The following is a 57,671-nucleotide window of genomic DNA, read 5'->3' as shown; positions in this document are numbered from 1 at the left end:
TGCCAACTGCCGTCTAGCGGTGATTCAACATCGCGCAATCTTTTACTGAGCTTGTCCAGGTTTACTTTGTTCGTTTTTAAGCTGGTTTGCCAAAGGCCCATACCGCAGCCAATATCATTTCCGACCAGAGCAGGGTAGAGTTTCCCTTTACTGAAAAAAGCAGCACCAATTGGATAGCCTTTTCCGGGGTGTAAATCAGGCATACCTGCTACAGCGTACATGCCTTCTAGTTCTGCAGTTTTGTTTAACTGCTGTACTGCCAGTCCTTCAATCCAGGTTTTTTCGGATGCAACGAGACTGACTTTTTTATTCAATTTTTGTATGGGGTTGCCCATAACTCCAATTCCTTTAGGTTGGCTTTCATCCGGGAATTGTCTTCCAGACATTCACCGGTGAGGAAAGTGAAAATGTACTCTTCACTCCCTTTCATTTCCAAAGACGATATGTCGCTGAAAACGCCGATAGATCCATATATCGGGTTAGCGCCTTATGGCACTACTCGGAATAAAAATAAAAGTGTATTGGCAGGCCTGTTTGGCCCGGGGCTGACTGTTAGGCGTAATGATGATTTAAACGCGTAACGAAAGACTTATGCTTGGGGCTGGCCTGCAGTGGATTTTGTTGAACGCAATGTCATGATTAAATCTCCTCTGCAAATTGGTTAAATAATGATAAATTTCGCGCATACTAATTCGGGTTAAGAAAAAAAGCAACCGTCATTTTTTGCTTAAAATAGCGATTTATTGCTCTGCAAATCTCCTGGTTTTGACTTATGTGTAGACTTTATCGGGACCAGTTCTGTTCTTTTTGGCAGCCGCTCAGGCGTTGTCAGCTCCCATACTAATCCGAGTTTTTTCATAGCGAGCAACATCCACCAACCCGGATCCCATTGCCCTTGCTCAATGCCCAGTTTGGCTGAACCCGGGAAAGCATGGTGGTTATTATGCCAGCATTCGCCCATTGTCAGGATGCTGGTAAATCTAATGTTGTGGCCCTGGATAGCAGCGCCATTTATGTGCCAGCTTTTATGACCATCATTGTGAGCAAAATGACCGATTAGCCAGTGACCAATAATAGAGACAGACACTCTGGCAGCCACACCCCATATGACATAGGGAAGGCCACCCAAAATAAACAAAACTAAAGCAATGGGAAGTTGTTGCCACATCCAGTATTTTTCCATCCACTGGTAAACGGCATTCCTTGCAATCTTATCGTCGATTATGATTTGTGGAGGATGAGCTAATTTTAGATCACAGAAAATCTGCCACCAGGCATCTTGCCAAAAGCTTGTTTGGTGGCCGAGATAAGGATGGCACTCTTTTTGTCTTTGAGCCCAATCTCGAAGGTCATGAGTTCTAATCATTCCGATTGGGCCTGCTAGTCCAACGATGACACCCAGATGCACCATGATGTATTCCAGCCATTGTGGACATTGATAACTTTGGTGAATGAGTTTTCGATGCATGCCCAATGAATGACCAAAACAAAGGCTGATGCCAGTGGTCACAAAGAATATCAGCAGGTTTTCAATTGAAAGCGTCAAAGCCCCACCTATTAATGCCACTGAAAACATGCCTCCAACCCACAACATTTTTTGGCTTGAAACTATAACAAAACCTGTTGAAGCATCATTTCCTGAAGTTTCGATTACCCTGGGGTTTTGGTAACAATACCCTGCCGGCTCAGGTGACTTTATTGCCAGTTCAATTTTATCAGTACTTCTCATTTTAGAGGATATGGCCATGGCATCAGCTACCTTTTAATATTATGATTAAGGCTAGTTACATATTTAGGTAATTAACTATTTAGTTAAGTATATAATCCGATGGAAGATACATTTCAAGCTTTATCGTCGACAGTGCGTCGAAAAATTTTGGCTTACCTTTCCAAGACCAGTTTGACGGCGGGTGAAATTGCCCAAAGGTTTGATATCAGTAAGCCTGCTTTATCTAAGCATCTCAATATCTTAGAGAATGCAGGGCTGATATCTGGAGAGAAAAAAGGGCAGTATGTACATTATTCTCTAGTGAAGAATAATTTATTTGCGTCTATGAATGATTTCTTGGTTAACTTTTGCCCGGAAGGCAGGCCATTGAAGATGGAAAGTGAGCAACTGGCAGAAAAAAAGAAAAAGGAATAGAAAGTGATTGAAGATTTGACTCAAGTTGGAATATCAAAAGAAATACACGCAGAAATCATGCGGCGTATTCACGCGGCAGAAGACGAACATGGGGTCAAAGTTTTATATGCCATAGAGTCGGGAAGTAGGGCGTGGGGATTTGCCTCTCCCAACAGTGATTACGATGTCCGTTTTATCTATGCGCATCCCAGAGACTGATATTTAGCTGTGGATCTTGAAGATAGACGAGATGTTATCGAATACCCAATTGTGGACGAGATTGACATAAATGGCTGGGATATTCGCAAGGCACTCAAATTGTATTGGAAATCAAATCCAGCATTTATCGAATGGTTACAATCGCCGATTGTCTATGTGGACGATGACAAATTTGCCAAAGCGGCTCGAGAGATGATGCCTAGAATCGCTTCTTCTCAAAAGGGGATTTACCACTATCGTCATATGGCGAAAGGAAATTTTAGAGAATATTTGAAAAAAGATATCGTGCCACTCAAAAAGTACTTTTATGTGTTACGTCCTTTGTTGGCTATCCAATGGATAGAAAAATTCAACGAACCAGCACCAATTGAATTTGAAAAGTTGCGATCGCTTGTTGCGCCAGATTCCGAGCTGAATGAGTCGATTACAAAGTTGTTGGAAAGAAAGCGTAAAAGTCTGGAGAAGGAATTGGCACCAGCCGTTCCTGTATTGAATGACTTTATTGCTAAAGAGTTAGAAAGATTAGAGCATTATGCGGAAAAACCAGATGGACGTGACTTAAGTTTTGACGAGCTGAATGCATTGTTTCAGAGGTCTATCTTGTAGAAATTTACATCAGGATAATTGAGCTTGAAACGATGGAATATTCAGGGCGAGAGCATGAATGCTCATTTTGTGACCACAATGTTCGAAAGCTAAATATTTCTACTTTTAGATGGAGCCAACCTGACTCGTATATGGATTCAGTTAGGTCAAAGTTTATTCGAAGTGCTAAACCCTGTTCCCCTTTACGCGCAATAAACTGCGGCATCAGATAAAACAACGATGAGAGCTATAAGGGATGATAGCTCAATCAATGCCCAGCACAGGGATGTGCTGTCATTGATGGTCGTCGTTGTTCTGATGGCGTAGTTTATGCTTTGCGCGTCAGGGGCTGCGGGGGATTCTTAAGGGGGGCGCAGCCCGGTCCCCTTAAGGCGCTGTCGGCGCTCCGACAATGACTTCAATCAAAGGATAGTGGTTGAATTAGACTGAAGCGTCGAAAAAAGTCTACTTACCAGCAAACTCAACTAAGAAGCCTGAAGGCTGGTTGATAGTCTCGCTTCAGTATTCCAGGGCAAATTAATTAGCTTTTGGCTCCGATTAGTGCTGACTATGTTGGAGTGTTGCTCAAAAAACGATCGCGATCTCGCCCTGATGGAATATTGGGTTAACCGAGTAATTAAGCAATAAACGTCTAAAACTCATTTTTCTATTCCATAAAATCATAGTGATCAAAATTGCCGGGCTGGGAAAATGCAACTAGGCTTTTTTTAGTAGATTACAGATTCATATTTGGCGGTAGGTAGTCGTTGAGCAAACTGAGTCTGATTAATGCGACGATTAGGCGAGGTGTTGCAATGTCAAAAGAAGATACTCCGAAAAAATCGGCTAAAATCAAAGTCGATTCAAAGATAGAAAAGCTTGAAGACAGAATTGCGCCGGGCGGTATAGGCGGCCTGGTGGGGGATTTGGGCGTTGAAGGCGTGGAGCCTACGTCCGATACCAGTGAAGTGCCACCGGGCAATACGGCACCTGTTGAAGACAGTTCTTTGCCGCCTGCAGGTGATTCATCAATTCCTGATGATGGCTCCTTACCTCCCGCAGATAGTTCTGGCTCACCAGAAGATAATTCCACCCCCGCCGCTGATAGCTCAACCTTACCAGAAGATTCTGGCACATCGTCAGATGATGGCTCTACACCACCCGATGATATTGCCGCTTTCCAGACTGATGATACTAAACCTGGGACTGAAGAGGTCACTCACGCTACAGGTGATAGCACTCCGGAGGAAGACAATACCTCATCAACTGGAGACGAGCCTGTAGTCACTGAAAACCCGGATGGTAGTGTTGAAACTGTTAATTCGGATGGTTCCGGTAGCATGGCTTATCCCGATGGCAGCGTAGAGACCTGGGATGGTCAGGGCGGTGGCAGTTGGGATGATGGTCAGGGTAACACATCTACCTGGGATGCCGAAGGTAACGGCAGTGCCACTTATGCTGATGGTTCTACCGAGTCATGGTCAGCAGATGGTTCGCATGAATATAACGGTGCTGACGGATCGCAATATAGTTATAACGCCGCGGATGGCTCCAGTAGTTGGGATGACGGTCAGGGCAATAGCGGTACTTATAGCGCAGATGGTTCAGGCAGTGAGCAATATGCTGATGGCAGCAGCTATACCTGGAATGCCGATGGCAGTGGTAGCGCCTCCTATTCTGATGGCAGTGTGACTAGCTGGAGTGCCGACGGCAGCGGCAGTTGGGATGATGGTCAGGGCAACAGTAGTACCTGGCAAGCTGATGGCTCAGGCAGCTGGACAGCCTCTGATGGCAGCTCTGGCTACTATAATTCTGATGGCTCTTGGGGGACAACATACCCTGATGGGTCCAGCGAGCATTGGGATGCTCAGGGTAACGTCGCTTATTACGATGCTGACGGTAATGAAATGCAGGCTGGTGACGGCGAACCTGAGAGCGGATCCGAAACCGGTACTTACTCAGAAACCGGTGCGGACGGCACAGTTTATACCTATGAAGAAGACGGATCAGGCAGTGCGGTTTATCCCGATGGCAGCACAGAGACCTGGGATGGTCAGGGCGGCGGCAGCTGGGATGACGGACAGGGTAATTCGTCAACATGGAATGCCGATGGTAGTGGTAGTGCCACATATGCTGACGGCTCTACGGATTCCTGGTCAGCAGATGGTTCGTATGAGTATAACGGCGCTGATGGCTCTCACTACAGTTACAATGCTGCAGATGGCTCCAGTAGTTGGGATGACGGCCAGGGCAACAGCGGCACTTACAACGCAGATGGCTCAGGCAGTGAACAATACGCTGACGGAAGTGGTTATACCTGGAACGCTGATGGCAGTGGCAGTGCCACCTATCCTGATGGCACAACTGAAACCTGGGATGGCCAGGGTGGAGGTAGCTGGGATGATGGTCAGGGCAATAGTGGTTCCTGGAGTGCGGATGGCTCCGGTACCTGGACTTCCTCAGATGGCAGCTCTGGTTACTATAATTCTGACGGTTCCTGGGGGACCACCCATCCTGATGGCTCAAGTGAACATTGCTCTGCCGATGGCACAATGACCTGGTATGATGATGAAGGTAACGAGATAGCCGATGGCGAAGCCACTGAAGAGTCTGGCAGTTATACAGAAACAGGTCCCGATGGAACGGTTTATACCTATGAGGCAGATGGTTCAGGTAGCGCAGCATATCCCGATGGCAGCGTAGAGACCTGGGATGGCCAGGGGGGCGGCAGCTGGGATGACGGTCAGGGCAATACTTCTGCCTGGAACGCTGATGGTAGTGGCAGCGCTACTTATGCTGACGGCTCTACGGATTCCTGGTCAGCAGATGGTTCATATGAGTATAACGGTGCTGATGGCTCTCACTCTAGTTATAATGCCGCAGACGGCTCCAGTAGTTGGAATGATGGTCAGGGCAACAGTGGTACATACAACGCAGATGGTTCCGGCAGTGAACAATTCGCTGACGGAAGTAGTTATACCTGGAATGCTGATGGCAGTGGTAGCTCCACCTATCCCGATGGAACAACTAGCACCTGGGATGGCCAGGGCGGTGGCAGTTGGGATGATGGGCAGGGTAACAGTGGTTCCTGGAGTGCTGATGGCTCTGGTACCTGGACTGCTTCTGATGGAAGTTCCGGTTATCACAATGCTGACGGCTCCTGGGGTATGACCAATCCCGATGGTTCAAGTGAACAATGGGACGCTCAGGGTAACGTGACTTATTACGATGCTGACGGCAATGTCGTCCAGGAAGATGGTGGAGCATCAGAACCCGGAACTGAGACCGGTACTTACACGGAAACCGGTCCTGATGGCACTGTGTATACCTATGAAGAAGACGGCTCAGGCAGTGCGGTTTATCCCGATGGTAGCACAGAGACCTGGGATGGTCAGGGCGGGGGCAGCTGGGATGACGGTCAAGGCAATAGCTCTGCCTGGAATGCTGGTGGTAGCGGTTCCTTCACTAATGCCGATGGTTCTTCAGGCAGCTGGGCGGCAGATGGTTCTAGCGAATATATTGAAGCTGATGGAACTCATTGGGTTTATAACGCTGATGGTTCAGGTTCAGTCTCTTATCCTGATGGTACAAGTGAAAACTGGCCAGCTCCATAAGCTGGCCCGGTAACCCGATATTGTTTATTTAATTGGAGAAAAGAAAATGGCGAATCCACAATTCACTAAAGTTAAAACTGAAGCTATCCAGTCAATTACGCGAGCAAAAGCTCGTCAGGCTGAAGTTAATGCTAAAGCACAGGTGCTGAAAGCGAAAAAGATGATGGCGAAAGCGGGAAAGTAGTTTCCTGAATGTAAAACAACGCTGGTAAACCTGCCGCTTTAAAGCCGGATTGGTGTGCAACGGCGATATTAATATTGTCTATAAACAGTATTGTATCGCTTGTGTTCACGAATCCCTTAGCCGGCTGGCTAATAAGGTGGCGAGGTTACGCCAGAAGCACTCTCTGGTTGCTACATGTTGCCTATTGCAAAACTAAGTACGACTGAATGATCTGCTCCAGTCTTCCGCTCTCTTCCAGTTGTTTGATACCTGCTTCCAGCATCGCTGCGCGCTGTGTGGAGCTTTCAATATTGGGAGAAAAGCCTATATGCACATCTTTCGGGGCCAGGCATCCTGCCGATTTAAATTGAGAATCAACGCCGGCCTGGGAAATAAAATAGGAAAACACCCGTTTGTCTTCAATAATGGTGTTGATACGACCACGGTTTAGCAGGGTTAAACGGCGTTTGATGTCTTCATCGCCACCAACTCGCATTATGTTGTGCTCACCGCTGTTTTCATTGTTGAGGATATAGCTACCATTAATGCACCATAGCTGTAGCCATCCATAATGGCGATTCGGCGACTGTCCAGACTGAGTAAGTCTTTGTATTTCCAGTTATCGGCTTGAGGCACAAAAAAGCACATTTGTGACTGCATAAAGGCGGTTTTGCCGTAGATAAAATCCGGCGCGTCAGAAATGTAGGTGCCCATCAGCGCATCCAGTTGACCACTTCGCACTTGCTTAATCGACTGGGCCCAATTAATTCGAATATATTCTGGCTGATACTGGCTGGAGAGCAGAATCTCGCTGGTGGCTTCCACTAAAATGCCGGGCTTTTGTGATTGGGTGTCGCAGATGTAAGGGCACCAGGAATCCGTGGCAAAACGCAGCGTTTCTGCTTGAGCATTTAAGGGGACAAAGAACAACTGCACTATAAAGAGTAGAAGGCGCATCAGCTTAGATTAATGTCACTGGGTTGTTTAAACCTTAGTTAAGGTCAGTGACTTTCTCAAGTTGTCGGGTAGTCATTGGCTCGGCTCTTTCTTTGGCTTATTTTAGCCAACGTTCCAGGGTAGTTTGGATGGATTCCACATTAAATGGCTTGCTGAAATAATCGTCCATACCGGCGGTTAAACACTTTTCTTTGTCTCCTTCCATAGCGTTTGCGGTCATGGCAATAATGGGAATATTTTTAAATATTTCGCCAGCCTGACCAGCCCTGATGCATTGGGTGGTTTCATAGCCATCTAAAACAGGCATCTGGCAATCCATTAATATATGAGTGTAAGGGGTGAGTTCTTCAGCACTGGTTTTTAACTTTTCTATTGCATCGGCACCGTTTATGGCTGTGTCACAGGATAAACTGATTTTTCGTAGCAGTTCAGTGGCTACCAACTGGTTTATCTCATTATCTTCTACAAGAAGAATTTTATTGTGTTGCCAGTCAAAATGAGTATTTTCGGCGGTGGGCGTTTCAGTATTAAGGTTTTCATTCTGCGACAGAACTTCCAACAGCGCTTTTTGCAACCGAGAAGACAGGGCAGGTTTGGTGAGAAATCGTTCGAAGTTGCTGTTGGTGACGCGTTTGGCCAGTTTTGGGTCAGATATAGATGAGAGCATGATTAATTTAATGTGGCGCATTTCATCTCGGGATTTCATTACCTTGCCGAGCTGCTCGCCATCCATACCAGGCATTTGCATGTCCAGGATGGCAATGTTGAATTGCTCGCCTTTTTCTTTACAAACTCGCACTGCCTCTTTAGCAGAATTCACCAGGGTCACCTGCATACCCCATAAACCTAATTGATGCTCAAGGATCTCGCGGTTAGTAGCGTTGTCATCCACAACCAGTATATGGCTCCCCTTGAGTAGTGATATATCACTGGGTGGAGAGCTTTGCCCGGAGGGGTGCAAATTGTTCTCAATGGGGATTGTGATCTCAAAGCAACTGCCAACACTTGGCTCACTGGATACTTCTATGCGACCACCAAAAAGCTCGCACAAGTTCTTGGAGATTGAAAGGCCAAGCCCCGTACCGCCGTAATTTCGCGTTGTTGAGGTGTCAGCTTGCTGAAAAGAATCAAACATGGCCTCTAACTTTGATGATTCGATACCTATCCCCGTGTCTTTCACGGTACAGTGAAACGACAATTTTCCTTGCGATTCTGCGGTTTTTGCGGTGACCAGAATTTCACCTTCTTGCGTAAACTTGATGGCGTTGCTGATCAAATTAATTAAAATTTGTCTGAGCCTGACTGGATCACTTAGCACTTCGGAATGTTTGAGTCCTGAGACATCCAGTAAAAACTCAAGCTTCTTCTCCTGGGCGAGTGACTGCATAAAACCGGCGATTTCTTCCAGTATTTGATTCAGGTTGCACTCGACTTTTTCAATTTCCAGTTTACCGGCTTCGATTTTTGAAAAGTCTAAGATGTCATTGATGATGGCCAGTAAACTGGTGCCGGACCTATAGGCCATTTGAACCTTGCTGTGCTGTTCCTGACTTAACTCTGTGTGACTGAGAATTTCCAGCATGCCGAGGATGCCATTCATGGGAGTTCTGATCTCATGGCTCATATTAGCTAAAAATTCGCTTTTTGCCTGACTGGCTTGCATCGCTTCACTGGCAAGGGATTTAGCTGATTGCTCAGCCTCTATCAGGCGATGTTCAAACTGGTGCAGGGTCATAAATGCCAAAGACAGGTAAAACAACATATTCATGACATTACCAATCAAAAAGCCAATGGGCAGGTACCATTCGATGTGGATGGCAATGGGGAAAGAGAGCCAGTGCATGGCATAGAGCAAAAGCAAGGGCGGGAGTAACTTTAAGGTAGAACCAAACCATGGAGGAGTGTGGTCTTTAATAAATTTGCCCATAAACAATAAGAACGCCGCCTGGCTTACCGCAAACCATGTGGCATAAGCATTGGGAATTTGGATTACATGATTCAATAGCAGGACACCCATCGCAGAAACGACGCAAAACCAGGTTAGCAGTCGCAATGCAGAGTGCTTGATAGTCGCTGTGAAAAAGTAGAATAAGCCCAATATCAAAAAGAACTTTTCGGCAATGAGTAGCAATGCATACAGGGTTTGTACATAGTTTGCCGGAAGCCATTGCGGAAGGAAGTACAGGTCGATGCGCCCTAGCAAAATGAGGATAGCGGCTATCAGCCAGTATTTAGAACGCAACTCTGAATTGGGTAAGCGAGACACCCATAAAAACAAACCCGCCAATAAAAAGTAGGCGGTTATTCCTATGATGTTGATAACATCAAACGTTGTCATAATTGGCGTTACTCAAAGTACCAATCAACCGAGAGTCCATAAGTTCTGGGTGGGCCAAATGTTCCTATAATACCTGGCCCGATAACATAAGCGTGTTGCACATAATCTTCGTTAAACAGGTTTTTGCTCCAAATGGATACCTGTATGTTTTCTTTGTGATTCCGCCAGGCCAGTCTCATATCCACCAATTGATGTGACTCCAGAATGACGTTTTGGTTGATGTAATCACTGAGTTGCTCGTCGATGTATTGATAATCAAGATGCAGTTCCAGGCTGCCCATTTGCTGTGGCAGTGGATAGTCGAAATCCAAAGCCAGATAACCCTTATTACGCGGTGCCTGACGCAGCTCAGTGCCACTTAAATCCAGCTCACCAGCAAAGGTATTCAAAATGAACTTATTGACTTCGGAATCCAGCCAGCCGTAGTTACCGCTGAAAGTCAGGTGGTCATTGGCCAGCCATTGAAATTCTAATTCGGCCCCCTGAATATCTGCGTTCTGAATATTAGTAGATATAAAACTACCAAATCCGGGATTGAGTTCTGATGGACCAAACCAGGTCACCTGTAAATCTTCATAATCAGTGTAAAACAGGCTCGTATTTAAGCGCAGGCGGCTGTCAGCCAGATCGGACTTTAGCCCTATTTCATAATTCACTGCTTGCTCAGGCTCGATGGCTTCCCGAGCGACGCTTTCCAGCCCTGGAGAGCCCGGAAATCCGCCAGACTTGAAGCCTTTGGCGATACTGCCATAAAACATCAGGTGTTTTTCTGGGGTGTATTGCAGGGCAATTTTAGGGGAAAAGTCCTGCCAGCTATCTTCTACGTCAATTTCAAAAGTTTGTTGCAATATACCCAGGCTGCCTTGTTGAGAAGCACACCTGCTACTTGCTGTCACGATTGGATTATCTTGATGGCCGCAATTTAAACTGGCAATTTCACCTCGCTTTTTGTCATGGGTAAAACGGCCGCCGAGAGTCAGTTGCCAGGCTTCGTTTAACTGCCAGTGCAATTGAGCATAAATGGCGCTACTGCGGGTGGTATTCAGTTGTTCACTAACTTCATTACCCAGGGTTATCTGGCCAGTATCGATAGAATTGAAATCCAGTTTGTATTGTTCAATGCGCTCTGTTTTTTCTCTGAGATAATACAGGCCTGCCGTGTAATCCAGAGTGTCTGACAAGCTGGCACTCCAGCGTAATTCCGCAGAATACTGCCGGGTGTTTTCAATGACATCGTCATTCACATCTGCCCCGAATACGCCATTATCCAGGTCGTAATTTCCGCCGAGTGGTGCACCGACGCTGGCCATTTCCCAATCGGTATTGCTTTCTCGCCACCCCAGAATGGTTGTCAGTTCTCCTTTATCAAAACGGGTAACGCCGTTGATGCTCAGTCCACTAAACTCGCCTCTGGAAAATCCACTGATGGGAGAGGTGGAGCGATAAGTGTCACCCCCTAAAGACTGCCAGGTATTAATGTAATCGAAATTGCCGTTTTGCACCGGAAACCGGCCCATATCGCTGCGGTCGTCTTCGCTATGATCTGCGGCTATGCGCCATGTTGTCTGTTCGCTGTCGAATTGCAATTGTCCCCGTATAGAGGTTTTGTCCTCATCCTGGTTATCTTCATTTAACAGCACATTGCGGGTAAAACCATCTCTTTGTCTGTGGCTAACACTCAATTTAGCGCTAATCGCAGCCGATAGTGGGCCTTCAATTGAGGTCTTAATTCTGGACGCATCATAATTGCCTTTTGTCAGTGATAGCGCAGCAGCAAAATCAGGAGCGGGAGCTTTGGTAATTATATTAATCGCGCCACCGATAGCATTGCGACCGGAAATAGTACCTTGCGGACCTCTTAATATTTCAATTCGCTCAATATCAAACAGATCCAGGTCAATATTCGCTAACCGCCCTATATAAATACCATCGAGAAAGGCCACCACGGAGCTGTCCATTCCTGCGCCATCGTCAGCGGAAACAATACCTCGAATGCTGAATAAAGACTGTCCCGGTGCAAATTCGCCCAGGGTAAAGCCAGGAACTCTGCGTGACATAGCTGCCGCGTCAACAATATCTAACTCGTTCAAGGTATCGCTGTTTAATACAGAAATGGCGATAGGGACATCCTGAACATTCTCGGTTCGAAACTGAGCCGTTACCTCAATAACTTCCAGTTCAGGTTGCTCTGCCTGAGCGAATTGAGTAACTGAGGCTGATAGAAAAGAGAGAAGGTATAGAGTTCGCATAATTGTGCATTTTTCCAAGCGCGTTAACTCTTAATATAGACTGCGCCAGGCGGGCTGCAACTTATACCTTAGTTTTAGAATTATGCCTTCAAATATGGATGTCTGGTTAATCTTTCTTTGCTTAGGTGTCCTTTGCTGTAACTTCTCACTTAAAGCGTATCTGCATTTTATGCCTGTATTTTAGCAACTAGTAACCGATCATTTTTCTGCAACGCAGCCAATAAATGTTCGCGGATCTGTTCGACAGTAAATTCAGTCTTTATGATCCAGGTGCAATTCAGGCAATGATAATAAGCAATATAAGATTTGATACGATTGTGCAGCTCAGTGCAATCGCGTTCTTTTGAATTAAGTTCATAACTCACAATATAAGAAGACATACTTCGCTTCCATTGAACTCAGAGTTGGGGTAAAAAATAAACCATAAATTCCACCCGGTCAAATAATAGTCAGTTAAAGTTTGTAACTTCCTCTGTGTTTACCTGAAGGATTTTGGAGCTGTTGACCAGGTGGAACTTTATTTATCGTTTGACATATGAAAAAACATATATATGATTTTCCGCATGTGAACATGTCCGCCTGATTAAATTCGAATTGAAGCGGCTGTCAGGTAAATTAAACCCATGATTTTGGGTTACATAAACCATTTTGGAGAAGTGAAGTGGGATTGTTTGAACGTTATTTGTCGCTGTGGGTGGCGCTGTGTATCGCTGCTGGCGTGCTTTTGGGCAATATGATGCCCGATGTATTCAATGCATTGGCAAAACTGGAATATGCTCATGTAAATCTGGTGGTGGCGGTACTCATTTGGTTGATGATTTATCCCATGATGATTCAAATCGATTTTGCTTCTTTGAAGGATATCGGTAAAAAGCCCAAAGGCTTGGTGCTGACCCTGGTGATAAATTGGTTGATTAAACCCTTTTCTATGGCGCTGCTGGGTTGGTTGTTTTTTAAAGGTATATTTGCCGATTGGGTGGATCCGCAGTCAGCCAGTGAATATATCGCTGGTATGATTTTACTGGGTGTCGCCCCTTGTACTGCTATGGTGTTTGTCTGGAGTCAACTGACCAAAGGAGACGCCAACTACACTCTGGTGCAGGTATCTATTAACGATATCATCATGATCTTTGCTTTTGCGCCTATCACAGCGTTTCTGTTGGGGATCAGCGATATCCAGGTGCCTTGGGAAACACTGCTTTTATCGGTGGGATTGTATGTGGTATTGCCACTTATAGCCGGTGCCATCACGCGCAAAAAACTGGATAAAGCCAATGATCACAGCCGATTAAATGCCTTTATAGCGGGCTTCAAACCCTGGTCTATCATTGGCTTGTTAGCCACCGTGGTGCTGTTATTCGGTTTTCAGGCACAAACAATCATTGAAAAGCCACTGGTGATCGGCCTGATTGCCATTCCGCTACTTATCCAAACCTACGGCATTTTTGCGATTGCCTACTTTGCAGCCAAGCAAATGAAGTTACCGCACAATGTGGCCGCACCGGCCTGTATGATTGGTACCTCCAATTTCTTTGAGCTGGCGGTGGCAGTGGCAATTTCTCTGTTCGGTCTGCATTCCGGTGCAGCGCTGGCTACCGTAGTGGGAGTGCTGGTGGAAGTACCTGTGATGTTGTCATTAGTATGGTTTGCTAATCGCACACGCCATTGGTTTCAATAGCGAAGGGAGGGCCGACGAATTATTGCGGCCCTGACATCTGCCTGGCCAGCTTATTGCTAAATCGGCATTGGTCACCGGTAAGGGCATAGCCCTTTAGTTGACCGTTGGCAGCAACAAAGCGGGCCAGAACCCCCGATTCTGTTTGCGTGTCCGTTAGCCATTGTCCGTTGCTTTTATCTTGCTCTGAGAGTGGCACTACCACTACTGGGCAAAGTTTTGTTTTCACCATCACCGGCATAACCGGATAGCGCACTTCCTGAATATCTCCGCACAGTGTTTTTGCCAGTGCTTTGGCCTGAATATTCAACGGTGCAATGTAAGGCAAAACCTGTTGGTTAAACTGGGCGCAATCTCCCAACCCATAAATATCGGGTTGTGAGGTTTGCATAATGTTATTAACTACGATGCCGCGTTCACATTGAATACCTGCAGTTTCAGCCAGATTCAGATTGGGGCGTAGACCAATTGCAGACAATACGATGCCAGCCGCGATTGTTTTACCATTTCCCTGTTCTTTGTTGACGTCCTGCAGTTCTGCAATGACCTGCTGTTTCGTATCGTGGTTTAAGGCTTTAACCACCTGCTTAAAATGAAAGTCAATGCCCGTTGCTTGCAGTTGGCTATGGAGGTGTTGTGACGCCTCTGCGGGCAGCAAACCAGCCAGTGGGCCGGATAAGGGATCGACAACCGAAACCTGATGACCGGAGCGGGTAAGGTCATCGGCAAATTCGCAGCCGATTAATCCGCCTCCCAAAATTAATATCCTACTGTCGGGTTTGAGCAAAGTTCGGAAGCGGGCATAGTCCTGCAAATCATTAACCCGATGAACCTTACTTACCGCATCTCCGGCAAGGGGCACCTGAGTGCTATGAGCGCCCAGAGCTAATACCAGTTTACTGAAACTACGGGTGCCACCCTCGCTAAGATGAATGCATTTGTTATGGCTGTCTATTTTAGTTACAGCAGTATAAATGTTGATTTCGGCCTGGTATTTTTGTGCCATTGTTTCAGCGCTAAACAGAATGAGATCGGCGGCACTTTTATTGGCGGAAAAACCATTTGATAACTGTGGCTTGGAGTAATAACTACCATCATCGGCTGTGTACATTACTATGTTGAGTTGTGAGTTCTGATTGCGTATTTCTTTCAATAATTGATAGGCTGCCAGACCGCTGCCGATGATGATGAGTGGGGATTGTTCAGCTACTTGTGGCACCGGCGTTGTATCTGTTTGTTGCTGCATCGCTGGTGAGTCTTCTGATGGTGGCGACCTGTCTGATTGACTGACTTCCAGCATATCAAAATCGGCTTTGCCTACGCCACATTCCGGACAATGCCAGTCATCAGGGATATCCTGCCAGCGGGTGCCAGGTTTAATACCCTCTTCGGGGCAACCTTTAGCTTCATCATAAATCCAGTTGCAAACCTGACATTCCCAGATTTTGAAATCAGACATGTAAGAACTCCTTTAGCTACTTTCCAAAAGCTGAGCAATTACCTGATCGATTTCGTGCAATGCCCACTCGTTTTGACCTTACTGTAGATAGGGTAAACCACCACTGTTAATAGATGCCTGAATGGATGCACCTAACTCCCAATCCTCGTTAAGTGTAGCATTGGTGATGTCGTGGTTCTTTTGCCAATGAGCGTGCTGTTTATCATCCTCAAGGTCGGCGGACTCTGGTATGAGTGTGGTGACGGAAATTTCGGTTTTATCCACGCTGATGGGGCGATACTGGATCAATTCAACATGCTCTTTTTGTACCAACTAGTGCTCAGCAGTGGTTTTTACGTCCATTTTTAGACGCATTGACTGATATTGTTGAGGAAGGCAAAAAGCACGGTCATTTTGGCAACAAACCTTCTTTGGCCTTTGTTTATCAACTGCTGGGAGCTGCACAGTATTATCTGGTGTCACAGCCTACGCTGGAGCGTTTGTATGATGAGGCTGAACGAACGCAGCATCAGCAGCAACATATCCGATTGCTGGAGGCGATGTTGGATTAAACCGCAGCCTTGATCATATCTCGCATCCACAACGCTAACGGGTCTTGCGAAGAGCGTTGATGCCACACCGAAATAACGTCAAATCCCGGTACACTGGTGTCCAGGATTATGCGCTGTAGTCGGGGGTCAGGTAACAGCCGGGAGGGGATAAAGCCACACAAATCAGTTTTGGCAATGGTGGCAATGGCTGCGCTGAAAGTAGGAAAGGTCATTAATACATTTCTGGGATGCCCTTGGTCTTCAAACCATTGGTGCACAGCACCGGTAAAATCTCCCCGAGATGGCGACACAACTACCTGCGGGATAGCCGCTATCTGAGCAATGTTCATGTTTTCCTGAACTTTGGTATTTTGTTTAGCGGCGACGCACTCGTAATGTTCGGCATAAATTACTTCAGAGGGGTATTGCGCAGGAGCAAACGCTGGATTGGTCAATACTAAATCCACTTCTCCCGACATAAGCTCGGCTGCCATATTATCCAGTTCTAGTTTTTTCACCGCGACTTTCAGGTTGGGGGCTTTTTGCCGGACTTCATGCAATACATGTGGCAGCAATGAGGTTTGCTCATAATCGGTGCAACTAATGATAAAGGTCGCCGACGTAGTGGCTGGGTTAAACTCTTCCGGCGTGAGTAGATTTTCCAGTGATGCCATCACTTGTTGTAGTTTCGGGGCTAAGGACAAAGCAAATGGCGTAGGTTGCACTCCGGTGCCATTGCGAATAAACAGCCTGTCGTCAAAGGTATTACGCAGTTTTTTAAGATGATCACTGACCGCCTGTTGTGTGATCCCCAGCTGATCGGCAACCCGCGACAGGTTTTTCTCTCGCAATAACGCATCAAGCGTTGTTAACTGTCTGATATCTAAGCGGTTTAGTAAATTCATTTGTATCTCTTACAGGGATTACTTGTTTCTGTTCCCTCTCTTAGGTCTCTATGATCATGGCATCAAATCTTGTTTAGGAGAAGACCATGTTCTCAGTAAATTATGTTCAGGAAAATGCTGAACTGGAGTACGACCAAACATACAAAGGGCCAGGGGCAACATCGCTAACTGATGCGGTTGACGTTCATCTGGTGGATATTGCCGACATGCGCACTCAGGAGAAACCGTTTTCACTAGAAGAGCAGGGGTTTAAGCCGGTTAAATTCCAAACCCAATTTACTGCCTTTGATGATGATACCGCGATCCAACAGGTTTTGTATCCGCAGGTGATCGAATTCTTGCAACAGGAATTAGCGCGTCGCGATATTCGTATTTTTGATCATACTTTCCGCTCAACTACGCACAATGCACAAACGATTTATAACCGGGCGCCGGTGAAGACGGTGCACAACGATTACACTGATAAATCAGCTCATAATCGTATGTTAGCCGAGACAAAAAATCATCCAGAATGGCGCAACCGCTCTTATCAGTTGCTGAATTTATGGCTTCCAGTGCACCAGGTTGTGCAAGAGTCGCCATTGGCTCTGATAGATTTATCTACGGTAAAAGCTGAAGACTTCAGACGCCTAAAGCTGATTTACCCGGACCGTATTGGTGAAATTTCTGCCATTAAACACAATCCTGAGCATCGTTGGTTTTATCAGTCACAAATGGCACCAGGTGAAGCCTTACTGTTTAAAGTGTTTGATTCTCAGATGCGTGACGGTGTGTTCGGAGTACCACATTCGGCTGTTGATTTCGCTCAAAGAAACGGCGCCCCAGCAACACCGCGTAGCAGTCTGGAGCTGCGTGCCATCGTATTTGGAGACTGATAATAACGCAATATCTTATATCCAGAAACCCACTGGATAATCAGGAAGTGGGCCGGGTAGAAATCAGCTCGCCGCAGAAAATAAAGGAGCTGGTGCAAAAGGCCCGTCAGGCGCAACTGGCCTGGGGGAAACTTGCCCCTGAGGAGCGGCAGCGTCAGGTAAATAATGCTTTTGCCCATCTCAAAGGGCTTGAATCCACCTTGAGCGAATTGATTTCCCAGGAAATGGGTAAAGACCAGCGCCGAGCGGGGTATGAAGTCATGGGGGTACTCCAAAGTGACCCCTATCTGACCGATGAAGTGGTACGCGCAATCGCACCAATGCGTCGTCCAGGAGGAACGCAGATCCAGTATCGGCCGCTTGGTGTTGTCGCCGTAATTGCGCCCTGGAATTATCCTCTGGCCATGGCAAACAACTTGTTGATTCCGGCGTTAGTGGCGGGAAATACCGTGCTTCTCAAACCTTCAGAAGACACACCTTTGGTGGCTGAGCAATTTATTCAGGCATTGAAGGCCCGTTTACCCGAGGGCGTTATCGATATTGTTCACGGTGATGCTGAGGCGGGTAAAGCACTGGTTGCCAGCGATATCAATATGGTGGCCTTTACCGGATCACTTCAGGCTGGTCGACACATTATGGCAAGTGCCGCCCCCAGGTTACACCGCCTGGTTATGGAATTAGGAGGTAATGATCCCATGCTAGTGCTGAAGGACGCAGACATTAACGCGGCTGCGCGATTTGCAGTGGCCAGTTCCTTTGAAAATGCCGGGCAAATGTGTACTTCCACTGAGCGCGTTTATGTACATCAGGATATTTATGAGGAATTTGTACAGCGAGTAGTGGAAATTGCCGGGCAATACAAAGTGGGCCCCTGGGATATGCCTCGAGTGAATTACGGACCTTTGGTCAACGAGAAGCAGCATCAGCAGGTACTGCGACATTTGCAAGATGCCCAATCTAAAGGTGCTCATTTTGCGTTAGGGCAGGCTCACTATTTGCCTCCGTACATTCAGCCCACCGTGGTGACCGGGATTAAGCCAGATATGTTGTTGGAAAGCGAGGAAACCTTTGGTCCTGTAGTGGCGATTGCGGCTGTGGAGAGTTATGAACAAGCCATTTCCAGAGCCAATAATTCGGTTTATGGATTAGGGGCAGTGGTATTCGGCAAGGACGGGGTATATGAGGTAGCTGAACAGTTAGAAGCCGGCATGATTGGAGTTAATGGTGGTGTCGGCAGTGGCGAAGCCCCCTGGGTTGGCGCAAAGCAAAGTGGCTTTGGATTTCATGGTGGGGTGGAAGGACATCGCCAGTTTACGCAATTACGCGTTATCAGTGCATAGGAGGAATTATGCAACAAGATGATTTTTATGTCGTCGCCCGAGAGCCAGGAGCACAAAACCCATCCATTCCAACCTGGGCATCTGCACGAGACAACGTTTTTGATTTGGATGAGCAGTTGAGTGCAGAGCAGGTGGTGCGACGGGAAGTTAAAGAGGTACCGGGTGCCTATCAGTTAATGAATGTTTTTACTGAAGCTGAATGTGCTCGCTTTATTCAGCAATCAGAATCGCTTGGATACCTGAAAGATGCAGCTGTGTCGCTACCCCGAGAAGTGCGTCACAACGACAATGTGACCTTAATTGTGGATGAAGTTACTGAGCGCTTAATCTGGCAGCGGGTAGCCCCTTGGGTGGCGCAAAACTTGAAAATTTTTGAAAACAAGCAGTCATTGGGTATCAATGCCAGGTTTCGCTTTTATCGCTATCAACAAGGGGATTACTTTAAATTTCACATTGATGGTGACTGGCCAGGCTCCAGGATCGTCGACCGGAAACTACAGCACAATGGCTACCCGGATCGCTACAGCAAAATGACCTTTTTAATTTTGCTTACGGATGAATTCCGAGGCGGAGAAACACGCTTCTTAGTGAATGCAGACAATCCCGGAAAACCAAACTGCCGAGGCGACAAAACCGCCGAAGTGGATGTCAGAACCCCCGCTGGTGGTGTGCTGTTGTTCCCTCATGGTCGTCACGAATTGCATTGTCTGCATAGCTCGTTGGCCATCACTGAAGGGGTCAAGTACATCATTCGCACGGATTTATTATTTGAGCTGTAAATCCGGGTAGTTACCAAAATAACACTGGTTGTTTTTTATGCTCATTAGCACAACACTGAACATGTTTAAAATTTTAATTAATTCACAGGAGTAATTTGATATGTCTTTAAAACTTAATGCCGGAGATAGCTTTCCACACATTACTGCCACGGCTTTAGATGGTTCAGAAGTGACTTTAGGCAAGCCACGCGAAGGTTATAGCTGGCAGGCGGTGTTTGTATACCGCGGGCGCCATTGTCCACTGTGTACTCGCTATCTGAATCAATTAGCGGGATATCAACAAGCCTTTGCTGATGCGGGTGTTGATATCATTGCTGTGTCTGCCGATTCAAAAGCGCAATTGGAAGCGCAGTTGCAACAGGTTGATATTAATTTTCCTATTGCTTACGGATTGAGCGAAGATAGCATGAAGCAACTGGGTGTATATATCTCAGTACCACGCTCCGAGCAGGAAACCGATCACAACTTTGCTGAACCTGGCTTATTTGTGGTTAACGAACAAGGCAACTTGCATGTAGTGGATATTTCCAACAATCCATTTGTACGTCCAGAGCTGGGAGCGTTGGCTAATGGTTTGGCCTGGATACGTGATCCAAACAACCACTATCCTATTCGGGGTACATTAGCTTACTAAAACGCATCACTTCAGCAATATCCCCGGTTAAGGCCGGGGATATTGAATGAGTGAAAGGTCATCAGGACTGCAGTGCGGTTGCTGAATCCAGAAGTGTAATACGGGGGGATAAAGCGTGCAGTGCAATCAAATGCAACATTTCACTGACCGTTGTACAGGCGTCGGTAAGCACCGAAACCTGATATTTCTCCGCAGCCTTAGAAATGGCGGTGTGGGTTACACAATTTTGCGTCATCATTCCTGCAATCAGCAGCTTTTTAATGCCATTCTCTGTCAGAACCTGCTCCAGCCGGGTTTGCTCAAAACTATCCGCATAAGATTTAATGACAACCGGTGCATCCGGAGCGGCAGCCAGGATATCCGGGTGGATTTCTGCGCCAGGCGTATTTTCGTTGAAAAACGGGGCTACTCCCTGGGCGGGGTCAGCAATATGTTGAATGTGCACAGGTAAAATTCCTTTTGCTTTTATCTCAGCAATAATTTCTATCAGTTTGTTTTTGGTTTCGCTGGCTTGCCACAACGGAAAAGCCCCTTGTTCAAAATAGTCCTGTTGTAAATCGATAAGCAGCAATGCGGTATCAGTCATAAGAAAATCTCCTGTTTTAAATGATTGGTGAAGGGATAGTGGATTGTGGGGGACTAAGGCTTTTGCAGATAGTGACCCAAAGGTCATGTTCGGTTACTATTGGGTCATGCTGTGTAACGAGATTATTCATGACGACATTGGTGACGATTTTGGCTTTTGAGAACATCAGTGCTTTTCACCTGTCGGTGCCTTGTATGGTATTTGGCGATGCCGCAAGAGTTGCGGGTATTGATGATTTCGTCGTTGAGGTGTGCAGCGAGGAAGCCGAGCAAATAGACAGTGTGTCAGGTTTTGCCATTCAGGCGAAAGGCGACTTAGCGCGTTTCGCACAAGGGGATATTTTGGTGGTGCCCAGTTGGCCAGAGGCAGATATAAAACCTTCCAATGAATTGCAGTCAGTGCTGTGTAGAGCTCATGCTCGTGGAGCCCTGGTGATTGGCTTGTGCATTGGGGCATATGCTCTGGGATACGCCGGCTTGCTGGATGGAAAACAGGCAACAACACACTGGGCTTATGTAGAGGATTTTCAGCAACGCTTTTCGCAGGTGAGTACGGTTGTAGATCAGTTATATCATCAGCAGGATAATATACTCACGTCGGCGGGCACAGCCGCAGCCATTGATTGTTGTTTATATGTATTACGTCAGCGTTTGGGCGCTGAAGTTGCTAACCGCGTAGCGCGGCTGATGGTCACTGCACCTCAGCGACAAGGGGGCCAGGCACAATTTATTCAGTTACCTGTGCCTCAGGCGGTGCGCGATGAAAAGCTGGCAATTCTATTGGACGATATTCGCAAAGATCTGGCAAGCTCCTATCAGATTGATCTGCTGGCTGAAACAATGAACATGAGTCGGCGTACCTTCACCCGGCATTTTCGGGCACTGACCGGAATGTCTTTTGGCGACTGGTTGCTCGGTGAACGATTGCGATATGCGCAGTCTTTGTTAGAAAGTAGTAATTTATCTATAGAAGGCGTAAGCGAACGCAGTGGTTTTGCTACCGCCCTGAGTTTGCGCAATCATTTTCGTCAGCGCTTTGGGGTGACGCCCGGAGAATGGCGCAAAGCGTTTCGAAGTTAGACCATTAGTTACAGTGACAATCTGGGCTGAATAAAATCCAGAAATGCCTGTATGCGCGAGGATACAGCACTGTTGCGATAATACACGGCATTGACACTTTCCCGCCGGTTGGGAGATACCACGCTACCGGGTAATATCTCCACCAGATTTCCTTTTTGTATATCACTGCGACACATAAAATTGGACAATAAACTTATTCCCAGTCCCGCCAGACACAGTTGCCTCACGGTTTCACCACTACTGGCAAACATGTGAAATTCCAAATCCAGCACCTCACTCAGCGGCCATTTATTGAGTTTGGGGACACGGGAGAAACCGATAAGTTGATGGCGAGTTAAATCATGGAGCTCGGTTAAACTGCCATTTTTTGTCAGATACTCCGGGCTGGCAACCAAATGCAGGGTACTGCTACCCAATGGACGAGCATACAGGTTGGAATCCTCCAGTTCGCCGATACGAATGGCCACATCGGTTTTGCGTTCCAGTAAATCGATTATGTCATCGTTTGAGGTGATGTCTAAAACCACCTTGGGGTAAGTCTGATTAAAGTCACGCACCAGTGGGGTAATTTGATGCAGGACAAAAGGGCTGGCGGCATCAATTCGCAACCGGCCCGAAGGTGTTCCCTTAAGCAGCTTGATAGCTTCTTCTCCACTTTCAATGGCATTCAGACCACTACGGATATGTTCTAAAAATACATTGCCTTCTTCGGTGAGTTCGAGCCGTCGGGTGGTGCGATTTAACAAGGTACAGTTGAGCACCTTTTCCAGTCTGGAAATCGCCCGGGATACTTTCGCCACCTGCAAGTCCAGCAAGTCTGCAGCGTGAGAAAAGCTACCGCTGTCTACTACAGCGATAAATGCTTCCATATCTTCTGTTTTGGATTTAACCGGCATGTTTAAACCTTTGCAAAATTAACAAAAATATTTTGTCATTGTTGGTATTTTTTGCAATAGTCATGAGCTGCAAAATACGCCTCATTAAAAATTAACGTTGTTTATGAGGAAGTATTTATGCCTTTAGCTCTTTTTGCACTGACGCTCAGCGCCTTTGCTATCGGAACCACGGAGTTTGTGATTGTCGGTCTTGTGCCGACGATTGCCACGGACCTTGGGGTTTCCTTGCCCTCTGCCGGTTTATTGGTGAGCCTGTATGCCATGGGGGTTGCAGTTGGTGCGCCGGTGCTAACTGCGCTTACCGGTAAATGGAATCGCAAACATGTTTTGCTGTCGCTGATGGTTTTGTTTGTGGTGGGGAATCTGTTTGCCTGGCAAGCGCCAGGTTATAACACGCTGATAATTGCCCGGATCTTAACCGGATTGGCTCATGGCGTTTTCTTTTCCATTGGCTCTACTATTGCGACCAGCCTGGTGCCCAAAGAGAAAGAAGCCAGTGCCATAGCTATTATGTTTACCGGACTGACCGTGGCGTTAGTCACAGGTGTTCCGTTGGGGACCTGGATTGGACAGGGATTTGGTTGGCGAACCACTTTTTTAACTGTATCAGCGTTGGGGTTAATCGCGCTGATTGGTAGCGCCTTGTTAGTACCTGCCAATCTTAAGCAATCTGCCAGTGCCAGCATCAAAGAGCAGTTACAGGTGTTGCTTGAACCAAGGCTGTTGATTGTTTATGCCATGACGATACTTGGATACGGTGGTACGTTTACCGCATTCACTTTTTTAGCCCCCATTCTTGAACAGGAGGCCGGATTTGCCTCTTCGGCAGTCGCCGGGATCATGCTGGTGTATGGTTTGTCAGTTGCTGTGGGCAATATCTGGGGCGGTAAATTGGCAGACAAACACGGTCCCATAAAAGCCCTGAGCCTGATCTTTACCGGCCTGGCCCTGGTACTATTTGTATTCAGTTTTACCATGTCGTTTAAGTTTGCTGCGGTTATCACGGTACTGATTTGGGGGGCGTTTGCCTTTGGTAATGTGCCCGGATTGCAAGTGTATGTGGTGCAGTTAGCTGAGCGCTATACGCCTAAAGCAGTGGACGTGGCGTCTGGGCTTAATATTGCTGCTTTTAATATCGGTATCGCCGTGGGTTCGGTCAGTGGCGGACTGATTGTGGATAGTATGTCTTTGCGTGATACCGCCTGGATTGGTGCTGCTATCGCGGTGAGTGCCTTACTGGTTACTCGCTATTCAGGTGCCTTAGACAGGCGCCAGGCAGCGGCCGGGTAGGGCTGGTATGAAATACCAATTAATTTGCAGATTTTTTTCAACTAAGTTTCATTAGGAGTGGTTATGAAACAACAAAACTTATCAAATATAGACATGCCAGCGTTAGGCATGGGCACTTTCCGCCTGGAAGGGGACGTCGCATATCAATCTGTCAAAATGGCACTTGAAGTTGGCTATCGCCACATCGATACGGCACAGATTTACGGGAACGAAGCCGAGGTCGGGCGTGCAATTTCCGACAGTAGTGTGGCGCGAGAAGAGCTGTTTATCACCACAAAGGTCTGGAACGCGAACCTTGGTGCAGATAAGTTCATAACTAGTGTAGAAGAGAGTTTGACTAAGCTTGGACTGAATCAAGTGGATCTGTTGTTAATTCATTGGCCTGCGCCAGAAGATGGCACAGAGATGGCGGTTTACCTGAAAGAGCTGAAGCGGGCACAAGACATTGGTCTAACGCGTTTTGTTGGGGTTTCTAATTTCACCATTGCAAATCTGGAAGAAGCGCTACAGGTATTACCGGCCAGTGATATTTATACTAATCAGGTAGAAGTGCATCCTTATCTTATCAACCGCAAGTTACGTGACTTTTGTCAACAAAAGCAAATTCACGTCACCGGCTATATGCCGTTTGCTGTTGGCAAGGTTTTAAAAGATACCACTGTATTGGAAATAGCTGAAAAACATGGCCGAACTGCTGCGGAAGTCGTATTGGGCTGGGAGTTGGCCAACGGTTTGGCAACCATTCCTTCTTCTACTAAACGTGAGAACCTGGAGAAAAATTTTGCAGCCAGCAGTCTCAAACTAAGTGAAGTGGATATGCTGGCATTGGATAGTCTGGACAACAATGATCGCCAGGCGAATCCGGATTTCTCACCAAAGTGGGATGATTAATCCAGTTATTTAAATCTGGCAGATATTTATCCCAAAACCAGGGTTATATATCTGCCACGAATCCTTGCTCTGCAAGCCAGTCTATAGCGCCTTTTTCCGTGCTGAAAATGCCGAGTTTAACCTGAGCATTTTCATACACTCTTTCAAATTGGGTTTTAACCATGGCTTCAATAGTGGTGTTTTGCGTTACCAGGGCGCTGGTCGTCATACCACGGCTGACTCGCCATAATACGGATTTATGTAGATCTTTTTCAGCGTCTTTGGTGAGCAAAGCCGTGCCGTGAAGAAAACCCAAAAAGGCCCATGGCTTTTGCTCCATGTTTAAAACGATTTCGGATATATCTTGTACGTAACGTTCAATGGATTCTTTGCTGGCAACGCCTTCCGCGGAAACGGCAATGATGTTGTTCAAAACCGCAATCTGGTATTGCCCATATTTACTTTTTACTGCCGCTTTTGGGTTAGCAAAGATTTTCATCATTAACTCTCAAAATAACTTCTTCTGAATGGCTTAAAAATCTCGCTGAAAATGTCGAAATTCAATTAACTTCCTAAATATAGTCTATATCTCAAATTGAAGCCGTTGTTTGCGCTGCTTCTTTGGGAGATTCATTAAAGTACCGCTTAAATTCCCGGCTGAACTGGGAAGTACTGGCATATCCCACTCTGTGTGCAGCGTCATTGACCCGCTTTCCCTCGAAACATATTAATTCTCGTGCTTTATTGAGACGCAGCTTTTTAATGTATTGAATGGGGGATTCCCGAGTAACTTTTTTAAAGGTGGTGTGAAAGGTTGAGACACTCATGTTGGCATTGGAAGCCAGCTCGTCAACGTTTAGTGGCTCGGCGTAGTTTTTATGAATACTCTCCAGAATTCTGGCGATTCTGGCATAGCGGCCTTCCTGGTCAGCGAGGGACATCAATGGTAAACCCGCAGGACTTAGCAATGCCCGATAAATGATTTCTTCCACTAAGCTATCACCAAATAGTTCCGCCTCTAAATCGTCATTCATGGCCTTTAGTAACCTAATCGTGGCATCAAGCATGTCATTTGTCATTGCACTGCTACGTAACAACATTGGCTCTTGTGACTTATCTAATGGCATGCGCTCTGGATGCTGTCTCAGTTTTGTGGCCAGTTTTTGTAAAGTAACCGTACTGACGTTGATGGTGATACCAAGCAGAGGTGCACCGGGTTCATTTATGGCTTCACAATCCAAAGGTAGTGGCGCACCAATTATCAGGCTATCGCCATCGCCGTATTTAAGCACCTGACCCTGAGCATAGAGATGCTTATATCCCTGACCCATGATAATGATACCGGATTCGTGGGTCATAGGCTGGCGAGGATAGCCGGTACTTTTTCGAAAAAATCGCACTTCGGCTATGGCGGTAGAGACTATCCCTTCCAGCGAATGCAGGTTTTTGTATTCGACATAGCGCTGCATTAGAGGTTGAAGGCTGTCACTCTTTGTGGATATGGCTGCTTCAGTAGAAATAGGCATGTTTCTTAGATGTTTTGGTCTATTATCTCTGAGTTGTTGATACTATTATGCACATCGTTATCATTTGTTAGCAAGCGGAGTTATTAATGAAGTTTACTTTTCACAATCCCACAGAGATCCATTTTGGACAAGGTCAGATTCAGAGCATTGAACAAGCCGTAAGCGATTATCGCAAAGTCATGGTGATATATGGGGGAGGCTCCATTAAGCGCAATGGGGTGTATCAACAGGTCACTGAAGCCCTGGCTAACAGCGATTGGGTAGAGTTCTCTGGTGTGGAAGCCAACCCAACCAAAGAAACGTTGGATAAAGCGGTTTCATTGGTTAAAGCGCAAAATGTCGATTTTATCCTGGCAGTCGGTGGAGGCTCGGTTATTGACGGTGCTAAATATGTGGCTGCATCAGCTTTGTATGAGGGCGATGGCTGGGACATTTTAACCAATACATACAAACCGCAACAGGCCGTACCATTGGGGGTAATCTTAACGATTCCTGCAACCGGTTCTGAATCAAATACAAATTCGGTAATCACCAAAGCTGAAACCGGTGAAAAACTGCCCTTTTCCGCAGCCTGCGTGCAACCCAGATTTGCTGTGATGGATCCGGATGTAATGAAAACCCTGCCGGAAAGGCAACTGGCAAACGGTATTGTAGATGCCTGGGTGCATGTTTGTGAACAATACATCACTAAAGCTGAGGGAGCGCTGGTGCAGGATGCTTACGCTGAAGGTTTGTTGAAAACCCTGAAACAATTAGGCGAACAGTTTGAGCAGCGAGATTCTGACCTTTGGCGCAGTAACCTGATGTGGGCGGCCAATCAGGCACTTAACGGTTTAATTGGTAGTGGCGTCTCTCAAGACTGGGCCACGCATATGATAGGCCATGAATTAACTGCACTTTGGCACGTTGATCATGCGCGTTCTTTGGCAATAGTACAGCCTTGGTTACTGCGTAATCAGGTTGAATTTAAACGCGAAAAGCTGGAGCAAATGGGGCGTAATGTGTTTGGCTTACAAAGCAGTGATGATCTGGCCAATGAGACTATCGATGCCATTGAAGCTTTTTATCATTCTCTGGGAGTTGCTACGCAGTTGACGGAACACGGTGATGATAAAAATGCCGCGATAGAGGCGGTGCTTGAGCAGTTACAAAAACACAATATGACGGCTTTATCAGAAAACCAAAATATCACCCCGGATATCGCGCGTGAGATTTTGCAAAAAGCTATCGCTTAACTAACATATCTAGAGCGTGTTGACCTTTGCTGTACGAAATTTGTTCTAAATATAAGCGCTTTAATCGCGGAACAGTCCTACAGGCCTAGTGGTTCTAAGTCAAAGGACTGTGACAAAGAGTAGAGCGCTTATATGACGAACCCTTCGGGCAGCGCCTGTGTGCAATTTATACCGCGTTAAATGCTTTTGATTTGGAACCACCAGACCTTCAAGCATTCGCCTTGTCTAAATTGCACACAGACTGCTGCAAAATTGTACCGCAAAGATCAACACGCTCTAGGCAAAGAGCCGCATATCCGGTGCTCTGCCCATGAAAAAGCAAAGGCCAGCAATTAGCATTACTGGCCTTTAGTTTTGATCTTATTAAGAGCCTGCGCTGTTAAGCACTGGGGCAGGGCGCTCCGGCTTTTATCCAGATTTTCATCGCCTTGACGAAATCCTCATGGGTGCCCGGAGCGGGTGTTCTTTCGGGGCCCGGTTGCCAGGCCCATCTCACCAGAGGATCATCTTTAACATGATGTTCAAATTCTTTTTTGAAAATATCCATCTGGTGGCGACTGCCGCGAAATGCCAGAAAGGAGTTTTTCGCCGGATCTAGCCAGTTATTACACAGCTCATGTGCGGACAGACCTGGTTCAATTGCCATCGTCGGCGGTGGCATGTGCCAGACAAATCCCGGCATCAAATCATTTGCAGCTCCCGGTGGCATACCCGGCTCCTTGCCATTGTCGTTTTGGTGGCAGCCACGACAATTTATTGCATTTGCTTCCCCCAGCTGAGCAAATTTACCGTCTTTGAACCCCATTTTCAGGTTATTCAGACTGGTGATGTTCATGGGATGCGGGCGGCGCTCATCACCCACAGTGGGATGATGAATACCATTGTCCACAACACCATGACAATTGGCACAACGCGGGTGGGTGGCCACCTGATGCAGATATTTGAAAGCCTTATCGGCATCCGGTGATTTTTTAAATTCGCTGTATTGGTCAGCCAAAGACGCCAATGGCGAAGTCAGCAGTGCGGCAGCTAAGACCCTGCGATTGAAACTGATTTTGAGTTTTTTCATGCTCTTCTCCATCAGGCGTTCAACTGTTGTTTTACGTTCTCTGGAAGCATGGGTAAATCGCGCAGGCGAATTCCCACAGCCTGGTAAACCGCGTTTCCGATAGCTGGGCCTACACCGATAACACCGGGCTCGCCCAGACCAACCGGGAATTCGTCGCTGTCTACCAGTTCAATATCCATGTCTGGTAAATCATTCATGCGCAGTGGCAGGTAACTGTGAAAATTGCGGGATTGAAGCTGGCCATTTTGGTAACGGTTATGTTCATGTAACGCTAAACTGGTGCCCCACAGTAATGAGCCTTCCATTTGCGCCATTGCACCGTCGGGATGAATAATGATGCCCGCGTCTGCCACAGCGTACAACTTCTTCAAGGTAATCTTGCCGCTTTTACGATTGACATGAACATGAGCGGCAGTCGCAATCCAGGCTGGCATAGTGCGCTCCTGACCGGCTGAAATAGAGAAACCAATACCTTCGTCAGTGCCGATAGGAACAGATTTTACCTTGTCTCTGAGACGGCTCAGCACATTGTGTAAGCGTTTCGCGCCGCCCACACTCTCCGGAGCATTGCCGGCTTGCTTGCCTTGCCCGTCCAGCATATCCAGTCGGAATTGCACAGGATCTTTACCTGCCCGGTGAGCGATTTCGTCAATGAAGGATTCCAGTCCCCAAACAACCCAACCCTGGCCTACAGCGCGTAACCAGCCGGGTAAAAAGGTCTTTTGAGCCAACTGGTTATTGATGGCACGGGCCCTGTGATTTTCCATGCTATACCAGTGGTCAGCTCCAGATGCTGAAAACATATCAATTTTGCCCTTTTTATGTACCCCATCGGCCATAAACCCTGGCGCCATTGATTTAGTAGGCCATCCGGCGGAGAAGGCGTGCTCAAGACCGGTAAATTCGCCATTGTTATTAAAAGATGCGTGTAACAAAGACGTCGACGCTGAGCGGCTTTGATCAAACAAGGTGTCGTCAGGCCGGGTGAAGATCAACTTCACGGGTTTATTAATGGCCTTGGAGGTCAATATGGCGGGTACAATCCAGTCACCATAAAGACGGCGACCAAAGCCACCGCCCAGATAATACTGATGCATAATAACCTTGTCTTCTGTCACCTGAGCGGCTTTGGCAAGCGTGGGCAAAGTTAGAGATTGCCACTGATTGCCTGTGTGGACATGCCACTTACCTTCTTTGTATTCAGCGACAGCATTGAGAGGCTCCAACTGGAAATGATTGGCGGTTGCTGTGGTGTATAAAGCTTCTATAGTATTTTTTGCTTCCGCTTGTGCTGCACTGACGTCCCCATCATCCACCAGAAAAGCGCCCTGATTGCGGTCGCGGCACAGCCGTTGCCCTTCTTTTTGAATATCTTCTTCTGATACCCAGGCAGTTTCACCGGCTTGGTATGATACTTTTATGGCATCGCCGGCTTTTATAGCGGTGTAATAATCGTCTGCAAGAACAGTGACCCAACCCTGGCAAGTGTCGCTTGGATCAGTGAGTACCTGATATCCCTGATAGCCCTTCAGTTTTTTCGCCGCAGAGTCATCTACCTTAGTGACTTTGCTACCGTATCGGGTAGGTGGAAGTACTGGACGGGCGAACACCATACCTGGCACTTCTACATCGATACCATACACCGCACTGCCATTGGTTTTAGGGGGAATATCCAGAGCCTGATAGGTGGTGCCAACAAGATGGCGTTTGCTGGCGGTTTTAATAGGCAATGCAGCAATTTCATCAGCACTAAAGGTACGATTAAATTGACCTTCCTTGACAATTTGCCCATAACTCACGCTGCGATTACCCGCGCTAACCATGCCATTTTTTGCCTGACATTGCTCTGGGGTGACACCCAAGATAGCTGCTCCAGCCTCGATGAGTGCGATTCGCCCCGCAGCGCCAGCCTGAGATAAAGGCTTAAATGAATGGAATACTGACCAGGAGCCTCCGGTTACCATGTAACCCCATTTAGGATCTGTGTCTACGTGGTGAATGGAAACTTTTTGCCAGTCGCATTCCAGTTCATCAGCCACAATTCTGGCCAGGGCACTGCCAATGTGCTGACCCATTTCCGCCTTAGCGATATTAATTAATACTTCACCACGGTCATTAATTTCAAACCAGACCGTGGGGGAGAAGACTTTTTGCTCAAGAGATTCTGCGGCGGATAAACCGGTGGAAACCAGACCCGGCGTAAATGCCATCATCAGACTGGCATTGACACTGCCGATCAGAAAGTTGCGTCGAGTCAGGTTAATGGTATCTTTTTTCCTTAACGGGTTTTTCATGACTTATTCTCCGGCAAGCTCAGACTTTGGGTCAAAGTGCTGTACTGTGCTTTGTTGAAGACCAGCAGCGGTTTTAATGGCTTTTTTAATGCGGGAGTAAGCCATACAACGGCAATAATTAGCGCTCATGTGGTTAACAATATCCTGATCGCTGGGATTGCTGTTGCGTTCCAATAGTGTTGCAGCCTGCATAATCTGACCGGACTGACAGTAGCCACATTGTGGCACTTGCTCATCTATCCAGGCCTGTTGTAATGGGTGTTCGTTGTTTAATCCCTCAATGGTGGTAATGGCTTTGCCTTTAACCATGGAGACTGGATAAGAACAGGAGCGAATTGCCTGACCGTCAATGTGAACGGTACAGGCACCACACATGGCGACACCACAACCAAACTTGGTGCCTTTGAGGCCAAATTCGTCCCTGATCACCCATAGTAACGGTGTATCATCGCTCACTTCGGAGCGCACCGGTTTCCCGTTTAAAGTAAATTCCTGCATTGGTTATTCCTCTGGTGGAAAGTTAGTGTCTCAGGCTGCATATCCCTTGGTATCTTCGAGATTCAGACTGAGCATGTTGCCCCATTGCTGGTGCAACACGGCATGACATTCGGCGACAATAGACAGCGCGATACTTTCGGGTAATTCTCCACCCAGATTTAATCCCGCTGGTCCACTAAAAAGGGCCTTTATTTGATGTTCTTGTACGCCAGCTAATTGCATCACTTCTTGCTTGCGATGTTTTGGCCCCAACATGGCAATGTAGTCCAAAGGAGCATCGTGTATGGCCTGTAATGCGTCACTATCAATGCTTTTATGATGAGACATCAATATGGCCCCATTGACCTGCTGCTCACGAACAAAGTTAGCTAGCATTGCAACAGAGGTAAGTTGTAATCGTTGAGAAACATGTGGAAAGTGTTCTGCTCTGGCTTGGCTGGGGCGTGGATCCCACAGTGTTACCCGCCATCCTAACTGCGCTGCAAACAATGTCATGGGAATGGCATCTGTGCCGCCACCAACAACCAGCAAATGAGGCTCAGGCTTAATAAACACTTGTAGCCATTGTTGCTGACCTACTGCTACCAAACCGTTGCCTTTTGCAGAGCCCAGTGAATGTTCTGCAATTCGCACATTAACCTCTTCAGCTGCTCTATCGAATTGCAGCTGCCAATGCACACTTTGACCATTTTTAAGGGCTTTATGGATTTGCGTTAAGCCGGCATAATTGTTGTCTTTGTTGACGAGCAGGAGACGTAGATAAACCACTCCACCACAGCCAACGCCCAGTTGAAATGCCGCGTCATCTTCGTCGCTGTCATCATAGCTAAGCTCTATGCTTTTCTGACTCTGCATCACTTTTCTGGCATTGCGGCGTACGTCGGATTCCAGGCAACCACCACTTAAAATGCCCAACTGATGACCATCAGAGCTAAATAGCATCATGGCACCCGCTTTGCGGTAGCATGAGCCCTCAGTTTTGTAGATAACGCCTAATACCCAGTCGGCGTTGTCTTTTTCCGGCAACCAGCTCGCCAGCATTTGTTGCAATGAATGTACGGTTTTCATTTGCCCCTCTCGCGGAAGTGTAGTGCCATTCGAATTAAATCCGAGGTAAGTAGTGGTTGTATGAAAAATAACCGGTTACTTTTTTGTAACCCCTCAAAGCAATATCCGGTTGATGTTCTGTTTGGCATGGCTAATTTTTGCCTTCGACGAGCTGCTGCAAAACACGTTGGAAGGTTTCGACCGGTTGTGCACCAGATAGCAGTTGTTGTTTATTGAAGACAAATGCTGGCACCGCCTGAATTCCAAGAGACGTCCAATGGCGTTGTTCATCGCGTACCGCTTGAGCATAGCGCTCTGAAGTTAACACTTCTTCTGCCTGGGCTGGAGCTAGCCCCACTGCTGCGGCCTCTGCAATTAATACTTCAGGCTCATCAATGGCTTTTCGTTCCGAGAAAAAGGCGGAAAATAAGCGCATTTTTAATGGTAGCGCTTTGTTAAATTCACCTGCCCAGTGCATTAATTGATGGGCTTTAAAGGTGTTGTACATACGCATTTCATCAAAATAATTAAAGCGAAAGCCTAACTCCGCGCCGAGTTGCGTCAGGTTTGCTCGCGCTTTAATGCTGCCTTCCAACGTGGTTCCGTATTTGGCCGCCAGATGCGAACGCAGGTTTTCTCCGCCCTGTGGCATACCGGGATTGAGTTCAAAAGGGTGCCATTGCAAATTTGCCTGAATGTCATCAGAAAAAGATTCCAGTGCTTTTTCCAGGCGTTTATAGCCGATGATGTACCAGGGACAAACCACATCCGACACGATATCAATATTGATTAGTGTTTTATTCATAGCGATGTAGCTCAGTGTTTGGCTTCAACAATAATGGCGACAACATCATTATTACCCAGGTTGCTTACCTGATGCTGCCAGGTTTGATGCCACATAACGTGACCATTGGGCACCTCTACCTGGATATCAGGGTTATTCGGCGTTGCTATTAGCAGTGTCCCGCCTTGCTCGAAATACACGGTTTCATTGTTGTGGTAATGCCAGTTGTCCGTTTCACCTGGTTTCAGAACCATCTTTAAAACCAGCACTTGATCATTTTCCAATAATTTTTGGTAATGCTGAGGTGAAGCTTCATGGGCCGCCTCTTTCTGGCGCAATTCGGATTGCGCCATAGTGGCAATACTGGGCACCAAACCTAATGCGAACAGGAAGGTCTTTAAACGCGATACAGTCATGCAAATTCTCAGTGTTAGATAAATGACAGGCTCACCTGATGGTGAGCCGCAAGACATTAAAAAACTTGCTTCAGATGCGCTTCAAAGCGCTCGAAGTCATTCTCAACGTCTGCGTTTTTCATTACGTCGTAACAGGCGAATGTCGGCAGACTTTGCATACCAAAAAATCTGAAATTCATGTGCATAGGCAAAAATAAGTCATCTACGCTTTTGCCCTGAAACAGATATTCGTCAGGGTCATTAAAGGATTCTTCCGGGGCGTTAAAGGTCAGTGACAACATGTACTTCTTATCGGTTAATGTGCCGCCTGCACCATAATTTGCTTTAGGGTTTTCTGCCGTTCGACCATCACCGTGACACAGGGCACCGCCCATTCCTGCGGTGTAAACAATGTCCATGTACTTTTTAAATGACCATGGCACTCCCATCCAATTGACAGGGGTTTGTAGAATGATGACATCTGCCCAGGTGTGGTTTTCCAGCTCCTTTTCGACATCAATGTCATTCTGCATAGTTGCAATACGGGTATCGTGACCTTTAGCACGCAAAAAGCTATCGGCTTTATCTACTAAAGTGGCATTTAAGCGGCCCTCTGAAAAAGGGTATTTTTCGTGTGCATTGATGATTAAAACGTTACTCATAGTCAATTACTCCAATTCGTTGATGAATTAACAGGTTAATTGCGGTATATTTTAGTAACCTTGATACTAATAACAATTAGTATACTTTTGGTAACTACCTGTTTTAGGAAGGCAGAATTATGAAAAGTGAAATAAAAACAGATACTAAGGGGCGGAAAATAGTTTTAAATGCCTGTACAGAACCCTGCTCAGTTGAACGTGGAATGCGCATGATTGGGGGAAAATGGACTGGCTCAATTATCTATCATTTGAAAGATCAGCCGGTGAGATTTAACGATTTATGTCGAATGCTGGGGGGCGCCAGCAAAAAAATGATCGATCAGCGTTTAAAAGAGCTGGAGAGCAATGGCATGGTAATCCGGGAAGTGATGGACACCCGGCCTTTAGCGGTGGAATATAGCCTGACTGAATTTGGCCGCTCAGCACTAAGTATTTTAGAGCAGTTGCGGATTTGGTCTGAGCAACACCAAATTTGACAGCACAACCCGGTAAATGAGGAATGTTATGATTAACTATCAGGAATACAATGACTATTGCGCGTCATTGCAACAGACCAGTCATGTGGTGCAGTGGGGCGGTTGCCACGTGTGGAAAGTGTATGACAAAGTATTTGCCATTGGCGGCTGGGAAAATGCGGATGGTCCTGCAATCACCTTTAAAACCTCTGAGCTTAATTTTGAGATCCTAAAAGATGAACCGGGGTTTCGTCCCGCTCCTTATCTGGCATCCCGGGGATTTAAATGGATCCAACATTACTGCGAGCCCTATTTATCCAAAGAAAAACTGCAAGAGTATATCTATGATTCTTACGTTTTGGTGGCCAGGGGGCTGACAAAGAAAAAACAACGAGAGTTGGGTTTATTGGATTGAAATAAGGAGGAATTGAACCCAACTTTTAATAGGAATTGAAATAACTTAAATCATTTTCAGTTCTTATTGATTTAGTTATGAATTATCAACTGATGCATTCGATTTCATTTATGACATAAATAGTGTAATTCTGTGTTTCTAAAACGAAAATTAATTCGGATAAATAAAGGTTTAGCGGTATAATCATTGCGCTGCGGGAGGATTTATTGCTTCGTTTAATGAGACTTATCCTGCTTTTTTCTAATCTAATATGACTCAATGGAACCGATACATGTTACAGCCTGGCTTAAAGCAATTACTGATTTCAAAACAAAAATCAGCTGGTGATGATATAAAGTCGTTGAATGAGGATTACAGTTATAAAATTCTTTTTCTTTCCAGCATTATTCCCGATCAAAGTAACGCACGATTTTTGCCGACCATTTTGATAAATGATGAGCATGCCGATCTTCTGATTAGAAGGGGGATTAGCAAGCAAAAACTGGTTGACATGTATAATGCCGAAGACGCCGTTATGGTTGGCAAAGGGGTTTTTGTCAACTGCCTGAAATATGGTTCGGTAGACTGGAAAAAAGCGAATGAGAGTATCGAGTCTATTATTGAGTTGGCTCACAATATATCGCGCTCTGAAATCATTCAGGCGCCCACCGTTTATCCTTTAAATGATGGTACCTATAAGGTACTCACAGGCCACAGACGCTTCCTGGCGATGATCTACAATTTTGGCGTTAACGGTAACGGTCAGTTTAAAGTCTATGAGAGTCAACCTGTTTTAACTAAATTGAAACAGTTCCAGGAAAATGCATGTAGAGAAGATTTGCCGCAGTACGGAAAGCTTGAAGCTTTTATGAATGCGCGCATGGAATTGGACACTTTATCAGATGTCAGAAAGCAACTTGGACAAAAGAAGTTGACGGTCAGGGAAGAAGCCAGCTTGCTTGGAATTTCCATGGGGGCCTATGACAACTATAATGTGTTAACCCGATACCCTGCCGTTATAAAGTTTTATGAGCAAGGTAAGTCACGTCCCTTTACCAAAACTAAAAAAGACATTCTGGAAATAGAGAATAGTTACAAGGTTGAGCGAGATAAAACCAAGCTTAACGTGGAAGACAAGCGTCAAATTAATAAAAAAATTGAAAGTCTGTTGGGTGGCGTTAAAGCGGAAAAAGCACCTGTTAAGCCAAAGATAAGTTTAAAAGGAATAAATTCAAAGCCAGTGCTGGTTAAAATATTAACCTTAAATCTGATGGAACTTGATACTGGAATAGACTGGCAAACATTAGACTGGGAAGATAATCGTCAGATTGAAAAGGCTTTTGATTCTGTTGTTGAGTACTTGATGTCACAAGAGAGTTTGACCACTGCCGAGTAGTTTGCTGGCAGATAAAGGAAACCAGGCTTTACACCAGTCTTTGTTTGGCAATGCTTTGATTTAGTTTGATTTATACCGTTTTTCTGCTCTTTTGCGACTGGTTTAGTTTCGAAGTGGTGGAAAAATTATTCTCATCTCATGTTGACGCGGTAAATTTTATCCGGTAGTTTTCTTCACCCTAATTATAATAATAATCGTGAAGAACAACATGAAAGCAGTAAACATGAATGTACCGGAAAGTGAACTATCTACGCTCAGCTGGGCCTTTGAGCAGGGCTATAAAATGGGTCTGTCGGATGCCAAAGAGGGGATTTTTGCAGATATTTCTGAAACCGTTAATGGCTTTGTAGAAAGCATTGAGGACATTGAAAACGGTACTGCTACATATTATCGCAAAGCTGAATAAATTCAGCGGCGTTTTACGCAAAAGTAAAACGCCACAATATTTCTGCACTCAATCAGACCATTTCTATTGGCTCAGGCAAATTCTGTCTGGTGAGTAACTGATCCAGCACTCCATTTAGGATAGGAAGCACGGACTTACTGTTGCTGTCGATAAAAAAGTGATCCCCAATAATTTTATATATTTTACTCTCCTCAATAAATAGATCTTTCCAACGATTGAGATGTTCTTCAGTGACACCACTATCTTTGTCACCGCCTAAAATGCTCAGCGGAATTGTAAATTGTTTGTGCTGCGTGTGATGGTATGTTTCCGCAATGCGGAAATCTGCTCTGAGAATGGGGATAAACAAAGCCATCAGTTCATCGTTTTCAAGAATTTCCGGAGGTGTACCATTGAGGTTTTTTAGTTTCTCTTTGAAACTGTCTTCCGGCAAATCATAGCTCTTTTCACCTGTAAAAGGGATGTGAGGTGCGCGGCTTCCCGATGCAAGGAAATGTAATGGTAAGGGCTGTTTATTGTCAGCAATAAGTGTTAACAATTCAAAAGCCACACGGCTACCTAAGCTATGCCCAAAGAATACGTAAGGGATATCCAGCTTGCTTTGAATAGCCTGGTACAACTCTGCTACCAGGTTTTCCATATCATCAAACAGTGATTCCATTATTCGTGCGCCTCTTCCCGGAGGTTGCACTACAACTAACTCCACTTCATTGTGAAGCTCTTTACTCCAGGGTAAATAGGTTGAACAACCCCCTCCGGCGTAGGGAAAACAGAATAGTCTGATTTTCGCAGAAGGCTTTTCTTGAGGTGTTAAAAACCACTTTTGCGCTTGGTGGTCATCAACATGATGAAGCATAATCATTCCTCTCACAGTATTGAATTCGAATCAGAAAAAAATCACTGCGCTATGTCTCATGCGTGAGATCGCTGCGCTAGTGTCATAGTTTTTTGGGTATTATGGGTAGAAATTGTAAACGGCCAAAGCGCGTTTAACAGCTTGACAGGATAGCACGGCAAAAGGTATTTTGGGCAGGTAATTTTACTTCGCCTTAAAAAGTTTGTGCTAAATATCATTTTCTTCATCTCATGTGTGAGACAAATTCTGGTAGATTGCTCAGGCGAGAGCGAAAATTTATTCACCTTGTGTTTGAAATATGAAGGCAATCATGCGTTAATAAGTTAATGCAAAGTCTGTGGTGCAGGTTTCCTCCACTTCAATCAAACAAGAAAAGATTCGGTTTGTGCAGAACAACAACCGGGCTGGCACATCTTTGTGGCTTGTGTATGGTCAGGTTGACTCGCATCCAATAAAAACGATATGAACAATAATAGTTGAGAGTTATATGGACTTTATTCGACCCAAGGAATCGAAGAAATTTAGTAAGAAATACTGGTGGCTGATAGCTGCGGTTGTACTGGTGATTATTACTTATTCGATTAGAGCTAAACTGTCTTATTCAACTATGTCTGTTGAGAGTGACCTGCTCAGCTATGGACAGGTGAGTGCCGGTGAGTTTGTGGTATCTGTTACTGGCAGCGGTACTTTGGTTCCCAAGCGGATAAATCTCATTACAACTAATGTTTCAGGGAAAGTCGAAGAGATCAGCAAGAAAGCCGGTGATCGGGTAAAGGTGGGCGATGTGATTGTATCCATGATTAATCCCGATATTGAAAAACTCTACACAGACAGCGAATTTGAGTTGGAAGCAAAAAAGTCTGAAGATTTCGCTACAAATCTGGAGCTGGAGTCGCAAATATTGAATCTGGAAGCCGAGCTGCTGGATTCAAAACTAAAATATCAAACTGCAAAATCAAAGCTTGATGCGGAATCAGAATTAGTGGAACAGGGATTCGCTGTAGTTTCTAAGTTGGAATTTGAAAATTCAAAAACCAATGTACAGCTTTATCTGGAATCCATTGGTACTAATGAGAATCGCCTGGAAATCATGAAAAAGACCCTGGAGGCAAAGAAGAAAGCACAGGATGCCCGCACTAAAAAGTTGGAAAGTACCTTAGAGCAGATTAAACGACAAATTGATGGCTTGCAGGTCAAGGCAACCTCAGATGGAATCGTACAACAAATGGATCTGGAGTTGGGACAACAGGTGGAACTTGGCGGAGATGTTGCCAAAGTTGTTCAGCAAGATAGCTTGATTGCTGAAATCAATGTGCAGGAAATACAAGTCAAAGATATTGCGTTGGGACAGACGGTCCAGATAGACACCCGAAGCAGTAAAGTGGAAGGTAAGGTTAGCCGTATAGATCCTGGTGTTGTTAATGGAATGGTGCAGATTGATGTGGAAATAGTCGGAAAACTACCGCCTGAAGCACGCTCGGATCTAAGTGTTGAAGGGGTGATAGAAATCGCGCGCAAAAACAATACCGTATTTGTGAATCGCCCGGTATTTGCCAAAGGAGCTTCTTCATCGTTTGTTTATCGGGTTAACCAGGACTCAAGCGGAGCAGAACGAATTCCCGTCAGATTTGGGTTGGTATCTACGCGCTTTGTTGAGGTAATTGATGGCCTCAGACCGGGAGATAGCATCATTATTTCCGATCCTACGTTATTTGAAGATCACGACCGCATCTATATCAATTAAAGAGTAAAAATATGAGCAGCGATAATGCAATCCACCTGGATAAAATTTCTAAATACTTTTACACCAGTGAAGTAGAAACCAGAGCGCTTCAGGATGTTGATATAACCATTCGTAAAGGCGAATACATTTCCATTTCTGGACCTTCAGGCTGCGGAAAATCGACATTGTTGTCGTTATTAGGATTGCTAGATGTGGCCACTTCCGGTGAGTATATTTTGGGCGATAAAAATGTTTCTGGTTTAAGTCAAAATGAACGTGCAGATGTCAGAAATCAAGAGATCGGATTCGTGTTCCAGGCTTTTAATCTTATCAGTGATATGACGGTAGCAGAGAACGTTAAACTTCCGCTGACCTATCGCACCGATCTATCCCGAGAGGAAATGGATAAAAAAGTTAATGCTGCACTGGAGAAAGTGGACATAGCCCACCGGGCTGGACACTTTCCGTCTCAATTGTCAGGTGGTCAGCAACAAAGAGTTGCAGTCGCTCGGGCTATTGTAGGTGATCCGGCCATTATTCTCGCTGATGAACCAACCGGGAACCTGGACTCCAATAATGCAGATATCGTAATTGAGTTATTAGAAAAGCTACATCAGGGCGGTGCAACAATTATCATGGTAACTCACAACCCAGAAACAGCGGAGCGAGCACAACGCAGATTGGATATGCTGGATGGCAGAATCGTCAAAGATCACAACGTCCTGGAATTTGTTCCGGGTAACTCTGAAAAAGTTTGCTCCAATGCTTAACAACATCGCAAAAACTAATAGGTTCTTAGCAGGGAACAAGCCATGAGTTCCATTATTTACGATATTAATTATGCTTTTCGCTTACTTAAGAAAAGTCCAATTTTCAGCCTAATCACGATACTGGTGCTAGCGGGTGGACTAGGCATGAGCATTTTCGCCTTTTCCATGGTTAATACCTTTGTCTACAAGGCCCTACCGCTGGAAGACGGCGAGGATATCGTCCGTGTTTTTGTGAGCCAGGACGGTTATCGCTATATTCCCGATGCCTACGATTTCTCTGCGATGCGAGCGGACATAAAAAGCCTGCAGGAAATCGGTGTCTACGCATCAAAGAAAATTGTGATTAACGATGGAGATATTACCAGAGGCTATAGTGGTGTCTTAACTGACTGGAATGTCTTTGAGTTTGCTCGTGTAAAACCACTACACGGTCGAGGGTTATTGCCCCAAGATAGCGAAGCCGGTGCGCCTGCTGTAATTGTTTTATCTTATCGCTTATGGCAATCCATGTTTAATGGGGATTTGCGTGTTCTGGATAGCTCAATTCAGGTTAATTCCACGCCAGTCCAGGTTGTTGGCATTATGCCAAAAGACTTTGCTTTTCCCATGGCGGAAGAGTTTTGGATGCCGATTGGCCAGGACATGTTAAACCCGGTTGAGCGTCAAAAGTATTTTGTAGATGTTTACGGTCGCATTAAATCCGGTTATAGCCGCTCTCAGGTTGATGCCGAGTTAACCACCCTGATAAAGCAAGTGCAGTTTGAACACCGACAAAGTGCTTTTAGCCAGCAATTAGAACAGGTTGATTACTATGACAATGCCTACGTGCAGAGTTTTCCTGAGGGAAATCACCCCAATGGTGCTGGCCCCATAATTTTTTCATTGGTTAATTTAATTGCGTTGTTTGTGTTATTGCTGGCCTGTATCAATGTCGGAAATCTGATGTTGGCCAGAGCTAATGAGCGCATTAAAGAAATTGCAATTCGCGTTGCTGTAGGCGCAAGAAGAAGTCGGTTGGTGATCCAAATGATGTGGGAAAGCGTCATTATATGCTCTATAGGAGGAGGGCTCGCGCTACTTCTTGCTGCGCTGGGGCTTAATGTTACTAATGACCTGATTTCTGCTAATTTCACCGAAGGTGGTCGACCCTTTTGGTGGCAATGGGGACTGGATACCGAGTCGGTACAGGCCAGTTTTGCATTTATCGTGCTGGCAGTGGTTTTTACGGGAGTCATTCCGGCATGGAAAACCTCCAGAGTCAACGTTAATACCATTTTGCGAGATGGTACCAAGGGCGCACAGAGTCAGCAGGCAGGGCGCTTTACCAAAGCTTTGATAATGTTGCAGATAGTACTGGTTTCTGTGGTAATGATTTTGGGAATAATTGCCTCAACTGTGGCCTATAAAATTGTCAACATTGACTTTGGGATGAACCCCGACAATATTCTGGCTGCCCCCAGTGTGATTAATGGCCAATCGGGTAGTAGTGCAGAACGTCAATTAGAGTTTTCAAGAAAACTGAAGTTGGAGTTAGAACAAAGTCCGGCGATTGATTCAGTTATTCTCATGTCTATGCAGGGTGAACAAAAGTTGCGCATAGAAGGCGATGTCTATAATTCACAACTTGAGTACCCAGAAGCACATGTAAAAGCGACGTTGGGCGCGTTAACCGAGCTGGGCATATCCTTAAATGATGGGCGGTTGTTCAGTGAAAGTGACAATGAAACCAGCTTCAAAGCGGCAGTTGTGAGTCAAACTCTGGCCAACACATTGTGGCCCGGCGAATCCCCTTTAAGTAAACGTTTTCAAATGGTGAATAGTGCGGGAGACAGCGAAGAATTCATTACAGTTGTAGGTGTGGTCAGCGATGTGGTTGAAGGCAACCCATTGTCTAGTGAGCGAAGTAGCGCCACGATTTATCTGCCCTTAGCCCAATCTGTATCAGACCGTATGATGATATTGCTCAAACACGGTGGCGACGAGAGAGTGGCGAAAATGGTATTCCTCAACACGGCTCAGAAGCTTGAACCGCAATTTGTCCCCGGCCAGGTGCTGAGATTCGAGAAACTCATTGAGCAGGTCACTATGGTAGCTAAATCTATCACGTCCGGCATGATAGTGGCCGCCATCGCAGCGTTGCTGTTGGCGGTAATTGGCATTTATGGGTTGAGCGCCAATTCAATTATACAGCGTACCCAGGAGATCGGATTACGCCGCGCGCTTGGTGCCAGAAATGGCAATATCATCGGCTTATTCATGATATCGGGGAGTCGCCAAACTCTGTATGGATTGGCTATCGGTGTGGGTATCGCAATATTGATTAGCATTATTTTGTCGGAATATGTAGAGCTGGATTTATCTATCTATGTATTGGCAATGACCACTGTGCCGGTTGGAATTATTACTGTGGTCTTATTGGCTATCTTTATCGCAATCAATAAGGCTGTTGCCGCAGAACCAGCGCAAGCACTGCGGCACGATTAACCCTTAGTGCAATCGCCTTGCACTAATTTTGGCCTAATCTGGTCTCGCCAGGCGAGATGGATTAGGCCTTGTGAAAAAACAGTTTTGTAAAGGGATGCCTGAGGCATCAGGCCTCTTTTTACCCGCAATAACTTAACGTTATTTAAAGGAATCTGCCGTGAAGGTACTTCCAGCACTTTTGTGCGTACTAAACTCGTTGACCGGGAGACAATGCAAATGTTTGTTGCACTTGACCATATTGAAGGGCTATACAAAAAAATAGATCACGTCGCGATTGCGGTGCATGAACTGGAAGAGGCTATCAGCTTCTACAGGGACGTACTGGGTTTGGAGCTGATGGAGCGAAGAGAGACTCAAGGTAAAAAGTCCGGCATGATTTCTGCTGTTATGTCCGCGGGGCACTTTACCATTGTTTTGCTGCAAGGCAGTGAGCCGGAATCCCAAGTATCTCAATACGTAAGCAATTATGGGCCTGGTGTACAGCACATCGCGTTTGAGGTTGACCAAATTGAACCCGCGGTTGAGATTTTGAAAAATAAAGGCTTTGAATTCGCGACGAATATTATTACCGGAAATGCGTTACGACAGGCATTTTCAAAACGCGACATTAATTCGGGAATGATGATTGAGTTGATAGAGAGAAATGCAGAAATCGCGGAATTTGAAGACAACAACGTCAATGACCTTTTTAGTCAGCTGGAAACCGCAGAGTTAGTATGATGACAACGTCCTTGTCCACAGCCCTGGAACACCCAATTCTCGATGTGATGAATTTTCTCAATGAGGTTGCTGAGCGCTTTCCAAACGCTATTTCTTTGGCATCGGGGCGGCCCTGGGAAGAGTCATTCAATGTATTGGACTGGGCAAAACAGATTGAACTATTTACCCAATACCTCGCGCATAAACACGATAAAAGCCCTACCGATATCGAAAAGATGTTGGGACAATATGGCAAAACCAACGGTATTATTAATGAGCTGGTGGTTGAGCTCGTAAAAAATGATGAAGGCATTCACACCAGCACTGAGCAGGTAGTTATTACCAGCGGCGCCCAGGAAGCCATGCTCATTTGTATGATGGCTTTATTAGAACCCGGCAAAGATGTGTTGTTAATTACCGATCCTACCTATATCGGCATTACTGGTTTGGCACAGATTCTGGGCGTGGATGTCGCGGTTGTGCAATGTGATGAAGATGGTCCCTGTCCGGAACATTTGGCATTGCAAATCCAGACGATTTCTGAGCAGCGAAAGTCTGCCAAAGTGCTGTATCTTATTCCTGATTTTAACAATCCCCTGGGTACTTGTATTACGCAACTACGGCGCACCGAATTGTTGCGATTATGTCGTTCTGAAAATTTAAAAATAATTGAAGATAATCCTTACGGAATGTTTCGTTATCGCGGAGAAAAGCTGCCCACTATCATGTCGCTTGATGAAGGCGATTGCGTGATTTACGTCGGTACATTTTCTAAAACCATTTGTCCTGGTTTGCGGATTGGGTACTTGCTGACTGGAAAGCCGACTGAAGCAGCGGAAGCTGACAATTCGTTGGTGGCAGCCATGTCAAAAGTAAAAAGCTTTGCCACCGTTAATACTAGTCAGATGGCTCAGGCGGTTGTAGGAGGTATTTTACTTGCTAACAATTGCAGTCTGAAAATTCAGTTGAGCGATGCGCTACTGCACTACGCAGCTAATCTGGAAGTCATGTTGGCCAGCTTGTCAAACGAGTTTTCCCAACCACACTTTGAGCAGATTCCGGTTAACTGGAATCGGCCCGAAGGTGGTTTTTTCATTACTTTAACCTTGCCTTTCGAATTTACCGAAAAGCAAGTATTTGAATGCGCCAGAGATTTCGGTGTGATTTGCGTTCCCATGTGTTTTTTCTCTGTACAAGGGCAATTCAAAAATCAGGTTCGTCTCTCCTTTAGTTATACAGACAGTGCGCGAATTCAGCAGGGTATCAAGGCATTGGCAGACTATATCTGTTTCCTGCACAACAGCAGAGAACGCTCATGACCCAATTACCTGTGCAGTTCATTGAACAAGTTATCACGGATGCGTTCAGGATAAATGGCCTTAGTCAGAAGCATATAAACTGGATGGTTAACGGCTTATTGGGACCTTCGCTGCGAGGCATCGATTCTCATGGCATTCGGTTGTTGCAAACCTATCTAAGTGAATTACAAGGTGGCCGCAGTAAAGCCAGACCGGATTTCAGGTTTACAACTTCTGCATCGGCGGCTATCAGTATGGATGCTGATCAAGGGTTGGGCATAGTTGCGGGTTATGAAGCAACAGAAAGAGCTATCCTTAAGGCAAAGCAATTTGGTATCGCAGCTGTTGCTGTAAAAAACTCAAATCACTTCGGTGCTGCTTCCAATTACACGCTTGCTGCAGCTCAGCAAGGCTTAATGTGTCTTAGTTTCAGTAATTCTGACGCATTAGTTGCTCCACACGGTGGGGCTGAAAAAGTTTTTGGCACTAACCCCATCAGTTTTGCTGCACCAGCACAAGGGGAAGAGATTTATTGCCTGGATATGGCCACCAGTCAGGTTTCATACTCCAAAATTCTGAATTGCCTGGCTAAAGGGGAAGCAACCAAAGACAACTGGGCTGTTAATGTTGATCACGAGCAAAAGTCTGTCGGTGCACTGCTGCCTCTTGGTGGGTACAAAGGGCAGGGACTGGCAATGATGGTGTCAATTTTGTCTGGGGTGCTCAATGGCGGACCTGATGATATGGATATGTCACATTTGTATTGTGCCCCTTACGATGAACCCCGGCAGGTGGGCCATTTTATTATTGCGATTAATATTGATGCTTTTACTCAGCCTGTGGGTTTCAGACAAAGGTTATCCAGGTTGATGGCCAGAGTTCGTCAATCAGAGACGGGGGTTGGCGAACGTATCCTTGTGGCTGGTGATCTAGAAAAAGAGTCAAAACAAAAGCGTGAGAAAGAGGGAATTCCGGTGAGCCAGGAACTTGCTGGGTATTTTGATCATCTGGCGACAATGAATAATCAACGATTAATGAAATAAATATTCAAAGAAATATTGAGGTTTAAGTACAAGATGCAAACAGAATTCTATTACCTAAAAGATGAGGTTTATTTTGAACCCCTATTTAATCAGTGGTACGCCTGGTCTTATTTGATTCCGCCAGTGACGGCAGCCCGTTATATGGTAGGCACCCATAAGCGCATAATGAATTCTTTTATTCAGAATTATAAATTGCACATCATGGCAGTTAATCAGCCCGGCATGGAAGGCTCGGATTTTCTGGATTGTTCAGAGGAACAGCTCAGTGATATTAAAGCGCTGGTTGAGCAAATCGATACGGAACACAAAGATTATGTGGAATTGGCCAATGCGGTTAAAGAGTTGGACGATATGCTCCGGAATCATACCAGTGGTGAATCGGTTGAAGGCCTCTATGAGAAAGTGCCCGGCCCCTTGAAAGGCTACGTTGAGCTGGTGATGGACATGGAGCACAATCCTTCCTATCGCATAATTGAAAGTCTTGTATATCGCAGTGATCTCTATAAGCCTGAATTGCAAAGTGTTTCTTTTGGATTGTTGTCAAAGGTCGACTCCCGACCATTCGCCTTGTCTACCCCCCGATTGCCTGATGAAGACCATTTACAGTTAAAGCTGGATTACAACTCAGCGAAGCTGAAACGCATATTAGCCGCCAGAGACAATCCCATTTCGGCTGAAGAACTGGATGAGTTGTTCCGCGATGAAGCTATCTCTGGAGGGCTGAACTATCGGGATTTATTTACCACGGTCAAACCCAGTAGTGTCTACCCTCATAAGCCTGTTGATGAAGGGGTACAGTTAACCTATATCGGCCATGCGGGATTAATGGTGGAAACCAAAGATACTGCAATCTTGATTGACCCAATCATAGCCAGTCGCGCCGAAAGTTACAAAGATGACATTATCAGCTTTAGCCAGTTGCCTTCAAAGATTGATTATATCTGTATTACTCATAATCATCAGGATCACGTATGTTTGGAATCATTGTTGCAACTGCGTCACAAGACGAACAAAGTACTGGTTCCCAAAAACAACGGCGGCTCCCTGCCAGATCCATCATTGAAGCTGTTACTCAAACAGTTTGAGTTTGATGTACTGGAAATGGATGATTTGGAAGAAGTTCTGGTCCCCAATGGCAAAATCATGTCCATCCCATTTTTAGGAGAGCATGGTGACCTAAACATTCGCTCAAAAACAGCGTGGTTTTTTGATATTTGTGGCAAGAAGATTTTTGCTGGGGCCGACTCTTCAAACCTTGATCCCAAGATGTATGAACACATTCGCAAACATATTGGTAAGGTGGATGTCATGGCGATTGGCATGGAGTGTGTAGGTGCCCCTTATACCTGGATATACGGCGCGCTCTACACCAAGATGGTGACCAAGAAGATTAAGGAATCGCGTCGCCTGAATGGCTCTGATTCTACACAAGCCTTCAGGATTGCCGAGATTTTTGAACCCAATAGTGTTTACCTTTACGCGCTTGGTCTGGAACCTTGGTACAAGTATTTTATGGGGATTGAGTATGATGAAAACTCAATGCAGATCGTGGAAACCGACAAACTGATAAAAGCGTGTGCTGAATTGGGATTACCGGCTTACCGACTTTATGGTAAGCGGGTTATCGATATCGACGAGCAAAGGACTGAACCGGTATTGGCGACTATTAACAGTGCTGAAGAGCAAGAAACCATCATTGAAATTTAGTGGCTGAAAAGCGGCTCAATGAGGGCCGCTTATTCAATATGAACAGGCACCATTATGCAAGAATACCGTTTAACTGAGCAGGACAATAAGCTTATCAACGAAGCAGTTGTAAGCATTTTCAAAGCACGCTTGCAGCAAGGCAAGGAAATCATTTCTTCCCCCACACTGGAAGAATTGGTTCGCTATGCCCACTTGTTACCCGAAAGGCTGATTGAGAATCTCTCGGTGTTTCGATTAAAGTCGAATAGCGATGGCTACTTCAAAGTGAAAGCGTTGGATATCTCTGACATATCAGATATATCCACGCCTGATCATTTTAATTTAGTGGAAAAGTCGGAAGGTGAGCTCAAGGTTGAGTTGAAGTATTTGCTGATTTCTTCATTGTTAGGTTATCCATTTGGCTTTAAAACTCAGCAGGCTAACAAGCTGGTTCATGACATCGTGCCGGTCAAAGGCCACGAAAATGAGCAAATGGGCAGCTCTTCTGCGGTTGAGTTGTATATTCATACTGAAGATAGTTTTCATCAATATCGCGGTGAATTCATCAGTTTATTGTGTTTGCGCAATATGGAGCAGGCGGTCACCATAACGTCCCGCCCAGATTTGTCGGAATTGTCTGAATCAGAGTTGGCGTTATTGTTCCAAAATGCCTTCAGAATACAGTCAGACGATTCCTACAGCATGGAATACAGCACTGATAATTCTGAGCAGCGGGATTATCAGAGTTTTCAGGAGACTTACGCAGATGGCAGCATGATGCCAGTTTTGTACGGCCAAAAAAGTGATCCCTTTATTGTTTTTGATCCTTACTACACGGCGGTGACAAAGGCGGAATACAAAGGCGTTTATCAACGCTTCTCCGATCTGGTAAAGGCTTCTGAGCAAGAGCATGTGCTCAATTCCGGAGAAATAATATTTATTGATAATCAACGAGCGGTGCATGGCAGAAGGCCTTATCAGCCTAGAGATGATAAGCACAAGCGTTGGTTTAAACGGATAAACATATCTGTGGATTTACGCAAGAGTGCACACCTGAGGGATGAGATAGATTGTCCCTTTATTGGATCTTAAAAGCACTTTTACAAAACTGAAATAAAACGTTGCCGAATTCAATCGGCGAACAGTAAAACCTGTTAACTGGTTGGGAAAATGTTTGCAAAATACCCATTGTTAATGCGATTCCTTTGCTGGATATTGCTTCCACTTGTAGCCCTGTTGCTATGGCTGGCATTGTACCTGAAATCTACTTTGCCGGTGACTCACGGAAGTCGATTGATTTCTGGAATCAACGCCGATGTGCAAATCCAACGGGATAAGCATGGTGTTGTGTATATCGAGTCTGAATCTGAGCGAGATGCTCATTTCGCAGTGGGCTATGCGCATGCCCAGGACCGGTTGTGGCAACTGGAGCTGAATAAACGCATGGCCCAGGGGCGTCTGAGCGAAATTTTTGGTAAATCAAGTTTGTCAGGCGACACCTGGTTCAGAACCCTCAATATCGATTTGGCCAGCCAACAAGCGTGGCAAAGTTTGAGTCCAGAAGCGAAAGCTTCGCTGACGGCTTATCGCGATGGCATCAATGCATGGCTTAGTGAACAGCATACCTTACCTGTGGAATTCGCGTTTTTTGATATAAAACCGGCCCCCTGGACTGTGTATGACTCTTTAGCCACCATTAAGCTATTTTCGTTGAATCTGAGCGGTAACTTTCGCAAAGAAGTAGAATATCTGGTGGCATCAGAGAGGTTACTACCGCAGCAATTGGCGACCTTTTTCCCAGAGTATCCGAAAGATGGTCCGCTCACCGTAAAAACACAAAATGGTTCAATGCTGAAATTAGCAGAGTTGCTTGCTCACGTGGAGAGCGACATGAAAATCGGCGGGCAGTTTGTTGGTAGTAATGCCTGGGCGGTTGCTCCTCAGCACAGTCATAGCGGTAGCGCGATTTTAGCCAGCGACCCGCACCTGGGGTTGTCTTTACCTTCGCATTGGTATGCTGTAGACATGCAGTTTGCCCAGCGGCATGTTATCGGAATGACATTGGTGGGTACACCAGCGGTTATCTTTGGTAAAAACAGTCAAATCACCTGGGCAGGCACTAACCTGACCGCAGATACTCAGGATTTGTATTTTGTGGAAACCGTGCCTGATAAACCAAATTATTATCTGGTAAATAATGAACAATTGCCGTTTACCACCCGCAGAGAAGTCATTCAGGTAGCACAAGATTTTCCAGCATTTTTAAGGCAAGACTTTAAACCCGTTGAGATCCTTGTCAGAGAGACTGTTGCTGGGCCTGTAGTGAATGATTTTCTTAAACTAAGCGAGCGGCCCATTGCCCTGAAGTGGGCTGCGTTACAGTATCCAGATAGTAGCTATGAAGCCTTTTATCGCATCAATAAAGCCCGGAACTGGGGACAATTTAAGCAGGCGTTAAACTACCATGTTTCACCGGTTCTGAACTTCTTGTATGCCGATGCCAATGGCAACATTGGCTACACCGCGGGAGGCAAAATCCCGGTCAGAGGAGAAGGACAGGGGCGACTACCCGTTGTGGGATTGAACCTGAGTTCCGGATGGCAAGGGTACATACCGGATGAAGAACTACCGGCAGTCTACAACCCTGAATCTGGTGTGCTTGTGTCGGCAAATAATAAGGTTATTGACGACCATTATCCTTACTTTATTTCAAATGAATGGGCACCACCGGCAAGGGCAGCCCGCATCCAGTCATTATTGGACAATGTGATTGCGTCAGGGGAGAAGCTGAGCGTGCAGGAAATGCAAAGATTGCAATCTGATACCCATGACCTGGCGATACAAAAGTTGATGCCACTATTTTTAGCCTATCAACCCAGAGATGAGCACCAGGAAGTGGCGTTTAGTTATCTGCGCCAATGGGATGGCCACATGCGCCAGGATAGCGTTGCAGCAACCATTGTCATGGCCTGGATTAGCGAACTGAAAAAGCGCTTGTTTCAGGATGATATTGAGCAGTTTTGGAATCAAAAAGAGCAGGAATTTGTGCTGGTATCGCTGGCAAAAAATGTCAGCAGCGAGACCTTACTTGCAATATTGAGTGATGATGAGCAAGGCTGGTGCGATAACCAGAACACTCCAGAAATTGAATCTTGTCAGGACATTTTGGATGAGGCGCTGTACATCGCGCTTAAAGACTTATACCTACTAAAAGGCGATGAATCTATGGCCTCCTGGGCTTGGGGAGAAGTGCATCATACTTTGTATCCTCATCAACCCTTTAGTCACATTAAAGTACTGGATAATATTTTCGAGCGTCGCATCAGTAATGGCGGTTCCGCCAATAGTATCAATGTCGCAGGGTCTCAGTTTAAAAAGTCGGAAGGCTATGAACAAACGTTTGGTGCTGGCTTCAGACAGATAGTGTCTCCTGGACTAAACCCAGCTCAGTATGTGTTTATGAATTCCACCGGGCAATCCAGCAATGTAGTGAGCCAGCATTACGACGACATGATTGAACCCTTCAGGGATGTTAAATACGTCGAATTTTCTCGGGCAAACGAAGAACTGGTGACCCTAACTTTAACGCCTGCAGACGCCGTGGAAGTAGTTCAATGAAGATGTTTAATCTGTTTACCCGTAAATCGCCCAATAAGGTGTTTTTCGCCATCCTTCTGGGGATTCTGGCAGGCCTTTGTTACTCGTTGATAATCCCTTTGGTGATGAAAGTCGTCTCGCCAGATGTATCGGGGCTTGCCACAGTGCAGTCAGAAAAGCTCATGTTTTGGAAATGGGAGGTATCGGACTACCAATTCGCCTTTTTCTTTGTGTGCCTCTGTTTATTTATTCTGGTGAGTAAAAGTGTTTCTCAGGTTTTACTGACTCAGGTGTCGGTGGCGGTCACCATGGATCTCCGTCTGGACGTATATCAACGTATTTTTGCCTCATCAATAGCAACCCTTGAGAAATTGGGACCTGCAAAAATGATGGCTATTCTGACTACGGATGTTCCCAGAGTGAGCATGGGCGCCAGGATGTTGCCCGATTTACTGACTAATCTGGTGACACTCGTGGGCATGCTGGGCTTTTTGATATACCTCAATGTCGAAGTTTTTTGGTTTGTGATGGCCAGTATCGTTTTTGGTATCGTCACCTATCAGGTGCCGGTATTTATCGCTCGAAATTATTTAATCAAGTCGCGCAAAAATCTGGATGGTTTGCACGAGTCCATTCGCGGCCTGCTATATGGTATTAAAGATCTTAAGCTAAATCGCAACAAGCACACTGAATACTTTGAACAGGAACTGTATACGCGAGAGCAACAGATCCGACGAAACGATGTGACCGGGCAGGCAATATTAAAAACCACGGTGAATTATGGTGACTTAATCAGCTTTTTTGTCATTGGTATAGTGAGCTTCATTGTCATTAATCACAGCACTATGACCCGCCATGAGCTGGTGGGCGTGATTATGGCGTTATTGTATGTAACCGGGCCGGTTGCGATGTTGCTGAACTTTTTGCCACAACTTTCCATGGCCCGAATTTCATTAAAACGCTTAAATGATTTGTATAAGGACTTACCTGCCGAAGCTGTGGATCAGGATGTTCACGAAGTCGCTCCATGGGAATCGCTCAAGTTTAATAATGTAAAATACCGCTATAAATCACAACACCAAGATGAGCAGCAAGAGCAGGGTTTTGAAGTCGGTCCGGTAAGCTTTGAAATTAAGAAATCTGAGATCACCTTTATTGTTGGCGGAAATGGTTCAGGCAAGTCAACGCTGAGTAAGCTGATCTCATTACATTACCGACATGACAGTGGTGACATCTGTTTTGGAGAACAAGTTTTAAATGACCAAAGTATTACCTCATTAAGGCAGCAGGTTTCGGTTATTTACTCAGACTACTATCTGTTTACCCGGCTCTTTGGAATAGACAAAAGCCAACTTGGTGAGCAACTTGCGGAAAAGGTGAATCACTACCTGGCGGCATTCGATCTGGAAGATAAAGTCAGCTTCTCTGAGGATAGATTTTCAACCCTTGATTTGTCTGATGGCCAAAGAAGACGCCTGGCATTACTGGTTTCATTTATCGAAAACAAAGAACTATACATTTTTGATGAATGGGCCGCTGACCAGGATCCGCGCTTCAAAAATATCTTTTATCGGGAAATCCTGCCAGCGCTCAAAGCGAAAGGTAAGGCAATTGTTGTGGTATCACACGACGACAGATATTTCGACATCGCTGATCAGGTGATACAGATGGAATCGGGTAAACAGGTACAACAGCCTGCCACCCTGGACCGCATTGATGAACAATCTGATGCGAAAAAAGTAACACAAATAATGACGTGCTAGATCACTCGAATACCTTGTTGGTCGGGCACTTATACCGCCCATTACAAGTGAGACGGGCTCTGAGGGTACAAACTTGAACAATAAAAACAGCGACCTATTTGAACTTACACTCACACAACGCGATATTTTTTACGATCAATTGAAGTTTGAGGGCAATCCTCTATATAACATTGGTGGCTATATTCGATGTTGCCACTATGATGTTGAAGCGTTACAAGTGGCACATCGCAAAGTGGTGCACAGTCACGATGCCTTTGGCCTGCGGCTGACAGAAGATAACGGCCAAATCAAACAGTATGTATCTGCACAACGAGACTCGGATTTACCCCTGATTGACTTAAGTTACAAGGTTTCTCCACTTGATTCAGCTCGTCGCTGGTTAGATACGGTGTTTGCCCGTCCTTATGAAATTATTGAATCGCAGCTATGTAGTGCCTGGCTGATTAAGGTTAGCAATACCGAATACTGGTATGTGGGTCTGAGCCATCACCTGGCAATGGATGGTTGGGGGTTTGCAAATTGGGCTTATCAGTTAGCACATTATTATAACAACCCTGAGCTGGACGTTGTTGCTGAAGCCTTAAACTTTTCTGATGTGGCTAGCGGTGATCAAAGCTATTTAAACTCTTCCCGATATCGAAAAGATCGCGACTTTTGGCTGTCGCAGTTTAGTCAACATAACAAAGATGGCGATAGACTGCTTACACCCTATTATCAGACGGATTTTGCCGATTGCTCTGTGATCCCTAGTACCCGATTCCGGCAGGCGCTTCCCAGAGAAATGTTCGCCCAATGTGAGAGAGCGGCAATCGAGTTTGGCGTCAGTGTCGCGCAACTGTTTTTAGGCTTACTCCTGTTTTATTTTGCCAGAACCCAACAGCACAATCAGTTAACGGTGGGGATCCCTGCCCATAATCGTAAGAACAATGCTCAGAAGCAAAAAGTGGGCGTATTTACGGCAGTCAGTGCTTTGAAGGTGGAGCTATCTGAACAACAGACCTTTGCGCAACTTGTGCAACAGATAGCGCTATTGCAACGCAAGAGTTATCGTCATCAGCATTTCCCCATCGGAGATCTGATTAATGAATTGGGATTAGTTAACGAGCAGAAAAACCTGTATGACATCCAGTTTAACTATCTAAAACTAAATTATCGTGATTTGGTTTTTGCTGAACATAACGCTTCTGTGATTTATCACAGCTCTGGCTACGAGCAAACGCCTTTTACCTTAACCGTCTGGGATGGCGACGATGAAAACCTGGAGTTGCAATACGATTTTAATCACGCCTATTTCAATGACCAAGAAATCGAATTGCTGGCCGAACGATTTACCGGGTTGTTAGGGCAACTGTTATCACCTGAGAATCAATCACTGACCTTATCGCAATTTGAGGTTTTGTCCGCGCAGGAAAAAACGCTGTTTTATGCTCAAGCGGGCAAAACTGATATAGACACAATATCTTTTTCGGCAGTGCATCAGCTATTTGAGCTTCGGGCACAACAAGAGCCAGATGCCATTGCTTTGATTCAGGATCCGGTTCGCTATAGTTATGCCGAAATTAACCGCAAGGCCAGCCAGCTAGCAGGTAAAATCAAGCAACAGCTTAAGGTGCGGGCTGAAACTAAAATTGGCGTCTGCTTTGAGCGTGGTGTAAATCAGGTGGTGGCGTTATTGGCCGTCATGAAAAGCGGAGCGGCTTTCGTACCGCTTTCTTCCGAGTTTCCGGAGCGCAGATTGCAGTTCATCGTAGAAGACACTGATATGCAGTTGCTGCTAGTGGACCCAAATAGTGTCTCTGTCGCACAGGCTTTGCCGGTCAAATTGTTAACAGTTGACGACCAGCTGTTGAACGAGGCGGCTGGCGACAGTTTAGCGGAGCTGGACGACGAGGTTGCGATTAATGGCAGCGATGCCGCTTATGTGATTTATACCTCCGGCTCTACCGGTGAACCAAAAGGTGTAGTGGTGGAGCACAACGCCTTTTCCAACCTTATTTTGGCACAACAGGAAAATTATAAGATTGGCACTAATGAGGTTGGCATTGCATTGGCAAATCCTGTTTTCGATGCCTACCTCGAACCGGTTTTTCTGATGTTGTGTACCGGTAATCAGATAGTTTTACCTCGTGATGAAGAAATTTACGATGCAGTAAGAATAGGCACACTGATCGAGCAATATCAGGTAACTCATTTAGACAGTACTCCTTCTCATTTATTGTCATTGGCTGCATTTGTTTCACTGCATCGGATTCGCAGAGTGATATCGGGTGGAGAATCCTTAACTCAACCGGTGCTGGATGCTTTTGGACCTAAGTTAATCAATGTGTACGGTCCTACTGAGGCAACGATTTCCTGTATAACATCGGGTCAGGGGCCAACAGATTATCGAACCATAGGGAAGGCCATAAACAACACTTTTGCACTGGTACTTGATAATCAGCTTCGCCCTGTTCCTATAGGCGTAGCCGGGGAGCTTTGTATTGGCGGCGCGGGAGTGGCCCGAGGGTATTTAAACAGGCCTGAGCAAAGTACCGCTCAGTTTATTTGCCATCCATTAGCTAAATCAAACACCGTCGCCGAGGCTGGCAAAATCTACAAAACCGGCGACATGGTAAGGCTTAGGGTTGACGGTAACCTGGAATATCTGGGACGCAAAGATCAGCAAATAAAGATCCGCGGATTTCGCATTGAACCTGGTGAGATTGAACGTCAGTTGACTCAACATAATGCGGTGCACTCGGCATTAGTCACAGTGCAGCATGTGCAAGACAAAGCTCGATTGGTAGCTTACATTAAACCAGAGCTGCACTATCCGGTAGAGTTGTTGAAGACCTTGAAGCAGGAGCTTCTTGCCGTATTACCTGCCTATATGCAACCTGAGATTTTCACCTTGGTTGAACAGTGGCCATTAACAGTAACCGGGAAAATTGATCTAAAAGCGTTGCCTGTGCTTACACCAGATTGCAGCAAGTCCAGAGTACTTCCTGAGTCTGAGACAGAAAAGTTATTGGCCAGTATCTGGGGCAAACATCTGGATATTTCGCCTGGTAGCATAGGCCGAGAGGATAACTTTTTCGAATTGGGCGGTCATTCTTTATTGGCTTCACAAGTGATTGCCGATATACGTCAGCAGTTGGGTAAAGAGCTTCCGATTAAGGCTGTGTTTAGCAGTGAAAATCTGCAGGTTATGGCAAATGAAATTGACCAGGCTAAATCCACAAAAATCAAGGGCATGACAATCAAATCGCCAGTGGAAACTCAGGATTTAAGGCCTTCTTTTTCTCAACAGCGGTTGTGGTTTATTGACCAGTTACAAGGCGGAACTCCTGAATACAATATGAGTGCCAGCTTCAAAGTGGCTGGAGACTTAGATTTACGCATTCTCGAGCGCGCATTTCGGGTAGTTTTACAGCGACATCAGGTTTTGCGTACTCGTTTTGTGCAAGTCGCTGGTGCTGTGGGATTAAGTGTTACTTCAATAGATGAAATCAACTTTTGCATTGCGGAGTACGATTACCGAAAAAGTACCTCAAACGAAAGTTTGTCAGACACAAAGACTGTCATCAACAGATTTGCCAGCCAGACCTTTGATTTGTCCTCTGATTTAATGATTAAAGCGGCTTATATTCACATGCCAAATAACGGCGCAGGACCAAATGGCAAGCTACTGATTTGTATGCACCACATAGCATCAGATGGTTGGTCAGTTAATTGTCTGCTGAATGAGCTTAAACAGCTTTATTGTGCATTTGTTCAAGAGCTGGAGAACCCGCTACCTCCGCTATCTGTGCAGTTTTCCGATTGCGCTCATTGGCAAAGAGAATTCCTGCAAACAGAAACCGCAGAATTGCAGTATGAATATTGGCAACGACAATTAGAAGAGGCGCCAATAGTACATAGTTTGCCTCTGGATTACAGCAGACCCTTAACTCAGCAACATATTGGTGGCATTGTCAGGGATGAACTGCCTGCTGACACTTGTCAGGGATTATTGCAGTTAGCTAAAGCACATGGTTTGACTCCATTTATGTTGTTACATGGCGCGCTGGCTCTGCTGATTTCTCGCCACAGTGCTAGCAAAGATATTGTGATTGGCACGCCGATAGCCAACCGTCCATTAGCTGATATGGCGCCGGTAATTGGCTATTTTGCCAATACCCTGGCTCTCAGAGTGTCAACCAAACACACTACATTGACGCAATATCTGGCTCATGTTAAAGCGACCAATTTGCAAGCCCAGGGGAATCAGGATGTGCCTTTTGAGCAATTGGTGGAGCGGTTACAAGTGCCCCGCAGTCAAGCTCACAGCCCACTATTTCAGATCATGTTAACCTGTGATTTCGATAGCAATGAAGCTGACAGCAGTTTGGCGTCCAATGGATTAAAGCAAGTTGATTGGGACAGTGTCAGTCTTACCCCGGAAGAG

The 57,671-nt window shown here is 45.8% G+C and carries 50 protein-coding genes and 1 pseudogene (2 of these 51 only partly in view); 30 read left to right on the top strand and 21 right to left on the bottom strand.

Annotated elements, in window-relative coordinates; translation table 11 throughout:
• A protein-coding gene (locus ACXAD8_RS07570) for an RNA ligase RtcB family protein (protein WP_475226813.1) crosses the window boundary here: on the bottom strand, nucleotides 1–335 show its start. Its footprint begins 817 nt before the window's first position; 335 of the gene's 1,152 nt are visible here — the first part of the coding sequence; the start codon lies at nucleotides 333–335; its stop codon lies off the left edge, out of view.
• Between the two features lie 72 nt (nucleotides 336–407).
• Between ACXAD8_RS07570 and ACXAD8_RS07565 the strand changes: the two genes are divergently transcribed.
• Nucleotides 408–581 (top strand): hypothetical protein, encoded by a 174-nt coding sequence (locus ACXAD8_RS07565; protein ID WP_475226810.1) that lies wholly within the window; start codon nucleotides 408–410, stop codon nucleotides 579–581.
• A 146-nt stretch (nucleotides 582–727) separates the two neighbouring features.
• On the opposite strand, the gene ACXAD8_RS07560 is transcribed toward ACXAD8_RS07565, so the two are convergent.
• Nucleotides 728–1,546: an acyl-CoA desaturase gene (locus ACXAD8_RS07560; protein ID WP_475226807.1), complete on the bottom strand. Its 819-nt coding sequence runs from the start codon at nucleotides 1,544–1,546 to the stop codon at nucleotides 728–730.
• 282 nt (nucleotides 1,547–1,828) lie between these two features.
• Here ACXAD8_RS07560 and ACXAD8_RS07555 point away from each other — a divergent pair, with 282 nt between their 5' ends.
• From ACXAD8_RS07555 to ACXAD8_RS07540, 4 genes and pseudogenes are all read left to right on the top strand, one after another.
• Nucleotides 1,829–2,143: a metalloregulator ArsR/SmtB family transcription factor gene (locus ACXAD8_RS07555; protein ID WP_475226804.1), complete on the top strand. Its 315-nt coding sequence runs from the start codon at nucleotides 1,829–1,831 to the stop codon at nucleotides 2,141–2,143.
• A gap of 3 nt (nucleotides 2,144–2,146) precedes the next feature.
• A pseudogene (locus ACXAD8_RS07550) lies at nucleotides 2,147–2,947 on the top strand (nucleotidyltransferase domain-containing protein).
• A gap of 794 nt (nucleotides 2,948–3,741) precedes the next feature.
• Nucleotides 3,742–6,540 (top strand): RHS repeat domain-containing protein, encoded by a 2,799-nt coding sequence (locus tag ACXAD8_RS07545; RefSeq protein ID WP_475226801.1) that lies wholly within the window; start codon nucleotides 3,742–3,744, stop codon nucleotides 6,538–6,540.
• Nucleotides 6,541–6,586: 46 nt separating this feature from the next.
• Complete coding sequence (locus ACXAD8_RS07540; RefSeq protein ID WP_475226798.1) at nucleotides 6,587–6,724, top strand: hypothetical protein; 138 nt, start codon at nucleotides 6,587–6,589, stop codon at nucleotides 6,722–6,724.
• Between the two features lie 181 nt (nucleotides 6,725–6,905).
• Here ACXAD8_RS07540 and ACXAD8_RS07535 read toward each other — a convergent pair whose 3' ends face one another.
• The 4 genes from ACXAD8_RS07535 to ACXAD8_RS07520 form a co-directional block, all read right to left on the bottom strand.
• The gene (locus ACXAD8_RS07535; protein ID WP_475226795.1) at nucleotides 6,906–7,199 is read right to left on the bottom strand and encodes a hypothetical protein; all 294 of its coding nucleotides are present in this window, start codon (nucleotides 7,197–7,199) and stop codon (nucleotides 6,906–6,908) included.
• The gene (locus ACXAD8_RS07530) at nucleotides 7,199–7,660 is read right to left on the bottom strand and encodes a hypothetical protein (RefSeq protein ID WP_475226792.1); all 462 of its coding nucleotides are present in this window, start codon (nucleotides 7,658–7,660) and stop codon (nucleotides 7,199–7,201) included. Before ACXAD8_RS07530 ends, ACXAD8_RS07535 begins: the two co-directional genes overlap by 1 nt.
• A gap of 97 nt (nucleotides 7,661–7,757) precedes the next feature.
• A complete protein-coding gene (locus ACXAD8_RS07525; RefSeq protein ID WP_475226789.1) occupies nucleotides 7,758–9,998 on the bottom strand; it encodes a response regulator in 2,241 nt (746 codons plus the stop codon).
• Between the two features lie 8 nt (nucleotides 9,999–10,006).
• The gene (locus tag ACXAD8_RS07520; protein ID WP_475226787.1) at nucleotides 10,007–12,247 is read right to left on the bottom strand and encodes a TonB-dependent receptor; all 2,241 of its coding nucleotides are present in this window, start codon (nucleotides 12,245–12,247) and stop codon (nucleotides 10,007–10,009) included.
• Between the two features lie 661 nt (nucleotides 12,248–12,908).
• Here ACXAD8_RS07520 and arsB point away from each other — a divergent pair.
• Nucleotides 12,909–13,925 (top strand): ACR3 family arsenite efflux transporter, encoded by a 1,017-nt coding sequence (gene arsB, locus ACXAD8_RS07515; RefSeq protein WP_475226784.1) that lies wholly within the window; start codon nucleotides 12,909–12,911, stop codon nucleotides 13,923–13,925.
• A 19-nt stretch (nucleotides 13,926–13,944) separates the two neighbouring features.
• On the opposite strand, the gene ACXAD8_RS07510 is transcribed toward arsB, so the two are convergent.
• The gene (locus tag ACXAD8_RS07510; RefSeq protein WP_475226782.1) at nucleotides 13,945–15,381 is read right to left on the bottom strand and encodes an FAD-dependent oxidoreductase; all 1,437 of its coding nucleotides are present in this window, start codon (nucleotides 15,379–15,381) and stop codon (nucleotides 13,945–13,947) included.
• Nucleotides 15,382–15,459: 78 nt separating this feature from the next.
• Nucleotides 15,460–15,693: an SRPBCC family protein gene (locus tag ACXAD8_RS07505; protein ID WP_475226780.1), complete on the bottom strand. Its 234-nt coding sequence runs from the start codon at nucleotides 15,691–15,693 to the stop codon at nucleotides 15,460–15,462.
• A 41-nt stretch (nucleotides 15,694–15,734) separates the two neighbouring features.
• Between ACXAD8_RS07505 and ACXAD8_RS07500 the strand changes: the two genes are divergently transcribed.
• Nucleotides 15,735–15,932 (top strand): hypothetical protein, encoded by a 198-nt coding sequence (locus ACXAD8_RS07500; protein WP_475226777.1) that lies wholly within the window; start codon nucleotides 15,735–15,737, stop codon nucleotides 15,930–15,932.
• On the opposite strand, the gene ACXAD8_RS07495 is transcribed toward ACXAD8_RS07500, so the two are convergent.
• Nucleotides 15,929–16,816 (bottom strand): LysR family transcriptional regulator, encoded by an 888-nt coding sequence (locus ACXAD8_RS07495; RefSeq protein ID WP_475226775.1) that lies wholly within the window; start codon nucleotides 16,814–16,816, stop codon nucleotides 15,929–15,931. The genes ACXAD8_RS07500 and ACXAD8_RS07495 overlap by 4 nt on opposite strands.
• Before the next feature lie 86 nt (nucleotides 16,817–16,902).
• Here ACXAD8_RS07495 and ACXAD8_RS07490 point away from each other — a divergent pair, with 86 nt between their 5' ends.
• The 4 genes from ACXAD8_RS07490 (at nucleotide 16,903) to ACXAD8_RS07475 (ending at nucleotide 20,444) form a co-directional block, all read left to right on the top strand.
• The gene (locus ACXAD8_RS07490) at nucleotides 16,903–17,691 is read left to right on the top strand and encodes a CmcJ/NvfI family oxidoreductase (RefSeq protein ID WP_475226773.1); all 789 of its coding nucleotides are present in this window, start codon (nucleotides 16,903–16,905) and stop codon (nucleotides 17,689–17,691) included.
• Nucleotides 17,679–19,031 carry an aldehyde dehydrogenase family protein gene (locus tag ACXAD8_RS07485; protein ID WP_475232910.1) on the top strand — a complete coding sequence of 451 codons (1,353 nt, stop codon included), beginning with the start codon at nucleotides 17,679–17,681 and terminating at the stop codon, nucleotides 19,029–19,031. Before ACXAD8_RS07490 ends, ACXAD8_RS07485 begins: the two co-directional genes overlap by 13 nt.
• Nucleotides 19,032–19,039: 8 nt before the next feature.
• Nucleotides 19,040–19,810 carry a 2OG-Fe(II) oxygenase family protein gene (locus tag ACXAD8_RS07480; protein ID WP_475226770.1) on the top strand — a complete coding sequence of 257 codons (771 nt, stop codon included), beginning with the start codon at nucleotides 19,040–19,042 and terminating at the stop codon, nucleotides 19,808–19,810.
• Nucleotides 19,811–19,910: 100 nt separating this feature from the next.
• Complete coding sequence (locus tag ACXAD8_RS07475; protein WP_475226768.1) at nucleotides 19,911–20,444, top strand: peroxiredoxin family protein; 534 nt, start codon at nucleotides 19,911–19,913, stop codon at nucleotides 20,442–20,444.
• Between the two features lie 61 nt (nucleotides 20,445–20,505).
• On the opposite strand, the gene ACXAD8_RS07470 is transcribed toward ACXAD8_RS07475, so the two are convergent.
• On the bottom strand, nucleotides 20,506–21,030 hold the full coding sequence (locus ACXAD8_RS07470) for a cysteine hydrolase family protein (RefSeq protein WP_475226766.1): 525 nt from the start codon (nucleotides 21,028–21,030) through the stop codon (nucleotides 20,506–20,508).
• A 128-nt stretch (nucleotides 21,031–21,158) separates the two neighbouring features.
• Here ACXAD8_RS07470 and ACXAD8_RS07465 point away from each other — a divergent pair, with 128 nt between their 5' ends.
• The gene (locus tag ACXAD8_RS07465) at nucleotides 21,159–22,109 is read left to right on the top strand and encodes a GlxA family transcriptional regulator (RefSeq protein WP_475226764.1); all 951 of its coding nucleotides are present in this window, start codon (nucleotides 21,159–21,161) and stop codon (nucleotides 22,107–22,109) included.
• Nucleotides 22,110–22,117: 8 nt separating this feature from the next.
• Here ACXAD8_RS07465 and ACXAD8_RS07460 read toward each other — a convergent pair whose 3' ends face one another.
• Complete coding sequence (locus ACXAD8_RS07460) at nucleotides 22,118–23,005, bottom strand: LysR family transcriptional regulator (protein ID WP_475226761.1); 888 nt, start codon at nucleotides 23,003–23,005, stop codon at nucleotides 22,118–22,120.
• Nucleotides 23,006–23,122: 117 nt separating this feature from the next.
• Here ACXAD8_RS07460 and ACXAD8_RS07455 point away from each other — a divergent pair, with 117 nt between their 5' ends.
• Nucleotides 23,123–24,295: an MFS transporter gene (locus ACXAD8_RS07455; protein WP_475226759.1), complete on the top strand. Its 1,173-nt coding sequence runs from the start codon at nucleotides 23,123–23,125 to the stop codon at nucleotides 24,293–24,295.
• 63 nt (nucleotides 24,296–24,358) lie between these two features.
• Entirely contained in the window at nucleotides 24,359–25,186 is an 828-nt protein-coding gene (dkgB, locus tag ACXAD8_RS07450) for a 2,5-didehydrogluconate reductase DkgB (protein ID WP_475226756.1), read from the top strand.
• 43 nt (nucleotides 25,187–25,229) lie between these two features.
• On the opposite strand, the gene ACXAD8_RS07445 is transcribed toward dkgB, so the two are convergent.
• Both ACXAD8_RS07445 and ACXAD8_RS07440 read right to left on the bottom strand, forming a co-directional pair.
• Nucleotides 25,230–25,667 (bottom strand): hypothetical protein, encoded by a 438-nt coding sequence (locus tag ACXAD8_RS07445; protein WP_475226754.1) that lies wholly within the window; start codon nucleotides 25,665–25,667, stop codon nucleotides 25,230–25,232.
• An 88-nt stretch (nucleotides 25,668–25,755) separates the two neighbouring features.
• A complete protein-coding gene (locus ACXAD8_RS07440) occupies nucleotides 25,756–26,691 on the bottom strand; it encodes an AraC family transcriptional regulator (RefSeq protein ID WP_475226752.1) in 936 nt (311 codons plus the stop codon).
• 86 nt (nucleotides 26,692–26,777) lie between these two features.
• Here ACXAD8_RS07440 and ACXAD8_RS07435 point away from each other — a divergent pair, with 86 nt between their 5' ends.
• Nucleotides 26,778–27,926: an iron-containing alcohol dehydrogenase gene (locus ACXAD8_RS07435; protein WP_475226749.1), complete on the top strand. Its 1,149-nt coding sequence runs from the start codon at nucleotides 26,778–26,780 to the stop codon at nucleotides 27,924–27,926.
• 379 nt (nucleotides 27,927–28,305) lie between these two features.
• On the opposite strand, the gene ACXAD8_RS07430 is transcribed toward ACXAD8_RS07435, so the two are convergent.
• From ACXAD8_RS07430 to ACXAD8_RS07400, 7 genes are all read right to left on the bottom strand, one after another.
• Complete coding sequence (locus ACXAD8_RS07430; protein ID WP_475226747.1) at nucleotides 28,306–28,995, bottom strand: hypothetical protein; 690 nt, start codon at nucleotides 28,993–28,995, stop codon at nucleotides 28,306–28,308.
• Nucleotides 28,996–29,006: 11 nt separating this feature from the next.
• Nucleotides 29,007–31,289: a xanthine dehydrogenase family protein molybdopterin-binding subunit gene (locus ACXAD8_RS07425; RefSeq protein WP_475226745.1), complete on the bottom strand. Its 2,283-nt coding sequence runs from the start codon at nucleotides 31,287–31,289 to the stop codon at nucleotides 29,007–29,009.
• Between the two features lie 3 nt (nucleotides 31,290–31,292).
• Entirely contained in the window at nucleotides 31,293–31,787 is a 495-nt protein-coding gene (locus ACXAD8_RS07420) for a (2Fe-2S)-binding protein (protein WP_475226743.1), read from the bottom strand.
• A 30-nt stretch (nucleotides 31,788–31,817) separates the two neighbouring features.
• Nucleotides 31,818–32,855, bottom strand: coding sequence for an XdhC family protein (locus ACXAD8_RS07415; protein WP_475226741.1), 1,038 nt, complete (start codon nucleotides 32,853–32,855; stop codon nucleotides 31,818–31,820).
• Nucleotides 32,856–32,985: 130 nt separating this feature from the next.
• The gene (locus tag ACXAD8_RS07410) at nucleotides 32,986–33,639 is read right to left on the bottom strand and encodes a DsbA family oxidoreductase (protein WP_475226739.1); all 654 of its coding nucleotides are present in this window, start codon (nucleotides 33,637–33,639) and stop codon (nucleotides 32,986–32,988) included.
• 11 nt (nucleotides 33,640–33,650) lie between these two features.
• Nucleotides 33,651–34,034 carry a hypothetical protein gene (locus ACXAD8_RS07405; RefSeq protein WP_475226736.1) on the bottom strand — a complete coding sequence of 128 codons (384 nt, stop codon included), beginning with the start codon at nucleotides 34,032–34,034 and terminating at the stop codon, nucleotides 33,651–33,653.
• A 56-nt stretch (nucleotides 34,035–34,090) separates the two neighbouring features.
• Nucleotides 34,091–34,675 (bottom strand): NAD(P)H-dependent oxidoreductase, encoded by a 585-nt coding sequence (locus ACXAD8_RS07400; RefSeq protein WP_475226734.1) that lies wholly within the window; start codon nucleotides 34,673–34,675, stop codon nucleotides 34,091–34,093.
• A gap of 119 nt (nucleotides 34,676–34,794) precedes the next feature.
• On the opposite strand from ACXAD8_RS07400, the gene ACXAD8_RS07395 reads away from it, so the two are divergent.
• The 4 genes from ACXAD8_RS07395 (at nucleotide 34,795) to ACXAD8_RS07380 (ending at nucleotide 37,326) form a co-directional block, all read left to right on the top strand.
• Nucleotides 34,795–35,151: a winged helix-turn-helix transcriptional regulator gene (locus ACXAD8_RS07395; protein WP_475226731.1), complete on the top strand. Its 357-nt coding sequence runs from the start codon at nucleotides 34,795–34,797 to the stop codon at nucleotides 35,149–35,151.
• 31 nt (nucleotides 35,152–35,182) lie between these two features.
• Nucleotides 35,183–35,545, top strand: a complete 363-nt coding sequence (locus ACXAD8_RS07390; protein ID WP_475232909.1) for an MmcQ/YjbR family DNA-binding protein — start codon at nucleotides 35,183–35,185, stop codon at nucleotides 35,543–35,545.
• Nucleotides 35,546–35,885: 340 nt separating this feature from the next.
• Entirely contained in the window at nucleotides 35,886–36,920 is a 1,035-nt protein-coding gene (locus tag ACXAD8_RS07385; protein WP_475226729.1) for a hypothetical protein, read from the top strand.
• A gap of 208 nt (nucleotides 36,921–37,128) precedes the next feature.
• Entirely contained in the window at nucleotides 37,129–37,326 is a 198-nt protein-coding gene (locus ACXAD8_RS07380) for a hypothetical protein (protein WP_475226727.1), read from the top strand.
• 52 nt (nucleotides 37,327–37,378) lie between these two features.
• Here the strand turns inward: ACXAD8_RS07380 and ACXAD8_RS07375 are convergent, their stop codons facing one another.
• Nucleotides 37,379–38,182 carry a thioesterase II family protein gene (locus tag ACXAD8_RS07375; RefSeq protein ID WP_475226725.1) on the bottom strand — a complete coding sequence of 268 codons (804 nt, stop codon included), beginning with the start codon at nucleotides 38,180–38,182 and terminating at the stop codon, nucleotides 37,379–37,381.
• A gap of 487 nt (nucleotides 38,183–38,669) precedes the next feature.
• Here ACXAD8_RS07375 and ACXAD8_RS07370 point away from each other — a divergent pair, with 487 nt between their 5' ends.
• The 11 genes from ACXAD8_RS07370 to ACXAD8_RS07320 all read left to right on the top strand — a co-directional run.
• Entirely contained in the window at nucleotides 38,670–39,926 is a 1,257-nt protein-coding gene (locus tag ACXAD8_RS07370) for an efflux RND transporter periplasmic adaptor subunit (RefSeq protein ID WP_475226723.1), read from the top strand.
• A gap of 11 nt (nucleotides 39,927–39,937) precedes the next feature.
• Nucleotides 39,938–40,675: an ABC transporter ATP-binding protein gene (locus tag ACXAD8_RS07365; protein WP_475226721.1), complete on the top strand. Its 738-nt coding sequence runs from the start codon at nucleotides 39,938–39,940 to the stop codon at nucleotides 40,673–40,675.
• 42 nt (nucleotides 40,676–40,717) lie between these two features.
• A complete protein-coding gene (locus tag ACXAD8_RS07360; protein WP_475226719.1) occupies nucleotides 40,718–43,159 on the top strand; it encodes an ABC transporter permease in 2,442 nt (813 codons plus the stop codon).
• 216 nt (nucleotides 43,160–43,375) lie between these two features.
• Complete coding sequence (locus ACXAD8_RS07355; protein WP_475226716.1) at nucleotides 43,376–43,879, top strand: VOC family protein; 504 nt, start codon at nucleotides 43,376–43,378, stop codon at nucleotides 43,877–43,879.
• Nucleotides 43,876–45,177: an aminotransferase-like domain-containing protein gene (locus tag ACXAD8_RS07350; RefSeq protein ID WP_475226714.1), complete on the top strand. Its 1,302-nt coding sequence runs from the start codon at nucleotides 43,876–43,878 to the stop codon at nucleotides 45,175–45,177. The genes ACXAD8_RS07355 and ACXAD8_RS07350 overlap by 4 nt, the downstream gene beginning before the upstream one ends.
• A complete protein-coding gene (locus ACXAD8_RS07345) occupies nucleotides 45,174–46,199 on the top strand; it encodes an Ldh family oxidoreductase (protein WP_475226712.1) in 1,026 nt (341 codons plus the stop codon). Before ACXAD8_RS07350 ends, ACXAD8_RS07345 begins: the two co-directional genes overlap by 4 nt.
• 33 nt (nucleotides 46,200–46,232) lie before the next feature.
• Entirely contained in the window at nucleotides 46,233–47,906 is a 1,674-nt protein-coding gene (locus tag ACXAD8_RS07340; protein ID WP_475226710.1) for an MBL fold metallo-hydrolase, read from the top strand.
• A gap of 54 nt (nucleotides 47,907–47,960) precedes the next feature.
• Nucleotides 47,961–48,977 (top strand): TauD/TfdA family dioxygenase, encoded by a 1,017-nt coding sequence (locus ACXAD8_RS07335; RefSeq protein WP_475226707.1) that lies wholly within the window; start codon nucleotides 47,961–47,963, stop codon nucleotides 48,975–48,977.
• Nucleotides 48,978–49,055: 78 nt separating this feature from the next.
• Entirely contained in the window at nucleotides 49,056–51,503 is a 2,448-nt protein-coding gene (locus ACXAD8_RS07330) for a penicillin acylase family protein (protein ID WP_475226705.1), read from the top strand.
• A complete protein-coding gene (locus ACXAD8_RS07325; protein ID WP_475226703.1) occupies nucleotides 51,500–53,245 on the top strand; it encodes a cyclic peptide export ABC transporter in 1,746 nt (581 codons plus the stop codon). The genes ACXAD8_RS07330 and ACXAD8_RS07325 overlap by 4 nt, the downstream gene beginning before the upstream one ends.
• A 73-nt stretch (nucleotides 53,246–53,318) precedes the next feature.
• Nucleotides 53,319–57,671 carry the 5' portion of an amino acid adenylation domain-containing protein gene (locus ACXAD8_RS07320; protein ID WP_475226700.1) on the top strand. 2,073 nt of this gene lie beyond the right edge of the window, so only the first 4,353 of its 6,426 coding nucleotides appear in the window; its start codon is at nucleotides 53,319–53,321; the stop codon falls past the right edge of the window.

This window comes from Planctobacterium sp. AWH2_060 (assembly GCF_056158425.1).
This window is presented reverse-complemented; position numbering and strand designations above follow the sequence as displayed.

Bases quoted from the DNA above. Each gene is read 5' to 3' on its own strand.
- ACXAD8_RS07565 (WP_475226810.1), top strand. From the start codon at position 408: ATGTACTCTTCACTCCCTTTCATTTCCAAAGACGATATGTCGCTGAAA.
- ACXAD8_RS07555 (WP_475226804.1), top strand. From the start codon at position 1,829: ATGGAAGATACATTTCAAGCTTTATCGTCGACAGTGCGTCGAAAAATT.
- ACXAD8_RS07545 (WP_475226801.1), top strand. From the start codon at position 3,742: ATGTCAAAAGAAGATACTCCGAAAAAATCGGCTAAAATCAAAGTCGAT.
- ACXAD8_RS07540 (WP_475226798.1), top strand. From the start codon at position 6,587: ATGGCGAATCCACAATTCACTAAAGTTAAAACTGAAGCTATCCAGTCA.
- ACXAD8_RS07535 (WP_475226795.1), bottom strand. From the start codon at position 7,199: ATGCGAGTTGGTGGCGATGAAGACATCAAACGCCGTTTAACCCTGCTA.
- ACXAD8_RS07530 (WP_475226792.1), bottom strand. From the start codon at position 7,660: ATGCGCCTTCTACTCTTTATAGTGCAGTTGTTCTTTGTCCCCTTAAAT.
- ACXAD8_RS07525 (WP_475226789.1), bottom strand. From the start codon at position 9,998: ATGACAACGTTTGATGTTATCAACATCATAGGAATAACCGCCTACTTT.
- ACXAD8_RS07520 (WP_475226787.1), bottom strand. From the start codon at position 12,247: ATGCGAACTCTATACCTTCTCTCTTTTCTATCAGCCTCAGTTACTCAA.
- ACXAD8_RS07510 (WP_475226782.1), bottom strand. From the start codon at position 15,381: ATGTCTGATTTCAAAATCTGGGAATGTCAGGTTTGCAACTGGATTTAT.
- ACXAD8_RS07495 (WP_475226775.1), bottom strand. From the start codon at position 16,816: ATGAATTTACTAAACCGCTTAGATATCAGACAGTTAACAACGCTTGAT.
- ACXAD8_RS07490 (WP_475226773.1), top strand. From the start codon at position 16,903: ATGTTCTCAGTAAATTATGTTCAGGAAAATGCTGAACTGGAGTACGAC.
- ACXAD8_RS07480 (WP_475226770.1), top strand. From the start codon at position 19,040: ATGCAACAAGATGATTTTTATGTCGTCGCCCGAGAGCCAGGAGCACAA.
- ACXAD8_RS07475 (WP_475226768.1), top strand. From the start codon at position 19,911: ATGTCTTTAAAACTTAATGCCGGAGATAGCTTTCCACACATTACTGCC.
- ACXAD8_RS07470 (WP_475226766.1), bottom strand. From the start codon at position 21,030: ATGACTGATACCGCATTGCTGCTTATCGATTTACAACAGGACTATTTT.
- ACXAD8_RS07465 (WP_475226764.1), top strand. From the start codon at position 21,159: ATGACGACATTGGTGACGATTTTGGCTTTTGAGAACATCAGTGCTTTT.
- ACXAD8_RS07460 (WP_475226761.1), bottom strand. From the start codon at position 23,005: ATGCCGGTTAAATCCAAAACAGAAGATATGGAAGCATTTATCGCTGTA.
- ACXAD8_RS07455 (WP_475226759.1), top strand. From the start codon at position 23,123: ATGCCTTTAGCTCTTTTTGCACTGACGCTCAGCGCCTTTGCTATCGGA.
- dkgB (WP_475226756.1), top strand. From the start codon at position 24,359: ATGAAACAACAAAACTTATCAAATATAGACATGCCAGCGTTAGGCATG.
- ACXAD8_RS07445 (WP_475226754.1), bottom strand. From the start codon at position 25,667: ATGATGAAAATCTTTGCTAACCCAAAAGCGGCAGTAAAAAGTAAATAT.
- ACXAD8_RS07440 (WP_475226752.1), bottom strand. From the start codon at position 26,691: ATGCCTATTTCTACTGAAGCAGCCATATCCACAAAGAGTGACAGCCTT.
- ACXAD8_RS07435 (WP_475226749.1), top strand. From the start codon at position 26,778: ATGAAGTTTACTTTTCACAATCCCACAGAGATCCATTTTGGACAAGGT.
- ACXAD8_RS07430 (WP_475226747.1), bottom strand. From the start codon at position 28,995: ATGAAAAAACTCAAAATCAGTTTCAATCGCAGGGTCTTAGCTGCCGCA.
- ACXAD8_RS07425 (WP_475226745.1), bottom strand. From the start codon at position 31,289: ATGAAAAACCCGTTAAGGAAAAAAGATACCATTAACCTGACTCGACGC.
- ACXAD8_RS07420 (WP_475226743.1), bottom strand. From the start codon at position 31,787: ATGCAGGAATTTACTTTAAACGGGAAACCGGTGCGCTCCGAAGTGAGC.
- ACXAD8_RS07415 (WP_475226741.1), bottom strand. From the start codon at position 32,855: ATGAAAACCGTACATTCATTGCAACAAATGCTGGCGAGCTGGTTGCCG.
- ACXAD8_RS07410 (WP_475226739.1), bottom strand. From the start codon at position 33,639: ATGAATAAAACACTAATCAATATTGATATCGTGTCGGATGTGGTTTGT.
- ACXAD8_RS07405 (WP_475226736.1), bottom strand. From the start codon at position 34,034: ATGACTGTATCGCGTTTAAAGACCTTCCTGTTCGCATTAGGTTTGGTG.
- ACXAD8_RS07400 (WP_475226734.1), bottom strand. From the start codon at position 34,675: ATGAGTAACGTTTTAATCATCAATGCACACGAAAAATACCCTTTTTCA.
- ACXAD8_RS07395 (WP_475226731.1), top strand. From the start codon at position 34,795: ATGAAAAGTGAAATAAAAACAGATACTAAGGGGCGGAAAATAGTTTTA.
- ACXAD8_RS07380 (WP_475226727.1), top strand. From the start codon at position 37,129: ATGAAAGCAGTAAACATGAATGTACCGGAAAGTGAACTATCTACGCTC.
- ACXAD8_RS07375 (WP_475226725.1), bottom strand. From the start codon at position 38,182: ATGCTTCATCATGTTGATGACCACCAAGCGCAAAAGTGGTTTTTAACA.
- ACXAD8_RS07370 (WP_475226723.1), top strand. From the start codon at position 38,670: ATGGACTTTATTCGACCCAAGGAATCGAAGAAATTTAGTAAGAAATAC.
- ACXAD8_RS07365 (WP_475226721.1), top strand. From the start codon at position 39,938: ATGAGCAGCGATAATGCAATCCACCTGGATAAAATTTCTAAATACTTT.
- ACXAD8_RS07360 (WP_475226719.1), top strand. From the start codon at position 40,718: ATGAGTTCCATTATTTACGATATTAATTATGCTTTTCGCTTACTTAAG.
- ACXAD8_RS07355 (WP_475226716.1), top strand. From the start codon at position 43,376: ATGTTTGTTGCACTTGACCATATTGAAGGGCTATACAAAAAAATAGAT.
- ACXAD8_RS07350 (WP_475226714.1), top strand. From the start codon at position 43,876: ATGATGACAACGTCCTTGTCCACAGCCCTGGAACACCCAATTCTCGAT.
- ACXAD8_RS07345 (WP_475226712.1), top strand. From the start codon at position 45,174: ATGACCCAATTACCTGTGCAGTTCATTGAACAAGTTATCACGGATGCG.
- ACXAD8_RS07340 (WP_475226710.1), top strand. From the start codon at position 46,233: ATGCAAACAGAATTCTATTACCTAAAAGATGAGGTTTATTTTGAACCC.
- ACXAD8_RS07335 (WP_475226707.1), top strand. From the start codon at position 47,961: ATGCAAGAATACCGTTTAACTGAGCAGGACAATAAGCTTATCAACGAA.
- ACXAD8_RS07330 (WP_475226705.1), top strand. From the start codon at position 49,056: ATGTTTGCAAAATACCCATTGTTAATGCGATTCCTTTGCTGGATATTG.
- ACXAD8_RS07325 (WP_475226703.1), top strand. From the start codon at position 51,500: ATGAAGATGTTTAATCTGTTTACCCGTAAATCGCCCAATAAGGTGTTT.